Below are 56,759 nucleotides of genomic sequence, written 5' to 3'. Positions count from 1 at the left end.
GATACGCAACAACTCGATCCCGCGTTTGCCGGACGGGCGTTCGATGCCGGCCTGCTGGCGGCGTTGCCCGAGGGTGTCGACCCCTGCGGCGAGAACGGGGAATTCCATACCTGCGTCGCGGCGGGCCCGATGTTCACGCATCCACTGGCGCTGCGCAGCGGCGAGACGGTACTGCGGGACGGGCGCTTCGCCTACACCGACTTCGTGCCCGTCGCCGCCTCGGCCACGCAGGCATTGCCCGGAAGCAGGCCGGCCTAGACCGGGCGGCGCAACGCCTCTGCGTGCCAGGCGACGTGCTCGCCGATGAAGCTGGCGATGAAGTAGTAGCTGTGGTCGTAGCCGGGCTGCATCCGCAGCTGCAGCGGATGGTCGGCGGCCACGCAGGCGGCGCGCAGCAGTTCCGGGCGCAGCTGGCTGGCGAGGAATTCGTCGTCGTCGCCCTGGTCGACCAGCAGCGGCAGGCGCTCGGCCGCGCCCGCGACCAGCTCGGCCGCATCCCACTGCCGCCAGCTTTCGCGATCCTCGCCCAGGTAGGCCGCGAACGCCTTCTCGCCCCACGGCACCCGCGACGGCGCCACGATCGGCGCGAACGCGGACACGCTGCGGTAGCGGCCGGGATTGCGCAATGCCGCCACCAGTGCGCCATGCCCCCCCATCGAATGGCCGCTGATCCCCCGCGCATCGCCGGCGGGGAAGTTCGCCTCGACCAGCCCGGGCAACTCGCGCGCGACGTAGTCGTGCATGCGGTAGTGCGGCGCCCACGGCGGTTGCGTCGCATCCAGGTAGAAGCCCGCGCCCTGGCCGAGGTCGTAACCGGCCGCGTCCGCCACGCCGTCGCCGCGCGGGCTGGTATCCGGCACGACCAGGATCAGCCCGTGCTCGGCGGCATGGCGCTGCGCGCCGGCCTTGGTGATGAAGTTCTGCTCGGTGCAGGTCAGGCCCGAAAGCCAGTACAGCACCGGGCAGGATTCGCGCCGCGCCTGCGGGGGCAGGAACACGCCGAAACGCATCGTGCAGCCGAGCGCGCCGGAAGCATGGCTCCAGACTTCCTGGCGGCCGTCGAAACAGGCATGCGACTCGATCCGTTCCATCGCTGCGCTCAGTAATGGATCACGGCGCGGATCGACTTGCCTTCATGCATCAGGTCGAAGGCCTCGTTGATCCGATCCAGCGGCAGCGTGTGGGTCACGAACGGCGCCAGCTGGATGTCCCCGCGCATCGCGTCCTCGACCATGCCCGGCAACTGCGTGCGCCCCTTCACCCCGCCGAACGCGGTGCCCATCCACCTGCGCCCGGTCACCAGCTGGAACGGGCGCGTCGAAATCTCCTGCCCCGCGCCAGCCACGCCGATGATCACGCTCTGGCCCCAGCCCCGGTGCGCGCATTCCAGCGCCGAGCGCATCACGTGGACGTTGCCGATGCATTCGAACGAATGGTCCACGCCCCACCCGGTCATGCCCACGATCACCTGCTGGACCGGTTCGGCATGGTCGTTCGGGTTGACGCAGTCGGTCGCGCCCATCTCGCGCGCGAGCGCGAACTTGTCCGGGTTGGTGTCGATGGCGATGATGCGCCCGGCCTTCGCCTGGCGCGCGCCCTGGATGACGGCCAGGCCGATCGCGCCCAGCCCGAACACCGCGACCGTGTCGCCTGCCTGCACCTTCGCCGTGTTGTGCACGGCGCCGATCCCGGTCGTGACGCCGCAGCCGAGCAGGCACACCTGCTCCGGGTTCGCCTCCGGATTCACCTTCGCCAGCGATACCTCGGCGACCACCGTGTACTCGCTGAAGGTCGAGCAGCCCATGTAGTGGTACACCGGCTCGCCGTTGTAGCTGAAGCGCGTGGTGCCGTCCGGCATCACGCCCTTGCCCTGGGTCGCGCGCACCGCCACGCACAGGTTGGTCTTGCCGCTCTTGCAGAACAGGCACTCGCCGCACTCGGCGGTGTACAGCGGGATCACGTGGTCGCCCGGCTTCACGCTGGCCACGCCTTCGCCGACTTCCACCACGATGCCCGCGCCTTCGTGTCCGAGCACGGCCGGAAACACGCCTTCGGGGTCGTCCCCGGACAGGGTGAACGCGTCGGTGTGGCACAGCGCGGTGTGGGTGATCTTCACCAGCACCTCGCCCTTGCGCGGTGGCTCGACATCGAGTTCGACGATCTTCAACGGTTCGCCGGCAGCGAAAGCGACGGCGGCACGGGATTTCATTGCGGCGCTCCTGCAGTGGGACCAGCCGGGGACCCGACGATCTTACCCCGGCGGAAAGCCCGGGCCTGCTGCCGGCGCAGGCAGCAAGGCCGCGGCAAGCAGCGCGCAAGCGCGAGTCCCGGCACCGGCATGAAATCCGGATCGACCATCCTGTGCCTTCTGTCGCGGCCTGAATGTCTTCAGCCGGTATTCTGGATGCCCGCGGCGATGCCGTTCACCGTGGCGTAGAGCGCGTCGAGCAGTCCGTCATCCTGGCGTCCGCCGGCGCGCCAGCGCTGCAGCAGGTCGACCTGCAGCAGGCTGATCGGATCGACGTAGGGATTGCGCAGGCGGATCGACAGGCGCAGGCGCGGGTCGCCGGCGAGCAGCGCATTCCCGTTGCGCAGCGCAAGCAGCAACCCGCGGGTGCGCTCGAATTCGGCGGCGATGCCGGGGAACAGCGACTGGTGCAGTTCGCCGGACAATCGCGAATAACACTCGAAGATCGCCATGTCCGACTTGGCCAGGGTCATTTCCAGGTCGTCGAGCAGGGTGGCGAAGAACGGCCAGTCGCGTGCCATCGCCGCCATCGTGGCCATGCCGTGCTCGGCGACGCCCTGCTGCAGCGCAGTGCCGACGCCATACCATGCGGTCAGGCCGGAGCGGTTCTGCGCCCAGGAGAACACCCAAGGGATCGCGCGCAAGCCGCGGATGCCGGCGTTGCGCCGGCGCGACGGGCGCGAACCGATGTGCAGGCGTTCGATCACGTCGATGGGTGTCGCGGCGCGGAAGTAGTCGTCGAAGCGGGGATCGCCGTACACCAGCGCGCGGTAGTGTTCGCGCCCCGCCCGGGCGAGCCCGGCGGCGATCTCGTGCCACTGCCCTTCGCGCGGATCCAGCGCGCGCGGGCGCAGGGTCGCCTGCAGTACCGCCGCTGTCGCCTGCTCCAGGTTGCGGATGGCCAGCGCGCGGATACCGTACTTGCGATGGATCACCTCGCCCTGCTCGGTCGCGCGCAGGGTGCCGTCGACCGAGCCTGGCGGCGCAGCCAGCACCGCGCGCCCGGTCTTGCCGCCGCCGCGGCTGACCGAGCCACCGCGGCCGTGGAAGAACACGATGCGCACGCGCGATCCGCGCGCCAGCGCGGTGAGCGCGATCTGGGTGCGCTGCAGCGCCCAGCGCGAGGCCAGCAGCCCGCCGTCCTTGGCACTGTCGGAATAGCCGAGCATCACCACCTGGCGGTCGCCACGGGAGCGCAGGTGCGCGCGGTACTCCGCGTCGTCGAACAAGGCGCGCATCACCTCCGGCGCGGCTTCCAGGTCGTCGACGGTCTCGAACAGCGGCGTCACGTCGAGCGGCACGCTGCCATCGGCTTCGGTGCAACCACCCTGGCGCGCCAGTTCCAGCACCGCCAGCGCGTCGGCCGCGCTGCGCGCCATGCTGATGATGTACAGGCCGATGGCGCCGGCCCCATGGCTGCGGCGCAATGCCTGTATCTCCGCGAACACGGCCAGGGTCGCGTCCCTGGCCTCGCCGCCGGCCAGCGCCTCCTCGTGCACCGCCGAATCCTGGCGCAGGTCCAGCGCAGCCAGGTGGAAGCCGAAGCTGCGCGCGCGCCGCAACACGCGCTGCACCGCGAAGCGGCCGGCGTGGTCGCCGCGATGCGCGTGCAGGCTCGCATCGATGCATTCCAGGTCGGCGATGAAGTCGTCCACGCCGGCATAGCCACGCGTATCTCCCGCGCCCGTCGCAACCAGGCGCGCTTCCATCAGCTCCAGCAGCAACCGGTACGGCATGTCCGCCCAGCGCGGATTGAATGCGGCCGCGATATCGGGCCAGTCGCGGGCGTACGCCTGCACGCCCTGCAGCACCCCGTCGGCCACTCCAACCCGGCCCACGGTCTGGGTCAGCACGCCGGCCAGCGCGCGCACGTCGCGCCGGTACTGTTCCAGCGCCAGTGCGCGCTGCGCCTGCAACGCCTCGCGCATGGTGCCAGCACCCACATTCGGGTTGCCGTCCATGTCACCGCCCACCCATGTGCCGAAATGCACGACTTCCGGCACCTCGATGCGTTCGCCGTACACGGCCTCGATGGCGTCCGCGAACACCTCGTGGAACGCCGGCAGCGCACGGAACATCACCTTGGCCAGGTAAAAGCCGACATGGTCGACCTCGTCGCCGACGCTCGGCTTCTGCGGCGGCGCATCCGATGTCTGCCACGCCGACGCCAGCGCCAGCAGGATTCGTGCTTCGTCGGCGCGACGCTCATCGGGCGTGCGGCCACGATCGATATCGGCGACCAGGCGCTCGACGATGGCGTGCTCCTTGTCCAGCAGCGCGCGGCGCACGACTTCGGTCGGGTGCGCCGTGAATACCGGCTCGATCGACAACCGCGGCAACAAGGCGCGCAGCTCGTCGAGGCCGACGCCTGCTTCGCGCAGTTCACCAAGCACTGCTTCCAGCCCCTGCGGTTGCGGCGCCTCGTCGTTGCGCTGGTGGTCGCGGCGGCGGCGGATGCGATGCACGCGCTCGGCGATGTTGGTGGCGCCAAAATAAGCTGCGAACGCCCGCACCAGGGCAGCGACGTCGGCGGCCGGCACTTCGGCCAGGCGCGCGGCCAGCGCCGCGACCGGCGCGCCCTGCTCGCGCCGCGCGATGGCCGCCTTGCGCACGGCTTCGACCAGTTCGAGGAATGCCGGCGACTGCTGTTGGGCGAGCATCCCGCCCACCATCGCCCCGAGCCGGCGCACGTCGTCGCGGAGCAGCTCGTCGGTGGCGGCAAACTCGAGGTCGCGCAATGCCATCAGTAGGCGAACTCGCGGAACACCGGGTCGACGCTGCCGTTCCACTCGCCATGGAACAGCGCCAGCTTGCGTTCGGCCGGGGTTTCATTGGCCTCGGCAAATTCGAGCAACGGCGCCAGGAAAATGCTCTCGTCGGCGCCGTTGCGGTTGAGGCGCGCGCGCCGCTGCAGGCCGGCGGCGGAGATCTTCAGTGCCTCCAGCGCCAGTTCGCGCACGCTGGCGCCGCGGAACGGCAACTTCAACGCATGCTTCGGCACGCCGTCGCGCAACGCGTGCCGTTCGTCCATGCTGAAATCCCTGACTAGGTCCCAGGCCGCGTCCAGCGCCGCATCGTCGTACAGCAACCCGACCCAGAACGCCGGCAGTGCGCACAAGCGGCTCCAGGGGCCGCCGTCGGCGCCGCGCATCTCCAGGTACTTCTTCAACCGCACTTCCGGGAACGCGGTGGTCATGTGGTCGGACCAGTCGCGCATCGTCGGACGCGCGCCCGGCAACGCGTCCAGCCGGCCGGCCATGAAATCGCGGAACGACTTGCCGCTAAGGTCGATGTACTCGCCGTTGCGGTAGGAGAAATACATCGGCACGTCGAGCAGGTAGTCGACGTAGCGTTCATAGCCGAAGCCCTCGTCGAACACGAAGTCGAGCATGCCGGTGCGGTCCGGGTCGGTGTCGGTCCAGATGTGGGAACGGTAGCTGAGGTAGCCAGTGGGCTTGCCGTCGGCGAACGGCGAGTCCGCGAACAGCGCCGTCGCCACGGGCTGCAGCGCCAGCGACACCCGGAACTTCTTCACCATGTCGGCCTCACTGCCGACATCCAGGTTGACCTGCACCGTGCAGGTGCGGGTCATCATGTCCAGGCCGAGCTTGCCGACCCGGGGCATGTAGTCGCGCATGATCGCGTAGCGGCCCTTGGGCATCCACGGCATGTCTTCCCGCCGCCACTTGGGCTGGAAGCCCATGCCCAGGAACCCGAGCCCGAGTTCGTCGGCGACGGTCCTGACTTCGTGCAGGTGGCTGTGTACCTCGCCGCAGGTCTGGTGCACGGTTTCCAGCTGGCCCCCGGACAGTTCCAGCTGCCCGGCCGGCTCCAGCGTCACCGAGGCGTCGTCCTTGAGCAGCGCGATGGTGCGCCCGTGCTCGTGCACCGGTGCCCAGCCGAAGCGCGTCAGGCCGTTGAGCAATGCCTCGATCCCGCGCTCGCCATCGAACGGCGGCGGTCGCAGGTCGTCCAGGCGGAAGCCGAACTTCTCGTGCTCGGTACCGATCCGCCAGTCGTCGCGCGCGCGCGCGCCGCTGGCGAGGTACTCGACCAGTTCGCGGCGATCGGTGAGCGGGGATTCGGCAACATGGCTCGGGCTCGACATCGGGGCCGCTCGCATCAGGGGTGTGCGAACTGGGGGCGACCGCCCGCCATCGCAAGACGGCGACTATAGCCCGCTGTCCACGGCGCCAGCGTTGCCGGGCCTGGCCTGCAGCGTTCCAGCGCCGCAGCGTGCAGGCGATGTGCCGGCACCGGGCGCGGATCGGCGATGATGCCGGCAGCCCACCCGGAGACAGGCCATGCGCCGCTGGCACGCCGAAGACCATCGTTCCGAACACGCGGGCTGGCTGCGCGCGGCCGTGCTCGGCGCCAACGACGGCATCGTTTCCGTCGCCGGCTTGGTGGTCGGTGTCGCCGCCAGCGGGGCCGGGCATGGCGTGGTGCTCGCCAGCGGCATCGCCGGGGTGGTCGCGGGCGCCTTCTCGATGGCGGCCGGGGAATACGTCTCGGTGCAGTCGCAAGCCGACACCGAGCGTGCCGACATCGCCAAGGAAACCCGCGAACTGGCCGAAGACCCGCACAGCGAGCTGCTCGAACTCACCCACATCTACGTCAAGCGCGGGCTGCAGCCAGCGCTGGCGCGCGAGGTCGCCGAGCAGCTGACCGCGCACGACGCGCTGGCCTCGCATGCGCGCGACGAACTGGGCATCACCGAGGCGTTGCGGGCGCGGCCGTTGCAGGCGGCGCTGGCGTCGGCGGCGGCGTTCGCGGCCGGCTCGCTGTTGCCGATCGCGGCGGTACTGCTGGCGCCACCCAACCGCGTCGAGGTGGTGACGATCGCGACCACGCTGCTGGCGCTGGCGCTGTCGGGCGCGCTCGCGGCCAGGACCGGCGGCGCATCGGTGGCGCGGGGCGCGTCCCGGGTGGTGTTCTGGGGTGCGCTGGCGATGGCGGCCGCGGCCCTGGTCGGACGGCTGTTCGACGTGCCGGTCTGACACCGCGCAACAGCCTGGCGACAAACGACGGGGCCCGCAGGCCGTGGCGACGCCGGAAACCCGGCTGCGCGCGGCGCCGCAGCGGCGCTACAGCTCCAGCCAGCGCGCGACCACCGCGCGCGCTTCCTCGACGCCCAGCTTGGATTCGCCCGAGAACGTCTGCACGCTGACGGTGTCGCCGTACGCCGACGACAGTTCCTTGCGCACCGCCAGCAAGGCGTTGCCCTGGGCGCCGCGGGACAGCTTGTCGGCCTTGGTCAGCAGCGCGTGCGCCGGCAGGCCGCGTTCGACCGCATAGCGGAGCATCTGCCGGTCGTAGTCCTTGAGCGGGTGGCGGATGTCCATCACCACCACCAGCCCGCGCAACGCCTGGCGGCTGCCGAAGTAGCCGTCCAGGAACGCCTGCCAGTGCGCCTGCAGGTCCTGCGGCACCTTGGCGTAGCCGTAACCGGGCAGGTCGACCAGGAAACGGTCGGTGCTGGGCGGGATCTCGAAGAACACCAGTTGCTGGGTGCGGCCAGGGGTCTTGGAGACCCGTGCCAGGGCATTCTGCTGGCACAGCGCGTTGAGCGCGCTCGACTTGCCGGCGTTGGAGCGACCCGCGAAGGCGACTTCGAAACCGCCGTCGGGCGGCAGCTGGCGGAAGTTGTGCGCGGCCAGCAGGTACTGCGCGCGGGCGAGCGGATTGGGGGCGGCCATCGGCATAGCTTCGCACGCCGACGCGCCCGTCCGCGCCGGCAGGGGGCCCCGGAACGTGCCGCGGTTTGACCGGTTCCGGCACCGGGACGATAATTCGCGGGTCTTTGCGGCTGCCGTTCGGCGCGCCGTCCATCGTGTTCGGGAGCCTTGCATGCGCCACGCCCGCGCCTACGGTATCGCTGCCCTCGCCACCCTCGTGGCGGGTGTCGTGGCGGTCGCCTTCGCCCAGACCACCGTCACGCCGCTGCCGGAAACCGCGCCGGTGCAGGCCGCGCCGCTCGACGCGTCCGCCGTCGCCGACCTGGCCAAGGCCCACTGGGGCGATGCCAAGGCCGGGGCCACCAAGGCCGGCGCGTGCGCCGCCTGCCACGGCCTGGACGGCAACCCCAGCGATCCGCAATACCCGCGCCTTGCGGGGATGCCCGAGCGCTACGTCGCCCAGCAGCTGGCCCTGTTCAAGAGTGGCGAGCGCAGCGGCGGCATGGCCGCGGTGATGGCGCCGATGGCAATGCCGCTGTCGGCCCAGGACATGCGCGACCTCGGCGCGTTCTTCGCCCAGCAGAAGGCCGGCGCCGGCATCGCCGACGACAGCACGATCGCCGACGGCCCCTACAAGGGCATGAAGTTCTTCGAGGTGGGGCAGCAGCTGTTCCGGGGCGGCGACCAGGCCCGCGGCATCCCCGCCTGCATGGCGTGCCACGGCCCGACCGGCGCCGGCAACCCGGGACCCGCCTATCCGCACATCGGCGGCCAGCAGTCGGCCTACGTCGTGCGCCGGCTGGAGGAATACCGCACCGGCACCACGGCCCAGGCCGATCCGCACCTGTTCAAGGTCATGGCGACGGTCGCCAAGCCGCTGAGCGACGAGGAAATCCAGGCCCTGGCCAGCTACCTGCAGGGCCTGCACGCGCGCAGCGACGAGGCCATGGCCGCGACCAACGCGCCGGCCGCCGCTCCCGCACCCGCCCCCGCACCGGCGGCGCCCCCGGCACCGGCCCCCGAGCCGGCGCCGGCAGCCCCGGAAGCGCCGGCACCGACGCAATCGTGAACTCCGGCCGCGCGCAGCGGTCCAAGCCTTCACAGACCTTGAATCAGTCCGCCGGCCAGACTTCCTGCGCCGGCGTCTTTTTATCCGGCGTCCGCACCTCCACATCCCGAGCGATGAACAGACTCCTGCCCATCCTGCTCTGCCTGATGCTGCCCTGGGCCGCCCTGGCCGCGCCGGCGACGCCGGCGCCGGTGGAAGGCACCGATTACGTGCTGATCGACGGCGGCCAGCCCTATCGCCCGCTCGACGGCAGGATCGAGGTCACGGAGGTATTCGGCTACTGGTGCCCGCATTGCGCCGAGTTCCAGCCGGAAGTGTCGGCCTGGGCGCGCAAGCTGCCAGCCGACGTGCGCTTCACCTACGTGCCGGCGGTGTTCGATGCCGGCGACGCCTTCGCCCGCGGCTTCTTCGCCGCCGAGGCCGCGGGTGCGGTCGCACGCACCCACGAGGGCGTCTATCGCGCGGTCCACGTCGACGGCCTGCTGGCACGCAACGCCACCATCGACGAAGTCGCCTGGTATTACGGCCAGCAGGGATTGAACGCCCCCAGGTTCAAGGCCGACATGGTCGGCCCGGCGGTCGAGGCGCAGTTGCGCGCCGCGCGCGAGTTCGCCTTGCGCAGCGGCATCGAAGGCACCCCGACCCTGATCGTCAACGGCCGCTACCGCATCACCCCGCGCACCCATGCCGATGCCCTGCGCATCGCCGACCAGCTGATCGCGCAATTGCGCGCCAGGCACTGAGCCCGAACCCGGACGCCTCGCCCCGAATCCTCCTGGAGACCCGACCGATGAAGCCCTTCGCCCTGCTGCTGACCGTGCTGATGCTGGCGGCGTGCAACCAGAACGCGCCGGCACCCGCCGACGCCACCGCGCCCGCGACGCCCGCCGCCACCGCCACGCCGAGCGCCGACGCCGAAGCCGCAGCGGCGTCCGCGGCCGCGGCCGAGGGCGCGCAAACCGCGGCGCCTGCCGCCGACGCGCCCGCGGTGGACGCCGCCGCCGCTGCCGCCGTCGACACCATCACCCAGGCTTCGGACAACGGCCCGGCGCTGGTCGCCGGCACCGACTACGAAGTGATCCAGGGCGGGCAGCCGTACCAGCCGCTCAACGGCAAGGTCGAGGTGGTCGAGGTGTTCGGCTACGTCTGCCCGGCGTGCGCGCAGTTCGAGCCGCTGGCGACCGCGTGGGAGCAGAAACTCCCGGCCGACGTGCGCTTCAGCTACGTGCCGGCGCCGTTCGGGCCGCAGTGGATCCCGTACGCCAAGGCGTTCTACGTCGCCGAGCAGATGGGGCTGGTGGGCCGGACCCACACCGCGCTGTTCAAGGCGATCCACATCGACCAGACATTGCCGGGCGAAGGCAAGACCCCGGACGAAGCCGCGGTCGCCGCCTTCTACGGCAAGTACGGCGCCGATCCCAAGCAGTTCCTCGCCGCCATGCACAGCTTCGCCACCGACGCCAAGGTCAAGCGCGGGCAGCAGTTCATGGTCCGCAGCGGGGTCGCCGGGACGCCCACGATCGTGGTCAACGGCAAGTACCGGGTGCTCGGCAAGAGCTACCCCGACATGCTGCGCATCACCAACCAGCTGATCGCGCAGGAACGCGCGGCGCAGGGGCCTGCGGCGCAGTAACCCGATGGCGACCCGCCGGCTCAAGCTGCTCAGCGCCAACATCCAGGCCGGCTCCAGCACGCGCGGCTACCACGACTATGTCGCGCGCAGCTGGTCGCACGTGCTGCCGGCGGGCAACAAGCGCGGTGCGCTGGACAAGATCGCGCGCCTGGCCGGCGAGCACGACATCGTCGGGCTGCAGGAAAGCGATCCGGGCAGCCTGCGTTCCGGCTTCACCAACCAGACCCATTACCTGGCCCAGCGAGGTGGCTTCGATTACTGGAGCCACCAGCCCAACCGCAGCGTCGGCGGGGTCGCTTCCAGCGCCAACGCGCTGCTGAGCAAGCTGGAGCCGATCGAAGTCGTCGACCATCCGCTGCCCGGCCGCATCGCCGGCCGCGGGGTGCTGATGGCGCACTTCGGCGACGGCGACGACGGGCTCACGATCGCGATCGCGCACCTGTCGCTGGGCGCGACCTCGCGCCGCTCGCAGATCGCCTTCATCGCCGAGCTGCTGCACGAGCGCCGGCACGCGGTGCTGATGGGCGACTTCAACTGCCTGCCCGACCGCCCGGAAATGGACCTGCTGTACAAGCGCACGCGGCTGCAGCCTCCGGCGTCCTGCGTGCCGACCTTCCCGAGCTGGCGCCCGCAGAAGGCGATCGACCACATCCTGGTCACCGGCGAACTCGCGCAGGAAAGCATGCATGCGCTGCCGGCGGCGGCGTCCGACCACCTGGCACTGTCGATCCAGCTCGACATCCCGGAACAGGCGCTGCGCCAGGCCTGAACAGGCCCCGACGGGTACTTGCAAGAAGCATAAGGCGCGGAAACCTGGACCGGTGCCCGGCGGGCGCTACCCGCGTCGCCCAGACTTTTGCGCTGGCTGTTCCGCAACGATGCGGACACCTACGTGGAGTCGCGTTCACTTCCGCTCGGCTATAGTCCGGCGCATGTTGCCGCGCATTTTCCGCATCGTTTTCGCAGGCGTGCTGGCGCTGGGATCCGGCGCCGCGTTCGCCCAGCCGGCACAGGCCGACCCACGCCTGCCGCAGGTGCGGGCGGCGATCCAGGCCGCCGAACTCGGCCAGTTCAATGCCGCGCAGTACGGCAGCTTGTCGGGCCACCCGCTGTATGGCTGGATCGAATACGCCGCGCTCAGGCGCGACATCGACACGCTGCCCGATGCACAGGGTCAGGCCTTCCTTTCGCGCTACAAGGGCCAGGCCGTCGCCGCCGCCTTTCGCGAGCTGTGGCTGGCGGCGCTGTCGCGGCGCGAGGACTGGCGCGCATTCCGCGCCGCGTGGTCACCGCAAGTGCAGGCCACCGCGTTGCGCTGCGCCGAGTTGAACGCCCGCCAGGCCGCCGGCGGCGCCGACGCGCAATGGACCAATGATGCGCAGGCGCTGTGGCGCGCGCTCGGCAGCAAGCCGGCGCCGAAGGAATGCGCCGCGCCCTTCACGCTGCTCGCCGCCAAGGGTGGCTTGCCGCCGGCATTGCGCTGGGAGCGTTTCGACCAGGCCACCGACGACTGGAATGCGGCGGTGATGCGCGAGGCCGCGCGCGGCCTGCCCGCCGAACAGTACGCACTGGCCAGCGACTACGCATCGTTCATGGAAGCGGTCAACGAGCGCGCGCTGTCGTGGCCGAAGACCGAGCGCAGCCGCCGGGTGGCCTCGCAGGGCCTGGCGCGGCTGGGGAAGTCGGTGCCGGTGGCGGCCGAGGCGCAGTTGCCGAAGTACGCGCAGGCGCTCGGCTTCAGCGAAGCCGACCGCGGCCGCGTGCTGTACCAGGTCGCGCTGTGGACGGTGGCCTCGTACGAACCCGAATCCGCGCGCCGGCTGGCGGCGGTCCCGGCATCGTCCTATGACGATCGCCTGCACGAATGGCAGGTACGCGAGGCGCTCGCGCGCTCGGACTGGCCGGCCGCGCTGGCCGCCATCCGCGCGATGGGCGCGAAGCAACGCTCGGATTCGCGCTGGACCTACTTCGAGGCGCGACTGCTCGAACTCACGGGTGACAAGGCGGGCGCGCAGGCTGCGTATGGTCGCGCCGCGCAGGTGTCGGAGTTCCATGGCTTCCTCGCCGCCGACCGCATCGATGCGCCATATGCGCTGTGCCCGTGGTTGCCGCATGACAGCGATGCCGCCAAGGCCGCGGTTGCGCGCGACCCGGCGATCGTGCGCGCGATGGGCCTGTACCGGATCGATCGCAGCGGCTGGGCGCAGCGCGAATGGGACGAGGCGCTGTCGCGCTTCGACGACAACCAGCGCCGGATGGCGGTGGAAGTGGCGCAGGACAACGGCTGGTTCGACCGCGCGGTGTTCTCCCTCGGCAAGACGCCGGACGAGCGCCGCCTGTACGAACTGCGCTTCCCGCTGCACCACGATGCGACGATCCGCCGCGAAGCCGCGAAGAACGGCCTCGACCCCGCCTGGGTCGCCGCCGAGATCCGCGCCGAAAGCGTTTTCAATCCCGATGCGCGTTCCGGCGCCAATGCCATGGGCCTGATGCAGGTGTTGCCGGGCACCGGCATGCAGGTCGCGCGCCGGCTGGGGCTGCCGTGGGGCGGCGCGCAGTCGCTGTACGACCCCGATACCAACATCATCCTCGGCACCGCCTACCTGCGGCAGATGCTGGACAAGTACGGTGGCAAGCCCTACTTCGCCATCGCCGGCTACAACGCCGGGCCGACACCGCTGCAGCGCTGGCAATCGCAGCGCCCCGGGATGGATCCGGACTTCTGGATCGAGACCATCAGCTACAAGGAAACGCGCGACTACGTCGCCCGCGTGCTCGCCTTCAGCACGCTCTACGACTGGCGCCTCAACGGCAACGCGGTGCCGCTCGGCGACCGCATGCGCGGCGTCACCGGCGGGACACGCAAGCAGTTCACCTGCGCGCTGGCCAAGCCCGAAGCGGCAACCACCGCCCGGTAGGAGCGACTTGCAGGCGCGAGCGCTTGCCGCCTTGCCCGTGCCCGGCGGGTTGCGCTGCAAGCCGCTGCTGCCAGCCTGCACGGATGCACCCGCGCACCGCCGCGGCGCGAAATGGCATCATCCGGGCATGGAGCGGATGCAGGCCTACCTTGTCGGCGGCGCGGTGCGCGACAGGCTGCTCGGGCTGCCGCCGGGCGACCGCGACTTCGTCGTGGTCGGGCAGACGCCGGAGGCAATGCTGGCGCGCGGTTTCCGCGCGGTCGGCCGCGACTTCCCAGTCTTCCTGCACCCCCGGAGCCACGAGGAGTACGCGCTGGCGCGCACCGAGCGCAAGTCCGGCCGCGGCCATCGCGGCTTCGTCGTCGATGCCGATCCGTCGGTGACGCTGGAAGACGACCTGTGCCGCCGCGACTTCACCGTCAACGCGATCGCGCAGGACGAAACCGGGAACCTGGTCGATCCGTTCGGCGGCGTGCGCGACCTCGAGGCGCGGGTGCTGCGCCACGTCGGCGCCGCGTTCGCCGAGGATCCGCTGCGGGTGTTGCGCGCCGCGAGGTTCATGGCGCGCTTCGCGGCGCTGGGGTTCGCCGTTGCCCCGGAAACGATGCAGCTGATGCGCACGATGGCGGCGTCGGGCGAGCTGGCCGCGCTGGTCCCCGAGCGCGTCTGGCAGGAACTGGCGCGCGCGCTCGCCAGCGGCACGCCGTCGGCGTTCCTACGCACACTGCGCGAGTGCGGCGCGCTGGCGACGGTGCTGCCTGAAGTCGATGCGCTGTACGGCGTGCCGCAGCGCGCGCAATTCCACCCCGAAGTCGATACCGGCGTGCATGTCGAGCTGGTTTGCGACATGGCCGCGCGGCTTGCGCCCGGCGATGGCGTGGTCGGCTTCGCGGCGTTGACCCACGACCTCGGCAAGGCGTTGACGACGGCCACGGTGTTGCCGAAGCACATCGGCCACGAGCACGCCGGGCTGGTGCCGCTGCGCGCGCTTTGCGAGCGGCTGCGGGTACCCACCGGCCATCGCCGGCTGGCGGAAATGGCCTGCCGCGAGCATCTCAACGTGCATCGCCTGGACGAATTGCGCGACGACACGGTGCACGACCTGCTGCTGCGCTGCGACGCCTTCCGGCAACCGCGCTGGATCGCGCAGCTGGGGCTGGTGTGCGAAGCCGACAAGCGCGGCCGTGCCGGCCATGCCGAGGATGCCTATCCGCAAGCCGCGCAACTGCAGCGACTGCTGGCCGCGGCCCTGTCCGTGCGCGCGGCCGCCTTCGCCGGGCGCGAGCTGCAGGGACCGGCACTGGGCCAGGCGTTGCGCAAGGCGCGGATCGCGGCGATCCATGCCGCGCGCCAGGCGCCCGATGGCGCCGCCGCGGCGCAGGCCGCCACGTAGCGGCGATGCTCCCGGCGCTGCGGAGTCAGCGCTCCCGCTGCAGCCGCAGCAGCTGATCGCGCCAGGGCGTCAGCACGGTTGCCAGCCCGGCCGCGACCCCGAGCGCGTTGGCCAGGGCGTCGCGGCCATCCATCATCCGCGTACTGGTGAACAGGAACTGCGCCAGTTCCAGCGCGATCCCCAGCACCACCAGTGCGACGCCCGCGCGCCACAGCGCGGCCCGGGTCGCGAACAGCTGCACCGCGATCGCGGCCAGCACCGCGTAACCGGCGAAATGCTCGAGCTTGTCGGCGCCCGTGGGCACCGGCGGCAGGTCCGTCGCCGGCAGCAGCGAGGCGACCACCACGGCCAGGATCGCGGCGAGCCACAGCCCCAGCCACAGCCACGGCCGCCGCAACGGCTTGAGCGCGGCCGGGGTCACAGGCGCCAGCTCAGGTCGCCGGCAAGGAAGGCGACGCCGAATTCCACGTCGCGCCGGAAGCCCATCACCTGGAAGCGCTCGCCCATCGCGTCGGGCAGCATCAGCTGCTTGGCTTCCTGCCGCAGCCGGTAGCGCCCGGCTTCGTCGTGCGCCTTCGCCTCGGCTTCGGCCAATCGCTCCTGCAGTCCGTTGCCGACCAGGAAACTGGCCTGCGTACAGTAGCCGGCGAAATCGAAGCCGGCGCCGCTGCCGGCCTCGGCCAGCGCGGTGAAATCCACCGAAGCCGTCAGGTCCTGCAGGCCAGGCAGCGCGTACACATCGTCGGACAACTGGTGGCGCCGGAACGCGCGCAGGGTGCCGTCGTTGCGTTGCGGCTGGTAATACTCGCGGCGCGGATGGCCGTAGTCGATGAACAGCAGCGCGCCGCGGTCCATGCCGCCGATCACCGCCTGCAGCCAGTACGGCAGTTGCGGCAGCAGTTCGGAGCGGTAGCCGTCGGCGAAGGGCGCGTCCAGCTGGCGCTCGACGTGGCGCACCGCCGCCGCCAGCAGGGCATCGGCCGGGCGATCGTCGCGCATGAAGTTGCCTTCGCCGTCGAGCGCGACATGCTCCTCGAACACTTCGCCATCGCGCAGGGTGAAGCGCGGCGTCGGCAGCGCATCGATCACCTCGTTGGCGAACAGCACGCCGTTCCATGGTGCCTGCGGCGGCGTGTCGAGCCACTCGACCAGGTCGGCCAGCAGCGGATTGAGCCGCTCACGCAGGCGCTGCTGCTGGCGCTGGCGCAGGTCGGCGCTGGGCTCCAGGATCGCGTAGCGCGCCGGCAGCGCATCGAGCGCGAGCAGGCGCTTGAGCGCGACCTCGGCGAAGGCACCGCTGCCACCGCCCAGTTCGAAGAAATCCGCCCCCGGGCCCAGTTGCCGCAGCACCGGCGCCACCGCGTCGGCGACGCAGGCGGCGAACAACGGCCCCAGTTCCGGCGCGGTGACGAAATCGCCGGCCGCGCCGAATTTGGCGGCGCCGGCGCTGTAGTAGCCCAGGCCCGGCGCGTACAGGCACAACTCCATGAAGCGCGAGAACGGGATCGCGCCACCGGCGGCGAAGACCTGTTCCTGGATGATCCTGCGCAGGTGCGCGCTGTGGGCCTGCGCGACGGCATCGGGGGGCGGCGTGTGCATGGCGGACAGCATAAACGGCGCCATCGCCGGCGCCGAGCGCCGCCGTGCCGCGCGCATGCGAAGATGGGCCGATGAGCCCGGCCCCTACCGCTCCGGTCGCACTGGTCACCGGCGCCGCGCGCCGCATCGGCGCCGCGATCGCGCGCCGGCTGCACGCCGACGGCTACGACCTCGCCCTGCACTACCGCGAGTCGGCCGATGCCATGCATGCGCTGGTCGCCGAGCTGGACGCCATCCGTCCCGGCAGCGTGCTGCCGTTGCAGGCCGACTTGGCCGACTTCGACCGCCTGCCGGAACTGGTCGCGCAGGCAGTGGGCCGCCATGGCCGCCTCGACGCGCTGGTCAACAACGCCTCCGCCTTCTTCCCGACGCCCTTGGGTACCGCCACGCCCGCGCAGTGGGACGCGCTGTTCGCGGTCAACGCGCGCGCGCCGTTCTTCCTCGCGCAGGCCGCGGCGCCGCAGCTGGCCGCGCGCGCCGGCGCGATCGTCAACCTCACCGACGTGTACGCACTGCAGCCGCGCGCGGACCTGGCCGTGTACGCAACCTCGAAGGCGGCGCTGCTCGGGGCAACGCGCGCACTGGCGGTGTCGCTGGCGCCGCGGGTTCGCGTCAACGCGATCGCGCCGGGCGCGATCCTGTGGCCTGACGCGGGCGCGGACGAACGCCTGCAACGGTCATTGCTGGCGAAGACACCGCTGGGGCGCACCGGCACGCCGGAGGAAATCGCCGGCGTCGTCGCCTGGCTGCTGAGCGATGCCGCCTACGTCACCGGCCAGGTGTTGTGCGTGGACGGCGGCCGCCACCTGATGTAGCGCCGCGCCCGCGTCGTCCGCGTGCCTACATCTTGCGCTGGAACGCGTCGCGCAACACCACCGCGTCGAAACCCGCCGGCGCATCGCCCTGCATCGCGAAACGGTACAGCGCGGCGGAGTAGATTCCCGCCAGCGCCGACTGCACCAGCGCCAGCAGCAGTACCGCGAGCAACGCGATACCCGCCACCACCGCGGCGAGCACCAGCAGTTGCTGCGTGGCCAGGAACACCACCACCCCGGCGGCGACCAGCACCAGCGCGATGTTCACCAGCCCGAACGCCAGCCCGATGCCGCCGTTGCCGATCAGGTTCTCGCCCCAGGTGCCCTTGAGCAGGCTGGCGCTTTCCCTGACCGCCTCGATCGGGCCGACATCGCGCGCCACCAGCACCGGCACCGTCAGGTAGGTCGCCACGGTCCAGGCCACGCCGACCAGGGCGATCACGATCCGGCCGATGAAGCCGGCTTTCTGCTCCAGCGCGCGCAGCAGCATGCCGACGGTAGCGGCGATCGCCGCGTAGCCGAGGATCGCGGGCCACTTGCCGCGGGCGATGCGCAGGCCGTCGGCCACGGTCGGGTCGCCGCCGTCCAGGCGGATCATCGCCGCGCCCACCAGGGCGGTGTTGAAGAAGAAGATCACGAAGTACTGCACGAGGTAGAAGCAGAACAGCCACGGATAGAACATCGCAGGCATCCCGCCGCCTTGCGCCTCGAGGTCGCGGAACATGCCCAGCCCGAACATCGGCAGGATGAAGCTCGCCGCCACCAGCAACGTGACCGCGGTGGACACCAGCGGGAACACCAGCAGTTCCTTGTCCGAACGCAGGACGCCCATGCTGGCCTTGGCCAGCGACCAGCTACGCGAGAACTTGCCCATCTTCATCCCTCCCCTGGTGTGCGCGACGGCGCGACGTGCGCTAGAGCTCGAGTTCGACCTGCGGCGGCGGCGTGTCGCGTTGCGGGTGCGCGGCCCACAACTGCGCCAGCGTGGCGCCACGGATCGGATCGACGAAATCCGGGGCGACGTCGGCCAGCGGCTTGAGCACGAAGGCGTGGCGCAGCTCCGGGCGCGGCAACTGGAAATCGCCGGGCCCGTCGAGCACCAGGTCGCCGAAGTAGATGATGTCGATGTCCAGCGGCCGGTTGCTGTACGACGCGTCGCGACGGTCTCGACCCTGCGCGACTTCCAGCGCGTGCAGCCAGTCGTTGAGTGCGAACGGATGGATGTCGCTATCGATCACCGCGACGGCGTTGAGGAACTCCGGCCCCTCGAAACCGACCGCCGCGGTCCGGTACACCGGCGACAGCAGCACCTCGCCGAAGCGTTCGCGCAGCGCGGCGACGGCGGCGCGCAGGTTCTGCTCGGGCTTGATGTTGCTGCCCAGGCTCAGGTAGGCGCGGCTGCTGGCGTTGCGGAACTTGGCTGCCGGCCTGCGCCGCGCCGGCGCCTTCGACGCGGCGGCAGCTGCGCCAGGCAAGGCCGCCGCCGCGGGTTGCGCGCCTGCGGCAACGGGCGCCCCGGCGGCAGCCGGTCGCGGCATGTCGGCGCGGCTGCGTTCGATCACCACCCCGACCGCGCGCGCCCCGCGCACCGCGCCGGGCTTGCTCAGCTTCAGCCGCAGGTGGGCGACCTCGAACTCCTGCAGCACCACCTGTGCGCAGCGCTCGGCCAGCGTTTCCACCAGGCCGTAGGACGAGGTCGAGACGAACGCGATCAGGCGCTTGCTGATCGCCTTGTAGTCCAGGGTGTCGGCGATCGCGTCGCTGTTGGCCGGGCGGCGGTTGTCGAACGCCATCTCCAGGTCGAACACCAGCGGCTGGCGGATGCGCCGCTCCCAATCGTAGATGCCGATCAGGGCATGGATCTCCAGGCCTTCGATGAACACCTTGTCGACCGCCTTGTCCATCACCCCTCCCCGGCGCGTACCGCGGGCAACGATGCCATATCCCAGCGCGGCGCGACGCGCACCGCCGCATCGTCGTGCTGTCCGGCCTGCAGGCGGAGGGCGCCGGCGAAGGCGATCATGGCGCCGTTGTCGGTGCACAGCGCCGGGCGCGGGAAGCACACCCGGCCACCGCGCCTTTCGGCCATCGCCGCCAGTTTCGCGCGCAGCCGGCGATTCGCGCCGACGCCACCGGCAACCACCAGGGTCTCGCACCCGGCCGCATCCAGCGCGCGCTCGCACTTGATCGCCAGGGTGTCGACCACCGCGTCCTCGAAGCCGCGGGCGATGTCGGCGCGGGTGGCATCGGACTGGTCGCTGCCCTTCCAGGCCAGCAGCACCTGGGTCTTGAGCCCGCTGAAGCTGAAATCCAGGCCGGGACGGTCGGTCATGGGTCGGGCGAAACGGAACCGGCCCGGCGTGCCCTGCTCGGCCAGTTTCGCCAGTTGCGGCCCGCCGGGGTACGGCAGGCCCATCAGCTTGGCGGTCTTGTCGAAGGCCTCGCCGGCGGCATCGTCCAGGGTTTCGCCGAGCAGGCGGTAACTGCCGATGGCGTCGACCGCCACCAGCTGGGTGTGGCCTCCGGACACCAGCAGCGCCACGAACGGCGGCACCAGGTCCGGGGCCTCCAGCAGCGGTGCCAGCAGATGGCCTTCCATGTGGTGGACCGCGATCGCCGGCAGGTCCAGCCCCCAGGCCAGCGCCCGCGCGACCCCGGCCCCGACCAGCAGCGCCCCGACCAGGCCGGGGCCGGCGGTGTAGGCCACGCCATCGAGGTCGGCGGGCGACAGGCCGGCCTCGTCCAGGGTCTGGCGCACCAGCGGCAGCAGCTTGCGCACGTGGTCGCGGCTGGCCAGTTCCGGCACCACCCCGCCGTATTGCGCATGCAGCGCGATCTGGCTGTAGACCGCATGCGCGCGCAACCCGTCGATCCCGGGCCGGGCGGTGTCGTAGACCGCCACGCCGGTCTCGTCGCAGGAGGTTTCGATGCCCAGCACGCGCATGGTTCGGGGTTCCGGTCTGCGCCCGCCACCGGCCCGGGGGCCCGCGGTTGCGCCACGAGGAGGGGAGCCGGTATCATACGCGGCTCGCCCGTTCAGCCGGGCGGGCGCGCATCCCGCCACAACGCCGGGCAGCGCGACACCCGCGCCGCCATTGCCGGCTACCCAATCACGAGAGTTCCGCATGCCCAGCGTCAAAGTCCGCGAAAACGAGCCCTTCGAGTTTGCCCTGCGTCGCTTCAAGCGCACCTGCGAGAAGGCCGGCGTGCTGGCCGAAACCCGCAAGCGCGAGTTCTACGAGAAGCCGACCCAGGAGCGCAAGCGCAAGGCCGCCGCCGCGGTGAAGCGCCAGGCCCGCCGCAGCTCGCGCGACGTCACCAAGCGCCAGCGCCTGTATTGAGCCACGGCCATTCGGCCCGGCCGAATGCCCCCGTGACCCGCGAAGCCGGCCCTGCGCCGGCTTTTCGTGTTTTACCGGTACCGTTTCTTGCCGGTACCGTTTCCCACACCGCCATGTCCAGGCCGCATTGGCGGCGGCGACCGGCGGCCGCCTTGCCCAGGAGATTCCCATGACCTTGAAGCAGACCCTCACCGAGGACATGAAGGCCGCGATGAAGTCCGGCGACAAGACCCGGCTGGGCGTGATCCGCCTGGTCAACGCAGCGATCAAGCAGAAGGAAGTCGACGAGCGCGTCGAACTCGACGACCCCGCCGTGCTCGCGGTGCTGGAGAAGATGGTCAAGCAGCGCCGCGACTCGATCAGCCAGTTCGACGCCGCCGGCCGCGCCGACCTGTCGGCGATCGAGCACACCGAGATGGCGATCATCGAGCACTACCTGCCGGCGAAGCTGGGGGAAGCGGCGATCCTCGACGCGATCGACGCCGCGGTCGCCGAAACCGGTGCCAGCGGCCCGGCCGACATGGGCAAGCTGATGGCCGTGCTCAAGCCGCGCCTGGCCGGCCAGGCCGACATGGGCGAAGTCTCGAAACTGGTGAAGCAGCGCCTGGCCGGCTGACGCCCCCTGCCCTGCAGGAGCGGCTTATAGCCGCGAGCTCTCCAGGCGCATGGTTCCGAGGCAACAGCTCGCGGCTACAAGCCGCTCCTACGACGAGCGCCCGCGTGGCATCCTGACCCTGCATGGCCCGCATCCCCGACGCCTTCATCGACGACCGCGCAGCGACAGTACTCGCTCGCGATCGGGTCCAACGCGCCGCCGCGCGCCGCTCAAGGACGGCTACCGGCTTTGGAACTGGAGCCTAGACGATGGCACGGCTGCCCGATTCATTCATCGATGACTTGTTGGCCCGCACCGACATCGTCGAGGTGGTCGGCACGCGCGTGCCGCTGAAGCGCCAGGGCAAGGAATACGCCGCGCGTTGCCCGTTCCACGACGAGCGTTCGGCCTCGTTCACGGTCTCGCCGACCAAGCAGTTCTACCACTGCTTCGGCTGCGGCGCGCACGGCACCGCGATCTCGTTCCTGATGAACTACGACCGGCTCGAGTTCCTCGACGCGGTCGACGAGCTGGCGCGGCGCGTGGGCATGGAGGTGCCGCGCGACACCCGCCAGAACAACGAGGATTCCGGCACCCGCGACCTGTACGCGGCGCTGGACGCGGCGGCGCAGTTCTTCCGCAGGCAGCTGGCCGGCAGCGACAAGGCGCGCGCGTACGTCGCGCGGCGCGAGATCGATCCGGCCATCGTCGAGCGTTACGCGATCGGCTATGCGCCCGACGGCTTCAGCGGCCTGCGCGACGCGCTGGGCACCGACCCGCGCCGGATGCAACTGCTCGAGCGCGCCGGGCTGTTCTCGAAAAACGACAAGGGCTCGGTCTACGACAAGTTCCGCGACCGGCTGATGTTCCCGATCCACGACCGTCGCGGGCGCACCATCGCCTTCGGCGGACGCGTGATCGATCCGGAGGACAGCCCGAAGTACCTCAACTCGCCCGAAACCGCGCTGTTCCACAAGGGCCGCGAACTGTACGGGCTGTGGCAGGCGAAGCAGGCCAACGCGAAGCTCGAGCGGCTGGTCGTGGTCGAAGGCTACATGGACGTGGTGGCGCTGGCGCAGTACGGCGTGTCGCAGGCGGTGGCCACGCTCGGCACCGCGACCACGCCCGACCACGCCGAGCTGCTGTTCCGCAACGCGCCGGACGTGTATTTCTGCTTCGACGGCGACCGCGCCGGTCGCGCCGCGGCATGGAAGGCGCTGGAGTCGGTATTGCCGCGGATGAAGGATGGCCGCCAGGCGCTGTTCCTGTTCCTGCCCGAGGGCGAGGACCCCGACACCATCGTGCGCAAGGATGGCGCCGCGGGTTTCGACATGCGCCTGCGCGAAGCCATGCCGCTGTCGGAATTCTTCTTCGCGGAAATGTCGAAGGACGTGAACCTCGGCACCCTGGACGGCAAGGCGCGGCTGGCCGAGCGCTGCAAGCCGCTGCTGGCGCAGATCCCCGAGGGTGCGTTCGGCGACCTGATGAAGCAGCGCCTGGCCGAGCTCACCGGCTTGGGCGCGCGCGCGGAGCAGCCGGCACCGCGTGCGCAGGTTGCGCCGGGAAAGGGCGTCCGGCAGTCCCCGATCCGGACCGCCATTGCGGCGCTGCTGCAACAGCCCTCGGTCGCGCTCTCCCTGGCGCTTCCGCTGCGCTTCTCCACGCTGCAACAGGCGGGCGTCCGCTTGTTGACGGACATGGTCCTGCTGGTGCATTCGCGTCCCGACATCACCACGGGCGCCATCCTCGAACATTTTTCGCAGGACGAACAAGGCAAGGCATTGCCGAGGCTCGCCATGGCGCCCCTCGTGGACGCAACCGTCGCAACCCCCCTGGATGAACGCGTGCTGGACGATGCCGACAAGCGCGAGCAAACCTTCCGCGACGCCATCGCCAGGCTCAACATCCAGGCGATGCAGGCACGCCGGGAGGAATTGCAGGCGCGGCTGGCCACCCTGGACCAGGCCGAGAAGGACGAACTTCGTGCATTGCTGCGGGCCACGTCCGGCCTGCCTTCTCAGGACGTATAGCGCTTCAGCGTCTCGCGGATGCGGATGTGCCGTCCGCCTTCATGCGCGCCCTTCAGGCGACGCCGGTGCGCGGACAGGATGTCGCCGCGGGTGAGGATGCCGACCAGCGGATGCGGCGCGTCCACGCCGACCACGATCAGCCGGCCGATGTCCTCGGCCACCATGTGGTCGGCGGCTTCGCGCAGCGAATGGTGCTCGTGCACCACCACCGGCGGGCGCAGGCCGAGGTCGCCGAGGCGACGCATGTTCGGTTGTGACGCATCGAGCAGGCTGCGGCGGGTGACCACGCCGCGCACCTGGCCGGCGTCGTCGACCACCGGGAAGCCCTGGTGCTGGTACCCGGGCTTTCCGGAATTCAGCAGCGCGCGTATTTCACCGAGCTCGTCGGAGGTACGCAGCGACACCACATCGCGCGAGGCCGCGTCGCGCACCAGCACCTGCTCGAGGTAGTCGGCCGCGTATTCGGTCGGCACGCGCACGCCTCGACGCGCGATCTTCTCGGTCATGATCGTGTTGCGCATGGCCAGTGCCGAGACGAGGTAGGCCGCGGCGCAGCCGCCGAGCAGCGGCAGCAGCCCGTGCGGTTGCTGCGTGGTCTCGAACGCGAACACCACCGAGGTCAGCAGCGCGCGCGAGGCGCCGGCGAAGATCGCGGCCATGCCGACCAGCCCGGCGATGCGCGGGTCGATGCCCAGCTGCGGCGCGACCGCCACCAGCCCGAAACCCGCCAGCGCGCCGAGTGCGCCACCGATGGTGAACAACGGCGCGAGCGTGCCGCCGGACGTGCCGCTGCCCAGCGCGATCGACCACGAGATGAACTTCATCACGCACAGGAACGCCAGCGCACCGACTGCGAAATGCCCGGCGACGATGTCCTCGATGTTGCCGTAGCCCACGCCCAGCGTCAGCGGCGCAAAATAGCCGACGATGCCGACCGCCAGCCCGCCGATCGCCGGCCACCACATCCAGTGCACCGGCAATTTCTCGAACGCATCCTCGATGCCGTAGACGATATGGGTCACCGCCACACTGACCAGTCCGATCAGCCCGCCCAGCGCGACGTAGCACGCCAGCGCGGCCATCCCCGGCTCGGCGACATAGGGCATCGCGAACACCGGATCGGTGCCGACGGTCGCGTAGCGCACGCCGGCCGCGGCCACCGTCGCCAGCGCCACCGGGATCAGCGAGCGCGGGCGCAGCTCGAACAGCAGCAGTTCCACCGCCAGGATCACCGCCGCCACCGGCGAACCGAAGATCGCGGTCATGCCGCCGGCCGCGCCCGCGGCGAGCAGCACCTTGCGCTCGTCGCCGGTGACGTGCAGCAGTTGCCCGAGGAACGAACCCAGCGCGCCGCCGGTGGCGATGATCGGCCCTTCCGCGCCGAACGGGCCGCCGGTGCCGATCGCCACCGCCGAGGAAACCGGCTTGAGGAAGGTGATCCGCGGCGCGATCTTCGATTCGTTGAGCAGCACCTGCTCCATCGCCTCGGGGATGCCGTGGCCGCGGATCGCGCGCGACCCCCAGCGCGCCATCAGCCCGACGAGCAAACCGCCGATCACCGGCACCACGATCACCCACGGCCCGAGCGGGTGTCCGGCCGGAGACACCGTGTCGGCGGACAGGCGCCCGTAGAACGCGGCGTTGGTCACCAGCGCGATCAAGGCCACCAGCAATTGCGCGATGAACGCCGCGCACACGCCCAGGACCACCGCCACCGCCGTGACCAACAGCACGCGGGGTTCGACCAGGGTCGAGCGTCGCGGCATGCGCGCGGCATCCAGGCTCGGGCCCAGCGCCGGCGCCAGCGGCAGGGCATCGGTGCTGGCGTCGTCGCGCAGGTGCGGATGCGGGGTGTCGGTCGGGCTCATGGCATTGCGTTGCGGCTGCCGCGTTGCCACGGCGCGCCATGCTATCGCGATGGCTGCATGATTTCAGGTCTCGCCGGCGCCGCTCGCGCTGCGCGGCGCGGCATCCGCTACGCCGGCTGCAACGCGAGCGTTGCGGCGGGGCGCAACCACGGCAGCAGCCAATGGTCGACCAGCAGGAAGGCGAACAGCGCCATCAGGTACACGATCGAGTAGTTGAACACGCGCATCGCGTATAACTCGTCGGGCGGGTCCATCAGTTTCCAGGCGTGCCACAGGAACACCGCGCCCAGCACCAGCGCGCCGCCGAGGTAGAAGTTGCCGCTCATCTCCACCAACCGCGGCAACAGCGACACCACCACCAGCAGCACCGTGTACAGCAGGATCTGCCAGCGCGTGTATTCCACGCCGTGGGTGACCGGCAGCATCGGCACCATCGCGCGCGCGTAGTCGTCGCGGCGGAAGATCGCCAGCGCCCAGAAATGCGGCGGCGTCCACACGAAGATGATCAGCACCAGCAGCAGCGCGTGCGCCCAGTCCCATTGCCCCTGCATGCCGGTGACCGCGGCCCAGCCCAGCAGCGGCGGGGCGGCGCCGGCGACACCGCCGATCACGATGTTCTGCGGCGTCGCGCGCTTGAGGTAGCGGGTATAGATCACCGCGTAGCCGATCAGCGCCACGAACGTCAGCACCGCCGTGACCAGGTTGACGAACAGCAGCAGCACCGCCATCGACAGCGCCGCCAGCACCACCGCGAACGCCAGTGCCCGCGCCGGCGTGATCTGGCCGACCACGATCGGCCGCCACGAGGTGCGCGCCATCTTCGCGTCGATGCGCGAATCCAGCAGCTGGTTGATGGTCGCAGCGCTGGCGGCCGCGAGCCAGATGCCGAGGAAGCCGAGCAGGCCGTGGCGCAGCTCGGTCGCATCGGGCAGGCCGTCGATCGCCAGCAGGCTGCCGACCAGCGCGGTGAACACGATCAGCGCCACCACCCGCGGCTTGGTCAGGCTCCAGTACTGGCGGAGGACGGAAGGCTGCGCGCTCATCGCCCGCTCACGCCTCGGGCGCGCGCACGCGCGCCAGCAGGCCGACCAGCACGAACAGCAACAGCGCGGCGCCGGCGTTGTGCAGCACCGCCACCGGCAACGGCAGCGCCAGCTTGACGTTGGCGATGCCCAGCGACACCTGCGCCAGCAGCAGCACCGCGAGCAGGGCGCCGCCGCCGCGGATGCCCGGCGTGCGCCACAACCGAAGGGCCAGCCACAGCAGGTACGCGAACACCACGACCGCCATCATCCGGTGCGCGAGGTGGATCGCGATGCGCGAGGCGCCGTCGAGCACCCCGCCCTCGTAGTCCACGCCGATGCCGCGCCACAGCACGAAACCCTCGCGGAAATCGTGCGGCGGCCACCACTGGCCGACGCACTTGGGAAAGTCGGTGCCGCAGGCGAGCGCGGCGTAGTTGGCACTGGTCCAGCCGCCGAGCGCGACCTGCACCAGCAGCAGCAGCAGCCCGGCAAGCAGCAGCCTGCGCAGCAACGTGGCGTCGGGCAGGCGGATCGGCAGGTCGGTCGCGCGCCATGCCATCCAGGCCAGCAACGCGAACGTGGCCAGGCCGCCGAGCAGGTGGCCCATCACCACGATCGGCTTCAGCAGCCAGGTGACGGTCCACATGCCCAGCAACGCCTGGAACACGATCACCGCCAGCGTCAGCGCAGCAATCGCGGACAAGGCCTGCGCGGGACTGGCGGCATCCGCCCGCGACCAGCGCACGGCCGCCTGCAGCAGCACCAGTTCGCCCAGCGCCGCCAGCAGGGTCGCGGGCAGGTGCTGGCCGCGCATGTACAGCGGGATCGACAGTGCCACCACCAGCGCCGCGACCAGCACCTGGACGATGCCATGCCGCTGCCGCCGCGCCGCCAGCAATGCCAGCAGCAGCACCAGCACGCCGAGCGAACCGGCGAGCATGCGGTGCAGCTGTTCGCGCCAGGCCTTGCTCGCGTCCAGCGGCCGGATCGCGGTCGCGGCATGGTCGGCGACGTCGTGCGCCGCGGTCGGCCACGCCGCGCGGCCGTAACAGGTCGGCCAGTCGGGGCAACTCAGCCCGGCGTTGGACAGGCGCACGAACGCGCCGAACACGATCACCGCGAACGCCAGCGCGCACGCGAGCCAGGCGATGCGGTGGAAATGGCGGTACAGCGGCGGCTTCTGGCCGGGCAGGCGGAACACGACGGGGCGCGGTTTCGGGCTCATGTCAGATCAGCTTGAGGAGCTTGGCCAGGTCCGCGCGCAAGCCGGCGGGATCGGCGCCGGGAGGGTAACGCAGGATCAGGAATCCGTTGGGATCGACCACGTACACCGGCACGCCGCGGGCGCCGTCGGCGGACGTGGCGTCCACGCGTGGCAGCACGGCGCGCAAGGCCGGGTCCGGCTGCAACAGTCGCAATGCCGGATCGTCGCGCAACGGCGGCGGCGGGCTGCAGCCGGGTTCGGCGCACAACCACAGCACGTCGACCTTGTCGGCGTTGCGGCCCATCAGCTTCCAGACGACATCGATGTCGCGGGCGAGCGTGGTGCACGCCTCGTCGCAAGCGGCAGGCGGCGCCAGCACGATGCGCCAGGTGCGCGCGGCCGGGTTCCAGCGGTAGCCGCTGCCGTCGGCGAGCACCGGGACCCGTGCGCGCAGGTCGACCGGCGGCTGCAGCAGTTCACCGTGGTTCTTCATGCCGGCCGGGCGCCAGCCGGAAAAGCGCAGCGCCCCGGCCACCAGCATGGTGCCGAGGAAGAGCGCGAAGATCGCCAGCAGCCGCATGCGGTTGCGGCGGGCGTGCAGGTCGGTGGCGTCGGTCATCATGCGTGCGTGCGCGGCGTGCGCGCTCCCTGGGTGCGGGCGGGTTTGCGGAAGGTCAGTACCAGCGCGGTGGCCAGCACCGCCAGCGCGAGCCCGAACCACTGCACCGCGTAGCCGAGATGGCGTTCCGGGGGCAGCGTGTTGGGCAGGATGTCGAGGTCGCGGGCATACGCCGGGCCGGGCGCGAGCCGTTGCGCGGGATCGAGCTTGAGCACGCGCGGCGCGAGCGCCGGCAAGCGCAAGGCGTGGCGCAGCATCGGCAGGTCCAGGGCGATCGCCAGCAGCGTGCCGTCGGGCTGTGCGACCGCGGGCACGTCGACGATCCCCGCCGAGGGCGGCGGCAGCAGCAGCCCGGCAACGTGCGTGGTCGCCGGCAGCGGCACCTCCGGCAGGCGACGGTCGCCCGGCAGCGGCAGCCAGCCCAGTTCCACCAGCAGCGGCATGCCCGACACCGGCTGGAACACGCGATAGGCGCGGACTCCGGCGCGATCGCCGCGGCCCTGGTTGTCGAGCAGGATCGCCGGCAGCGCGGCGAAGCGGCCCGCGCCCGCGCTCCAGGCATAAGCGGTGCCGCGCTGCGGATCGGCGGCAACGGCCAGCGGCTGTGGCCGGCGATCGTGCAGTACCGCGTGCACCGCATCGAGCATGGCCTGCTTCTGGTGCATGCGACCCAGCTGCCAGAAACCCAGCCGCGTGAACAACGCGATCACCAGCAAGGCCAGCAGCCAGCCGAACGCAATGTTGCGGCGGATGCTCACCCCGGTACCGCCTGCGGCTGCGATAATGCCGGCATCGCGCCGAGCAGGCGCGCCCCCGCACCCTGCTGGCAGGCCAACCCGATGAACGATTCGCTGAAGACCCTGCTGATCATCGCTTTCCTGGGCGTCATCCTCTGGAACCTCGGCGCGGGCCTCTACTACATGCTGGTCGACAAGGGTACGACCAAGCGCACCGTCAACGCGCTGACCAGGCGCATCGCGGTATCGGTCGCGCTGATCCTGCTGGTGGCGCTGGCGATCTACATGGGCTGGATCACGCCGCACGGCGTCGGCCGCGCTCCCTGACCCCGCCCGTGAAGCGAAAAGGCCGGCACGAAGCCGGCCTTTTTTTCGTTTCCGCGCGTGCCTGCACGCGCGATGCGGTGCTGGCCGGGCGCGGTTACAGCACGTACACGAACAGGAACAGTCCCAGCCACACCACGTCGACGAAATGCCAGTACCAGGCCACCGCCTCGAAGGCGAAATGGTCTTCGCCGGTGAAATGGCCCTTCAGGCAGCGCAGCCAGATGATCGCCAGCATGATCGTGCCCAGGGTCACGTGCGCGCCGTGGAAGCCGGTGAGCATGAAGAATGTCGACCCGTAGATGCCCGAGCCCAGGGTCAGGTTGAGCTCGGTGTAGGCGTGGATGTATTCCTCCGCCTGGAAGTACAGGAAGGTCGCGCCCAGCAGCACGGTCAGGCCCAGGAACACCAGCAGCTGCCGGCGGTGGCCCGCCTTCAGCGCGTGGTGGGCGATGGTCACGGTCACGCCCGAGGTCAGCAGGATCAGGGTGTTGAGCAGCGGCAGGCCCCACGCCGGGATGATCTGGAACTGGCCGCCGACCGCCCCCGGGCCGTTGCTCGGCCAGCCGGCCGCGAACTCCGGCCACAGCAGGCTGTTGGTCATGACCCCGTCGCCTTCGCCGTTGAGCCACGGCATCGCGTACTGGCGCGCGTAGAACAGCGCGCCGAAGAACGCGGCGAAGAACATCACCTCGGAGAAGATGAACCAGATCATCCCCATCCGGAACGAGGTGTCGACCTGCTTGTTGTAGTAGCCGCGCACGGACTCGCCGATGACGTCGGCGAACCACTTGAACAGGATCGCGGCGAGGAACACCAGCCCGGCGAAGAACAGCGGCTTGCCCCAGCTGGCCTCGTTGAGCCAGCTGGCGAAGCCGAGCATGGTCGAGAACAGCGCGACCGAGGCGATCACCGGCCAGCGGCTGCCATGCGGGACGTAATAGACGGTCGCGTCGTGTGCGTGGGCGTCGGAGCTGTGCGCTTGGGCCATGGTGGTCTTCCGGTTCCGTACTCGAGCAGGTGGTGCGATCAGGGGGCCGCGCGTGGCACGTCGGACGCGGCTTTGGGCGCGTTCAGCTGGGCCGTCTGCGCGTCGTTCTTGAAGAAGGTGTAGGACAGGGTCAGGGTCTTGATCCCGGCCGGCAGTCCCGGGTCGACGATGAAGCGCACCGGCATGTCGCGCGCCTCGCCCGGTTGCAGCGTCTGCGCGGTGAAGCAGAAGCATTCGGTCTTGCTGAAATAGCCCGAGGCGCGCGCCGGCGCGATCGAAGGCACGGCGTTGCCGACGATCGCGCGGGTGCCGGTGTTGCGGGCGAAATACTTCGCCTCGTACTGGACGCCAGGGCGCACGCGCATGCTCGCCTGCTCGGGGTGGAACGCCCACGGCAGCTTGGAATTGACGCCACCGTCGAACTGCACCGTCACCCAGCGCTCGGCAACCGGGGCCGCCGCGGCCGTTGCCGCCGCCGGGCCTTGCTCCAGGCGCACGCCGAACACCTTCTCGCAGGCGATCCGGTACAGCGGCACCAGCGCGAAGGTGAAGGCGAAGGCGCCCAGCGCCACGCCCACCATCTTCAGGCTGCCGGTGCCGTTGCCGCTCATGGCGCGCTCCCGCCGCCGATCACGCCGCTGGACACCACCCCGCTGAGGATGAAGCCGGCATAGATCGCGACCGCGATGGCGGCGAACAACAGCACCGTGCGGCGCACGCCGCGACGGCGGTCGTCGGCCTGCTGCTTACCCATCGGTGGCGTTGGCTCATGCATCTGCGCGTTCGTTGCTCAGTCGTAGTCCATGTGCGCGAAATCGCCGTGGGCGAGGTCGCCATCGCGGATCACCGGCGGCGTGGTGAAGGTGTGGTGCGGCGCCGGCGACGGCACCGTCCATTCCAGGCCCTTGGCGCCTTCCCAGGCGCGCGCTTCGGCGCGGGCGCCGCTGCGCCTGGACTGCCACAGGATGAAGAACATGAAGAACGGCGTGACGAACATGCCGAAGGCGCCGATCGAGCTGATCAGGTTCCAGTCGGCGAACACCACGTTGTAGTCCGGGATGCGGCGCGGCATGCCGGCCAGGCCCAGGAAATGCTGCGGGAAGAACAGCAGGTTGACGAACACCAGCGTCCACCAGAAATGCACCTGCGCCAGCTTCTCGCTGTACATGCGCCCGGTCCACTTCGGCCACCAGTAGTAGATCGCGGCGATGATCGCGAACAGGGCGCCGGTGACCAGCACGTAATGGAAGTGCGCGACCACGAAATAGGTGTCGTGGTACTGGAAGTCGGCCGGTACGATCGCCAGCATCAGCCCGGAGAAGCCGCCGATCGCGAACAGGATCACGAACGCGATCGACCACAGCATCGGGGCCTCGAACGACAGCGAGCCGCGCCACATGGTGCTGACCCAGTTGAAGATCTTCACCCCGGTGGGCACCGAGATCAGCATGGTGGCGAACATGAAGTAGATTTCGCCGCCCAGCGGCATGCCCACGGTGAACATGTGGTGCGCCCAGACGATGAACGACAGGAACGCGATCGCCGCGATCGCGTACACCATCGCCTGGTAGCCGAACAGCGGCTTGCGCGAGAAGGTCGGGATGATCTCGCTGACGATGCCGAACGCCGGCAGGATCATGATGTAGACCTCGGGGTGCCCGAAGAACCAGAAGATGTGCTGGTACATCACCGGGTCGCCGCCGCCGGCCGCGTTGAAGAAGCTGGTGGCGAAGAACTTGTCGGTCAGCAGCATCGTCACCGCGCCGGCCAGCACCGGCATCACCGCCAGCAGCAGGAACGCGGTGATCAGCCACGACCAGGTGAACAGCGGCATCTTCATCAGGTCCATGCCGGGCGCGCGCATGTTGAGCACGGTGGCGATGATGTTGATCGCGCCCATGATCGAGCTGATGCCCATCATGTGCACGGCGAAGATGGTCATGGCGACGTTGGCGCCGCCCTGCAGCATCAGCGGCGGGTACATGGTCCAGCCGCCCGCCGGCGCCCCGCCGGGGACGAAGAACGTGGACAGCAGCAGCAGGAACGCGAACGGCAGGATCCAGAACGACCAGTTGTTCATGCGCGGCAGCGCCATGTCCGGCGCGCCGACCTGCAGCGGGATCATCCAGTTCGCCAGGCCGACGAACGCCGGCATGATCGCGCCGAAGATCATCACCAGCGCGTGCATGGTGGTCAGCTGGTTGAAGAACTCGGGCTTGACGAACTGCAGCCCCGGCACCGCCAGCTCGGCGCGGATGCCGACCGAGATCGCCGCGCCGATGATGACCATGGCGAAGGAGAACAGCAGGTAGAGCGTGCCGATGTCCTTGTGGTTGGTCGAGAACAACCAGCGGTCGACGAACCCCTGCGCGTGCGCGTGGTCGTCGTGGCCATCGGTGGTGTGGCCGTGGGTATCGACGGCGGCTTCGTAATGCGTGGCCATTGCCCTACCTCAGAATGATGCGTATCGGAATGACGTGTACTGCGGCCTGCGGCCGCGGTTCACGCCGCGGGGGCGGCGGCGGCCGCCTCCGCGGTGTCGCCCGCGGCGGCCGCGGTGGGCGCGGCCTCGGCGGGAGCGGCTTCGGCGGGAGCGGCTTCGGCCGGCGCGGCCTCGGCGGGAGCGGCTTCGGCGGGAGCGGCTTCGGCCGGCGCGGCCTCGGCGGGTGCCGGTGCGGGCGCAGCGACGGCCGGCGGCGCGTTCTTCGCCTGCTCGGCCGCCAGCCAGGTCCGGAATTCGGCCTTGCTCACCGCCTTGACCACGATCGGCATGAAGCCATGGTCCTTGCCGCACAGCTCCGCGCACTGGCCGCGGTAGATGCCCGGCTTCTTGATGTCGGTCCAGGCCTCGTTGACGATCCCGGGGATCGCGTCCTGCTTCCAGCCCAGCGCCGGCACCCACCACGCGTGGATCACGTCGTCGGCGGTGATCACGAAGCGGATCTTGGTGTCGACCGGCAGCACCAGCGGGTTGTCGACGTCGCGCAGGTAGTGCGGCAGCTCCTGCAGCGTCGGCTGCCTGCCGCTCTGGCGCATGGCCTCGCTGGCGCGGTCCAGGCGGCTGGTGAGGGCCACGTTCTCGCCCAGGTATTCGTACTTCCACAGCCACTGGTAGCCGGTGACCTTGACCGTCATCGTCGAATCGCGGGTGTCGTACTGCGCGATCAGCTTGGCGGTGGCCGGCCACACCATCACGATCAGGATGATGATCGGCACGATCGTCCAGATCACCTCGGCGGTGGTGTTGTGGCTGAACTGGGCCGCGACCGCGCCCTTGGACTTACGGAACTTGACCATGGCCACGGCCATGGCGCCGAACACCAGCACGCCGATCGCCACGCACACCCACAGCGCGAACATGTGCGCGTCGTAGGCCATCTGCGAGGTGTGGGTGATCCCCGGGGTCATGTTGAGCTGCCAGCGCACCGGCTCGTCGGGCTCGACGTCCGGGGTCGCGGCCTGGGCCCACGCCAGCGCCGGCAGCGCCAGCGCGGCGATACCCACCAGCCATTGCCTGGCAAGCCCTTGCTTCAGTCGACCGGCTTTCATCAGTTCGAGCCCCACATTGCGTGAATGGTGTTGTCGCGGCGGCAGCGCCCGCGGGGACGGCTGCGGCCGCGGCCCGCGCTCCCTCGCCGGAACCGTGGCGTGCTGTCCGGGTGCCGTGGCGAGTCGGGCGTGCCGCAAACCGCGCCGATACGGTCGCGGAAACCGTGAAATGGTAGCCCCCACCCCGCGTCGCGGCAAGCCGCGCCGGGTGCGGAAGCGGGCGCGCGACCGGTAAAATGGGCGACTTTCCTCGCCATGAACGCGGGCCGATGACCCCAGACCCCTCCCCCGCGCATGCCGCCATGGCCGCGCAATCGCAGCACGCCTCGGCGTCGGCGATGCTCGCGCCGGAACTGCCCGCGCAGCCGTCGCCGGCGCGCGCCGCGATCACCGCCGCCTGGCTGCGCGACGAAGCCACGCACGTGCGCGAACTGCTCGCCACCGCGCGCCAGCCGCGCGCCGACTGGGGCGAGGCCGACCGCGCCGCGATCCAGGCCACCGCCGCCGACCTGGTCCGCCGCGTCCGCGCCCGCGCCCGGGACCAGGGCGCGATCGAGGCCTTCATGCGCCAGTACGACCTGGGCAGCGAGGAAGGCGTGCTGCTGATGTGCGTGGCCGAGGCGCTGCTGCGGATCCCCGACCAGGGCACGGCCGACCGCCTGATCCGCGACAAGCTCGGCGAGGCGGACTGGAAGCGGCACATGGGCCAGTCCGATTCGGTGCTGGTCAACGCCTCGACCTGGGGCCTGATGCTGACCGGCCACCTGGTCGACCTCGCCGACGACACCAAGCGCGACGTCCACAACGCCTTCAAGCGCCTGGTGGGGCGCGTCGGCGAGCCGGTGATCAGGCTGGCGGTGCGCCAGGCGATGAAGATCATGGGCCACCAGTTCGTGATGGGCCGGACCATCGGCGAGGCGCTGGCGCGCGGGCGCAAGGGCGACAACGCCCGCTACCGCTACTCCTTCGACATGCTCGGCGAGGCGGCGTTGACCGCGGCCGATGCCCGCCGCTACCTCGACGCCTACCGGATTGCGATCGAAGCGATCGGCAGCAGCGGCACCGGCGGCACCCATCGCGGCAGCGACGTGTTCGCCGCGCCCAGCATCTCGGTCAAGCTGTCGGCGCTGCACCCGCGCTACCAGCACGCCAAGCGCGCCCGCGTGCTGGCCGAACTGGTGCCGCGGGTCGTGGAGCTGGCGCGGCTGGCCAAATCCCACGGCATCGGCTTCACCATCGACGCCGAAGAAGCCGACCGGCTGGAATTGTCGCTGGACGTGATCGCCGCGGCCTACGCCGATCCCTCGCTGGACGGCTGGGAAGGCTACGGCCTGGCGGTGCAGGCCTACCAGAAGCGCGCACCGTTCGTGATCGACTTCCTCGCCGGGCTCGCGCGCCGCCATGGCCGCCGCATCCCGGTGCGGCTGGTCAAGGGCGCCTACTGGGACAGCGAGGTCAAGCGCGCCCAGGTCGACGGCCATGTCGGCTACCCGGTGTTCACGCGCAAGCCCAATACCGACGTCAGTTACCTGGCCAACGCCGCGCGCATGCTCGATGCCGGCGACGCGCTCTATCCGATGTTCGCCACCCACAACGCGCAGACGATCGCCGCGGTGCACCGCATCGCCGCCGGCCGCCCGTTCGAGTTCCAGAAGCTGCACGGCATGGGCGACGACCTGTACGCGGAAGTCATCCCGCCCGACCGCCTCGACGTGCCCTGCCGCGTGTACGCGCCGGTCGGCTCGCACGAGGACCTGCTGCCGTACCTGGTGCGGCGCCTGCTGGAGAACGGCGCCAATTCCAGCTTCGTCAACCGCATCACCGACGACAGCGTCGCCATCGACGACCTGGTCCGCGACCCGGTCCAGGTCGTGGCCGCGTTCGACACCATCCCGCACCCGCGCATCCCGCTGCCGCGCGACCTGTACCGCAGCCAGGGCTACGAGAGAGACAATTCCATGGGCATCAACCTCGCCAACGACGACCAGCTGCGCGCGCTTGCCGAACAGGTCAATGCCGCGACCCGCGAGGATTGGCGCGCCGCGCCGCTGGTGCCGGGCGCCAACGCGGCCGGCGCCGACATCGCGGTGGGCTATCCCGCCGACCGCCGCGTCACCGTCGGCCACTGGCGCGCCGCCGACGCCGCCACCGTCGAGCGCGCCTTGCAGAACGCGGTCGCCGCGCAGCCGCAGTGGGACGCCACCCCGGCCGCGTCACGCGCCGCGATCCTGGAGCATGCCGCCGACCTGCTCGAGCAGCGCATGCCGCAGTTCATCGCGCTGTGCACGCGCGAGGCCGGCAAGACCATCCCCGACGGCGTCGCCGAGGTGCGCGAGGCGGTCGACTTCCTGCGCTATTACGCCGGCCAGGCGCGCAGGCTGTTCGGCGCCCCGGAACCGCTGCCCGGACCGACCGGCGAATCCAACACCCTGCAGCTCGGCGGCCGCGGCGTGTTCGCCTGCATCAGCCCGTGGAATTTCCCGCTGGCGATCTTCGCCGGCCAGGTCGCCGCGGCGCTGGCCGCCGGCAACAGCGTGATCGCCAAGCCGGCCGAGCAGACCAACCTGATCGGTTACTACGCGGTCAAGCTGCTGCACGAAGCCGGCGTGCCGGAAGCGGTGCTGCAGTTCGTGCCCGGCGACGGCGCCACCGTCGGCGCCGCGCTCACCTCCGACCCGCGCGTGGCCGGCGTCGCCTTCACCGGCTCCACCGAGACCGCGCGCGCGATCAATCGCGCGCTGGCCGCCCGCGACGCCGCGATCGGCGTGCTGATCGCCGAGACCGGCGGCCAGAACGCGCTGATCGGCGATTCCTCGGCGCTGCCCGAGCAACTGGTCAAGGACGCGCTGGCGTCGGCGTTCACGTCCGCCGGGCAGCGCTGCTCGGCGGCGCGCGTGCTGTTCGTGCAGGACGACATCGCCGACAAGACCATCGCCATGCTCGCCGGCGCGATGGCCGAGCTCAAGGTCGGCGACCCCGGCCTGCTGTCGACCGACGTCGGCCCGGTGATCGACAGCGACGCGCTGTGCCTGCTCGACGAGCACGCGGGGCGGATGCAGGGAGAGGCGACCTTGATCGCGCGCGCGCCGCTGGATCCGGAGGCGACCGCGCACGGCACCTTCTTCGCGCCCAGTGCCTGGGAACTGCGCTCGCTGTCGCAGCTCACGCGCGAGAACTTCGGTCCGGCGCTGCACGTGATCCGCTGGAAGGCCGGCGAACTGGACCAAGTGGTGGATGCGATCAACGCCAGCGGCTACGGCTTGACGCTCGGCATCCATTCGCGCATCGACGAGACAATCGAGCGGATCGTCGCGCGCGCCCGGGTCGGCAACGCCTACGTCAACCGCAACCAGATCGGTGCGGTCGTCGGCGTGCAGCCGTTCGGCGGGCAGAACCTGTCCGGCACCGGCCCCAAGGCCGGCGGCCCGCACTACCTGCCGCGCTTCGCCACCGAGAAGACGGTGACCGTCAACACCACCGCCGCCGGCGGCAACGCGAGCCTGCTCACCCTGGGCGATTGATGCGGTAGCGTCACCAATCGCCCGGGATGTCGGGCGCCGGATACGGACATTCGTCGGGCGCCGGATACGGACATTCGTCGGGCGCCGGATACGGACATTCGTCGGGCGCCGGATACGGACATTCGTCGGGCGCCGGATACGGACGCCTTTGGGTGCGAATGTCCCCCGGCCTTCGGCCTCCTCCTTTATTTCGCACCCAAAGGCGTCCGCATCCCGCGTTGCGAGTTGCGGAGTGACTCACAAGAGAAAGCAGAGCGACGCTCTTCGGCAAGCCCGCGATCCGACGTCCCGGCGTGGCCGCCAGCGCTTCGGGGCGAAATCAAGGAGGAGGCCGCAGGCCGGGGGACATTCGCCCCGAAGGGCTGGCGGCCACGCCGGGGCCCACCCGGTCGCGGCGAAGGTAGTCCGCCGTACCGAGGTCCCGCCTCGTCGTGACCAAGCGCCAAGCCAGATCCGCCGCTCGTGGGGACGGAGCACCAAAGAAAAGCCCCGCAGAAGCGGGGCTTTTCGTCCTGCGTTGCAAGCGTGGATCAGAAGCGGTACTGCGCCGACACGCCGAACAGGTCGGCATGGCCGTCGAAGTCGCCGACCAGGCGCACGCCGCTGGACGACGTGGTGTCCACGCTCGGGCTGTCGATCTGCACGCGCATGTAAGCCGCATCGACGCTCAGCGCCTCGGACACGTTCCAGCTCATGCCCAGGGTGTAGACCGTGCGGTCGTTGTCGGGCAGGCGCGGGGTACGCGCGGCATCGTTGGTCGGGGTCTCGTCGAAACCGACGCCGGCGCGGAAGGTGAAGGCGTCGCTGAGATCCCATTCGCCACCCAGCGAATAGAACATGGTGTCGTCCCAGTTGAACGGCTCCTGCGCCAGGGGCGCGCCGCCGGGGCGATAGATTTCCACCGCGGCCAGCGAGCTCCAGCCGGTGAGCTGCGCATCGGCCATCACCCGGAAGCCGTCGTTGACATTCCACTGCACGCTGACGGTATCGGTCGACGGGGTGTCGAGGTTGGCCCAGATCGGACCGTTGTCGTAGGCATGCACGCCCAGCGCGCCGAACGTGGCCGGCACGCTCGGATCGGAATGATCGAAGGTGGCCGTGCCGGTCAGGGTGTGGTGGATCTCGGAACGGTGCGCGTAGCCGATGGCGACGCTGTCGCTCGGGCGGAACTGCACGCCGGCGACCCAACCCCAGTCGTTGTCGTCGCCCTTGACCGTGGCCAGCGCGTCGGAACCCTGCGGCTGGAACGGATACGCCGGGTTGAAGCAGTTGGCCGGGTTCGGCGGGTTGCCGACGCACAACGCGGTGCCGAAATCGACCGCATTGGACAGGGTGACGTCGGCGTGCTGGTAAATCAGGCCGACGCCGACCGAGAAGCGTTCGGTGAAGGCGATCGCGGCCGACATGGTCAGGTCGATGGTCTTCACGTCGGAGGTGATGGCGCTGTAGCGGCCAACCCAGTTCGGGTCGTATTCGGTCTTCAAGCCGAACGGCGCGCTGACGCTCATGCCCAGGGTGACGTTGTCGAGGGCGCCGCTCAGCGGGAACACCGCCGCCATCGCCGGGACCAGGGTGGCGTCGCCGGGATCGCCACCGTCGCCGCCGCTCACCGGGGTACCGACGGCGGTAGTGCCGGTGCCGTCGAAGTCGGCGGTCAGGTCGATCAGGGTGAGGTCGGCCTGCACGGTGGTCTTGTCCAGGTTGGACATCGCGGCCGGGTTGTTGAGCACGACCGAAGCGTCGCCCCATGCGACCGTGGTGCCGGCATTGGCGCGGCCCATGTTCTTGACGCTGTTCTCACGGATCTGGAAGCCGGACGCATCGGCCGAGCCGAAGGCCAGCACGCCTGCGATGCCCAGGGCGAGCGCGGTGAAGGTATGGCGGGAAGCGGTTTGCATGTGCACGGTCTCCGGTGTGCGTGGTTTGTGCGTGTCGTGGCACGGCACGGGCACCAGGATTGGCCCGCGTCCGCACAGCCGGAAGCCCCCTCCCGACGTACGACGCCGTATGCACTATAGCCTGCATTTAACCGAATGGTAACGTCCCGTCCGCGACCGTACGGTCGCGACGCGAAGCGTCCGTTGCGGCCGCGTGGCGGTATCGTGGCCGCGTCCCCGCCAACGGTCCCGCGCGATGTTCGTCGCCCTGCCCACCCGGAGCCGCCCCAGCCTGCGCTGGGCCACGCCGCTGCTGTTCGCGGTGCTGTGGCTGGCCTACCTGTGGGCCAGCACCCGGCCGGAATCCGCGCGGAGGCTGTGGCTGCTGGACTGGGGCGCGCTGACCGGTGGCGCGGCGGTCGCCGATACCTGGCAGGCGCTCTGGTTCGATGGCCGCTGGATGCGGCTGTTCAGCGCCCTGTTCCTGCATGCCGACTGGGCGCACCTCACCGGCAACCTGGTGTTCCTGCTGATCTTCGGGTTGCCTGCCGAACGGGTGATGGGTGCCTGGCGCTTCGGGCTGCTGTTCCTGCTCGGCGGCGCGGCTGCCAACCTGGCCGCGGTGCTGGCGATCGGCACCCCCGACCGGCTGGTGATCGGTGCCAGCGGCGCGGTCTCGGCGGTGATCGGCGCCTACCTGGCGCTGTTCCCGCGGGCGAAGCTGGGCGTGGTGCTGCCGCTGGGGCTGTTCCTGGAGTTCGTGCGCGCGCCGGCGTCGCTGCTGATCGGGATCTGGGCCCTGCTGCAGGTGGTGTTCGCCTACATCGGCCCGGCGTTCGGCGCGGTGGCCTGGGCGGCGCACATCGCCGGCTTCGCCTTCGGGGTGCTGTTCGCGCTGTTCGTGCGCGCGGCGATCGCGCGGCGGCTGCGCAAGCGGCGCGGCTACTGAGGTCAGCGGCGATCACCGCGGCGGCCGTGCGCGCCCGCTAGAATCGCGCCATGTCCAAGCCGCTCTACAAGGTCACCTTCCTCAACCACGGCCGCGTCTACGAACTGTATGCGCGCCGCGTCGGCTCCAGCGCGCTGTGGGGTTTCACCGAGGTGGCGGAACTGGTGTTCGACGTGCGCGATGGCGTGCTGGTCGACCCGACCGAGGAACGCCTGCGCGACGAATTCGGCGACACCCGCGCCTTGCACCTGCCGATGCAGAGCGTGGTGCGGATCGAGGAAGTCGAGAAAAAGGGGGCGGCCGCGATCCGCGACGCCGTCACCGGGGAAACCGTGGTGACGCCGTTCCCGCTGCCGGCCAAGCCGCGCTCCTGAGCGGCAAGGCCCGGCCAAACGAAAAAGCCGGAAGGTGCTCGCGCCCCCTCCGGCCGATGAAACCCGCTGATACCTGTCGTGCATCCGGCCGGGAACGCGGTCCCGGCCGGATGCCGGTGGGTCAGAAGGTGATGCTCCAGGTGTCGATGTAGCCGGTTTCGCCGGTGACCGAGTCGACCACCTTCAGCTTCCAGGTGCCGTTCAACGGCTCGCCCGACAGGTTCACCTGGTAGGTCGCGTTGACGTTGTCGGCCGTGTCCCGCGGCCTGCGGGCCTTGAGCCGGTACTTGCTGTTGTCCGGGGCCACCAGCGTGACCGTCAGCTGGCCGCGGTTGCTGTGCAGGATCTCCACGTGCACCGGGGTGCTGGACTGGCCGTTGCCGCTGCGCCCGGACACCGCGATCGGGCTGTTGGCCTGGCCGCGGTCGGGGATGCTGTAGTTGTTGTCGTTGGTGTAGGTCTGGGTGCTTCCACCGCCGCAGGCCAGGCCCACCACCGCGAACGCCGCCGCCACGTCGGTGTCGTCGTAGCCGTTGTCGATCGCGGCCTGTTCGACCTTGCAGGCGCCGCCGGCCATGGTCTCGTCCGGGACCCAGTAGTCGCGGTTGGCGTTGGCGAACACGCGGAACGCCGACTCCACGTCCCAGCCCGCCGTCGTCGCCAGGGCCCAGAAGGCCTTGTTGTAGATGCCGGAGCTGTAGTGGACGTCGATGTTGTCGTTGTAGTCGGCGAAGTTGTCGATCGAGATGCCATCCAGCGGCGGGTCGTACATGTAGCGCAGCGCCTCGCCCGCGGCCTTGAAGATCTCCGCGCCCACCTCGAAATCGGCGGCGCCGCGGAAATACATGTCGGCGGCCTCGCCGGCCATGTCCGAGAACGCCTCGTTCATGCCGCCGGACTGGTTGTCGTAGATCAGGCCCGAGTTCTGCTCGGTGTAGCCGTGCGACACCTCGTGCGCGGACACGTCCAGGCCGACCAGCGGATAGAACGTGCTGCCGCCATCGCCGAAGGTCATCGACGAACCGTCCCAGAACGCGTTCTGGTAGGCGGTGCCGTAGTGCACCTTCATCGTCAGCTGGAAAGTCAGCGGCGCCTCGGCCAGGTAGTCGGCATACATGTTGTAGACCACGCCGCCGAAGAAGTGCGCGTCGTTGATCGGCGAGAAGCCGCCATTGATGGTCTTGTAGGTATTGCGATAGCAGGCATAGACGAACGGCGTGTTGTTGCTGTTGCCGCCCGGACCGTCGAGGTCGATCGAACGCACGTTGGCGTTGTTCATGGTGCAGTTGGCGCCGCTGACCGCCACGTCGTTGAAGCCGTAGTCGGTGCCGTACTCGTACTGCCCGGTCTTGTTGTTGCCGCCGGGGCCGGTGCCGACCAGGTCGGTGGTCAGGCCTTCCCAGCGCTTGAGCACCTTGCCGGTGTTGGCGTCGAGGATCAGCTGCGGGCGCGTGGGCGACCCGCCGGTGGCGGTGTCGGCGAAGAAGTCGACCACCCAGCTCAGGTGGGCGCGGTTGCCGGCGTCCACGTAGATCATCTGCCGCACCTTCTCGTTGCGGGTGCGCATCGCGGTCACGCGGTTGCCGAGCGCGGCGCGCTTGGCCAGCACCAGCGCCTGGCTCTTGGGCACGCGCGCGGCGACCGACGGCAGCTCGCTGGCAAGGCCGGTGACCATGCGCCCGTACAGCAGCCGCACCGCGCCGTCCTTCTTCTCGCTGACGATCACGTGTTCACCGAATACCGGGATGCCGCGGAACGTCTGCTGGTAGCGGTAGTTGCGGGCGCCATTGCTGGCGATGCTCGCCTTCCTGAGCGCGACCAGGCCGGACTCGCGATCCATGCCCAGCATCCGCGCATGGCGCTGGCTGGTGGTGCCGGAAACCAGCGTCGCCTTCTGGCTGTTGACCTTGGCGACGTTGAGGCCGTGCAGGTCCACGCGGTTGGCGGCGTAGGCCGGCACCAGGACCAGCGCGGACAGCGCGACCGTGATCCCGGTGAAAAGCGCATGCGTGCGCATGCGATTGTTCGAATCGTGCGACATCTTTGGGTTCTCCCCAGCAAAGTTGATGGACCACCGCCATGACCACCATGGCGGCGGCAAGTCCCCTGACTCACGGCTGCTGGGCTGCGACCAATCCCGACCGTCCCCCGACGCTATACCGACTTGTTAAACCGTGCAAGCGTCACATTTCGATTTTGCGGCGAACGGTTTTTTAACTTCTGCGCTCGCAGCCGCGACACGAAAAAGGAAGGCGGGAACGGCCAAGCAGGCCACGGGCGATGCCTGCGCCGGGCGCCACGCGGACGCCTTCATCGCCTGGCTGCGACAGACCGCGCTCATCGTTGATCCAGGTCAGGACGCCGCGGCCGCGATCGGCACAGGCTCGGCTGCACGAAGCGATCGATCACGGGGCGCAGCCCTGGTCCACATCGTCCCCGATCACCGGTGGCCGCCCGCAGGCGGCAAGGCAACGCACATGAACACGCCACTGCACGACTCCCTGCGCCAGATGGTGGACGCCAAGGCTTCCGACCTGTTCTTTTCGGTCGGCGCACCGCCGGCGCTGAAGATCGACGGCATCCTCGCCCCGCTGGACGCACCGCCGCTGACGGCGGACGTGATCAACGCGCTGGCGATGCAGGCGATGAACGAGCGCCAGCAACGCGAGTTCGAGGACACGATGGAGATGAATCTGGCCATCGACATGGCCGACGCCGGCCGCGTCCGCGTCAACCTCTATCGCCAGCGCGGCAACCCGGCGATCGCCGTGCGCTACATCACCAGCCAGATCCCGACGCTGGAGCAACTCAACCTGCCGCCGGTGCTGGACGACCTGGCGCTGGCGCCACGCGGGCTGGTGCTGGTGGTCGGCGCCGCGGGCGCCGGCAAGTCGACCACGCTGGCCTCGTTGATCGACCACCTCAACACCCAGCACGCGGTGCACATCCTCACCGTCGAGGATCCGATCGAATACATCCACACCCACAAGAAGTCGATCGTCGACCAGCGCGAGGTCGGGCTGGACACCCGGAGCTACGCCAACGCCCTGCGCAACACCATGCGCGAGGCGCCCGACGTACTGATGATCGGCGAGATCCGCGACCAGGAAACGATGCAGGCGGCGATCGCCTACGCCGAGACCGGCCACCTCTGCCTGGCCACGCTGCACGCCAACAGCGCCAGCCAGACCCTGGACCGCATCATCAACTTCTTCCCCGACAGCACCCACCACCAGCTTTTCGTCGACCTGTCGCTCAACCTGAAGGCGGTGATCTCGCAGCGCCTGCTGCGCGGCGTCGACGGCCGCCGCCTGCCGGCCGTGGAAATCCTGCTGTGGAGCCCGTTCGTCGCCGAACTGATCGAGAAGGGCGAGATCGCCGCGATCCGCGATGCGATGAAACAGAGTTTCGAACTGGGCATGCTCACCTTCGACGAGTCGATCTACCGGCTCTACGCCGCCGGCCGGATCAGCTACGACGAGGCGATGGACAACGCCGATTCGCGCACCGACCTCGGCCTGCGCATCCGCCTGGAAGGCCCGCACCCGCCGGGCGGCGACCGCGACGAACTCGCCGGCGCGCGCGTCGACGGCCTGGATGCGGAAGGCCGGCCGGAACCCGCGGAGGAGGCCACCGGGTACAAGTCGGCGTTCGGCGCCACCGCGGCGTCACCCACGGGCGAGGCGGCGCCGGCAGCCAAACCGATCCCTTGACTGCCGGCGCCATTCGCCGCGCTGGCAGGCGCTCACTCGATCGACGCGCGAGCGCGCGTCACCGGTCGAGACGATGCCATGAGAACGCGCCGTCCGCATAGCGCATGTAGCCGTACGGGTTCGCGCAGACGACTGCCTGCGCAGGGCCGGGCTTGTCCGCGGTGGCAACCAGCGCCGGCGTACTGCCGGAAAAGTCGAAGACCTCCACCGAATCTTTCCCAACCGGGCTGTTGACCACCGTCAGCATCGCGCCCTGGCTATGGATGGCGCTGACCGGATCGTCGGACACCATCCGCCAGCGCCGGGCCTGCCGGTCGAGCATGCCCCACCCGTACGCGAACCTGACCGGCTGCAGGCGCGCGTCGCCGGTTTCCAACAGGCTGTCGACGTATTGCCTGCCCGGCACGGGAACCACCTCCAGGGCGTGGTTCGGGCGCAGCGCATAGAGGCGGTTGCCCATGACAGCAAAGCCGTCTGCGTCGGAATACAGCAGCAGGTCGTCGATGCCGCCGGGCGCGAACTCGAAGCCGAGGGGGACTTCCTGGCCAGCGATCGCATCGCGCACGGTCGGCGCCATCGCGCCATCCAGGTAGTAATACGACTGGCCGTCACGCGTCAGGCGGACGCTGAAACGGCGGAAGCCGTCGCCGAAGTCGGAGGTGAAGGTGGAATCACCGACCAGCTTCCAAGGGGACCGCTCGAACACCCGGACCCTGTAGGTGTGCGCCAGCCGGGGCGCAGACGTCACGATCATGACCCGATCGGCCTGGTAGTCGACGGCCACCAATCCGCCGTCGACTTCGACCGGGCCGGCCTCCGAGACGTGGAAGTTCCGGCTTGATCCCTTTTGATGCATCGTCACCGCGATGACGGCGCCCTTGCCATCCGGCGCAGCCCAGATCTGGTCGCTCTTGCCGACGGTTTGCGGAAGGACATACTTCCAGTCGATGCCCTTGGCGGTGGCCTGATAGACCGTCGTCGATCGCGCGCCGCGCACCACGCCGAGGGTCGCCTCCGGCGCATGGCAGCTGATGAACTTGCCGCCCCAGGCGCCGGGTGTGCCCGCCCGCTCGATCACGCCGCCGCAGGCAGCGCCGCATGCCAGCAAGCCTATCGCGGCTAGGAACGTTTGCAGTTGAATGCGTGCATCCATGAAAAGCCTCCTGAAGCGGGTCAACCGGAAGATGGCGAGAACGCCGTTGGGCTCGCCAGCGTCTCGCTACACCCACGGCAGTCACAACTGGCACGGCCGTGACGAAGCCAGCGCAGCGGTCACCGCGGCACCGAGCCGTCTGTTGGGCCGGAATCTCCTCAGGGCCCGTTGACCGTGTAACCGCGTGCGCGCAGTTGGTCGAGATAGTTGTCGGGGCCGACCAGGTGCTCCATCGGTACGAATGCAACGGTGGACATATTGCTGGCGAGCGCTGCTGTTGCCTCGCTCATCCAGCGTGCCGCAGCGCTGTCCTCGATGTTCGGCAGGCCATACTTTGCCGAGAATTCCGGGTCGACCAGCGCATCCGAACAGGCGGCGCTACTGCGCCCGAGTGCCTCGAACTGAAACCGAGAGATCTCGCCATTGGCCCAGGCGTTGGCATTGGTGATCATCCTCGGCAGGTCGGTTTCCACGGCATCCAGGGTGGCGGCCAGGCATGCCGCGTCACTCAACTGCCGGCTACGAAGCTCGGCCAGCGCGGCCTTGGCCGTGGCATTGCTGACCTCCACCTCCACCCGCGGCAGGACGCTCCTGACTGCATGCGCCTTGATGGTGTCTTCCAGCGCCGGATAGACGATCGGCTTGTCGCTCAGGTGTGCCTGCTGCATCGCGGCCTCCAGCAACGCCTGCGCGGCGACGATCGGCCGCTTTCGCTCGACCCTGGCGTTGTGCGGGAGGTACCTGGCCTTCGCCTGTAACCAGCGCGCGTACAGCTCCGGTGGCAGCACTTCCCCCAGCGTCCGGCCGTCCGGGTTCTTCTTTGCGCCCAGGTACTTGATGCCCAGCATGGCCTGCTGGAACAGGTTGGCGTGCACGTTGACGCTGTAAATCGGCGCCCAGATCACCGCCTGCGACCGGGCAACCAGGTCGCGCACTTCGGAGGCATCCCATTCGATGCCTGATGGCAAGGGCGAGAGCGTACCCATGATCCACAGGTCGTGTCCGTCGTCCTTGTAGGCCTGCCACAGGCCCGGCCCGCCGACGCGGCCGCTGACCACCACGGTATCGAGCAGCGTGGGCTCGGTCGCCCATGCAGGAACCGGGAGTTGTGCCGGCGCGGCATGCTGCTGAGCGGAGGCGGTCATGGTCGCGGCGCATAGCATCAGCAGTGCCGGCAATGCTCCTTTTTGCATCGAGTCTTCCGAAGAGTGAAGGGTGAAAAGTCTTTGCGTTCCGGGGCAGCACGGGGAGCCGCGCGACGCTACCCCCACCGATTGATCTGCGGGTAAATAAGTACTCTGATCCTATGTTCTCTTGGCTATTTTGCCCGCTTGTTCTTGTCTGCTTTTTTGAAAACTACTCTGACCCCTGATTCGTCGCTGACCCGTGTTTTCGGCCATGTGCGTTCTGGGCGACCAAGAAGTGAACCTGCCCCCGTTACTCCCTGACACTTGCTACTTTTGCGAAAAGAGATCCCTCGCTACATCCCTTATAGACCGGCCAAAAGCAGGGTCCATCGGACATTTTTGACCTCCTGACTTGATTGGCGAGCAGGGGCGAAAGCTGGACAAAAATCCAGAGACATCCGGATCAAGCCCCTCGCTTGGCTCAATACGGACTTCTACTACCGGCTCTCTCTGCCGCGAGGGAAGCATGACAATCACCCTTGCCCCATCACTTTCATTTATTTTTCCTGCCACATCCCACCCAGAGACCTTTATTTTCATTAGATAAGAGCCTAATGAAGTCTCCCGCGACTCATTGACAAACGCGGTCGCAAGAAGCCTCTCACCTCTCCTAATTTCGAAGGAGTGCACATCCGCCGGAACAGAATATAAAACCTCTGTTGCGGAAGGAAGCCGAAAACAAACATGCGGCGCAAAAACGGTGCATGGATAGGCCGTCAAGTCCCGCTCATTTGCGCGAGCACTTGTTAGCGTAAAAAACATGAAGCACGAGAGGATGAAAAACTGCCTGAACAACTTCATTACTCTATTCCTCCTCATTCCTAATGACATTCTGTTTGTAATTCATGATCTCATCGAAGTTTCGATCTTCGAGTTTTCCTGGAACTGTCTTCATTATGTTTCCATCCCAACCAGGAACACCCTTCTTATCTTCTGCGCCAGCCACATGCAATATCTCGTGAGCACCAACGCCGTTTGAGACGAAACGATCTAGAACATCAATTTTCACGGTATTAAAATTAGTACTCCATGGACTTGATGTCGTCGCATAACTCAAACCGGACGCGCGATCCGTAGGACCAGCTTGCAAAATGATGGTGTTTCTAGCGGCACGAGGCGTGCTCTTGTTGGAATCCGTCAGAATGAATGTAACTTTCGTGTCTTTCCCGGCAACCTTATAGGTGCCAGAAAGACTCGAAACTTGCGATTTCAGTGCATCAATATTTTCCTTAGTTGCCTCAGCACCCTTAAACACTGCAGGCACTTCAATCTTCAAACTTCCATCCTTCATTTTTGTCATAATGGCTGCTCTACCATCAGGATCTGTGAACTGATAGGGATTGTTGTTAGCGTACCAATAGCGATTGAACAGGATTCCCTTCTTCGAATATGCGGCCACCGGATCCACAGACAAGAACCGACCTATCTGCGGATCGTAATAGCGCTGCTGCATGTAACTCAGTCCCGTCGCCGCGTCACGGACGTGGCCGGTATAGCCTGGTCCATCCATCAGCGGCCGGTTGAGCAGCTTGCCGTAGGGCTCGTACTCGCTCCGCTCCAGCACCGCGTGCGGGCCGTTGGTCACCGCCACCGGGCTGCCGAGCGCGTCGGTGTGCTGGTAGCGGTTGGCGTTGGCGCCCGTGGCCGTGTCGTGGGTGAAGTCGTTGACCAGGCTCCCGGCCAGGTACAGGTAGCTGTGGGTCTGGCCATCGCGGCTGTTGTCCTGGTACAGCAATTGCCCGTCGCGGCTGTAGAACGACGCGATGGTGCCGGCGGCACTGGTCGCCAGTACCCGACGGCCGTAGCCGTCATACTGGTACGCCTCGACCGCACTGCCTGCGTACTCCACGGCCCGCAGCCGGTTGCCGTAATCGAATGCGTAACGGGTACCGTCCTTGTTGGACAGGTTGCCCCGTGGGTCGTATCCCAGGCCAATCACAGAAGTGCCGCTGCAGCTGCCGGTCTTGACGTTGGTCAGGCGGTTGCTGCCGTCGTAGCAGTAGTAGTGGTTGCGCCCCGGCGCGACGACATGGGTCAGGTTGTCCAGCGCGTCGTAGCCGTAGTGGGCGCCGGTGCTGCCGTACGTCGGCGAACTCACGTCGGTGAGCCGGTCCAGCCCGTCGTACGCCATGTCGCGGTTGCCGCGCTGGTTGCGGCCGGTGGCGCCGTCGGTGATCGCCGCCACGTTGCCGTTGGCATCGTAGTCGTAGGCGTCGTCCAGGATGGCCACGGTGCTGCCGTCGCTGGCCACGTAGGTATCGCGGCTGCGCTCGGGCAGGCCGCGCAGGTTCTGGGTCATGGCGTGGTGCTCGCCGTTGCCGTAGTTGAACGATTTCAGGGCGCCATCGGGGTAGTACGTGACGCCCCACACACCCCCGGTGACGCCGGTTGGCTGCCCGAGCGCATTGGGCGCGTACTGCACGACGCGACCGTCCGGGTATGTCTGGCTCGCCAGGTGGGCACTGGCATCGAATCCGTAGCCCACCGACCAGATCCGGCCGTCGGCGTGCGTGCTGGACTCCCCGGTAAGCAAGCGGCGCCGGTTGTAGGCGTAGGCGTTGGCCACACGCCCGGTATGCGCGGGACCGTTCCAGGTGACGATCGTGTCGGGCAGGCCATCGGCGGTCCAGCTCCAGTCCTGGTCGCCCAGCCCGTCGGGGAAGCGCAGCGTGCTGACCCGGTTGCGAGCGTCGTAACCCCGCAGCACCGCCACCGACTGCAGCGCCGCGGGCGGGATGGCATCCGTATCGCAAGACGTGGAAGCCGCCAGCCCGGTAGCACTCCAGGCCTGGTTGCCGGCGGCGTCATAGCCCATCAGGGTGGCTCCGGTCTCCGGTTCCGTAACCTTGCACAGGCGCTGATAGGCGTCATAGAAATAGTTGCGGGTCTGGCTGACGCCGTCGCCAGACGTGCTGCGATTGATCCATAGCGGCTTGCCGAAGACGTCTCGGGCGATCTGCGTCATCGCCCCCGCCGCTGCCGTGATGGCCAGCGGTGACTCGGTCGTAGGCTGGTCCCAGGCCTGGTACTGCGTGACCGTGGTGGCGATGTTGCGCGGATTGGTGGTGCGCGTCTGGAAGCCGTCCAGGTAAGCAGTACTCGTGACCAGCGTGCCGAGTTCCGAATCCTGCTTGACCTTGGTCACCCGTCCCAGGGCATCGTAGAAGGTGTGGACGCCAGGCAGGGTTGATGCCGTAGGCGTAGACCCTCCGGTTCCGCCCGTACCGCCGCCGGTACCGCCGCCCGTGCCGTCGCCCGGATCGCCCCCTGTACCGCCTCCCGTACCACCGCCGGAGCCACCGCCGGTATCGCCTCCATCCGGTGGGGGCGGATAGTCAGGCTCGGTCGGCATCAATCCCGCGCTTGCGGAGCTGAGCCAGAAGCCGCTGTCCATCTTCGGCGCCACGTTCGTTGCATACGCGGTGTAGTCCGCCTGGCCGCTGGGTGCATAGGAGGTGGCCAGGTAACGATCGGTGTCGCCCACGTCGCTGGTGTCGTACTCCCGCGTCAACACCGGGCGCCAGAGTGCGTCGTAATACGTGATCGTGCGCTGGTAGCCATTGGCGACCGTGCGCCGCCAGTGCCCGGCAGCAACTCCGTATTCGCTTGCGCCGACGCGCAGGAACCCCATGGTGGTGTCGTGCCAGGTGCGCTGGTCGTCGGTCGGATAGGTGATCCGAGCCAACCGTCCCATTGCGTCGTGCTGGTAGCGGGTGGTGGCTCCTGTCTCGTCGGTCACCGCCGTGATCTCGCCGAAGTCGTCGACTTCGGCCGACATCACGGCGCCCTCCGGAGCCTCGGGCGTGGCCGGGAAACGGATCTCCGTGGGAATGCCACGCTGCCACCCGTCGAGCGTGGTGGCCTGGCCGCGCCCGTCCGCGACCGTTTCCAGTTCGCCATTGGCGTGATACGTCATCGTCTGCTGCAGCTTGCCGAAAGCCCAACTCTTCCACGGCAGGTCGCGCGAATCGTAGTCGGTGCGCGCGCTCTGGATGCCGTTCACCGTGGTCGAGGCCACCTGCCCCAGCACCCACTCATCAGGGTTGTCGTGGTACGCGGTAACCTCGGTGCGCATGACGCTCAGGCTGCTGTCGCGGTTCACCGATACTGGGCGCGCGAAACTGTCAAACGCGGTGGCCGTCCATGTGAAGTCCTCCCCCTGCTGGGTGACCTGCTTTTTCTTCAGCGGCGCCCAGGTTTCCAGCTTGACGGCATTGCTGCTGCCACCCACCAGGCTGCTGCCGATCCGTGCCGGATATGGGCCGCCGTCCGGCGCCGCATATTCGAATGTTTCGCTGCGCAACAAGGTGGATGCCCCCTGGTAGAAGTCGATCCGGGTTTGCCTGCCCTCGTCGGGCATCCATCGCTTTGGGTTGGGCGCCCCGGCACGGGTGCTGTAGGTATGCCGCGTCCGGTTATGGCCCGGGTCGGTGATGTCGACATAGGCCAGGCTCTGGCATCCGCCGGCGACGCAAGCATCCGCCAGCGTGCTGCCAAGGGCCGGGGCATAGGCATAAGTCCACGTCGAAGCGGCCATCCCCGGCCCGGAGATCGTGCGCTTGACGAGTGCATACGTGCCGAAAATGGGCGGTATCGCCTCGTATGGTGGCGTCCCGTTGTTGTAATCCACGCACTCGCTATACACGTAGCTGCGGCCGTGCCAGATGGCCTTCCGCTCGAACTTCCCAATGGCGCCGCTTGGCGCGGTGATGGTGGCGGTGTAGATGCTGGGCTGCTGCATGAAGCCGGTGGCGTCACGGACGCTGCAACTGCCCATGCCGCTCAAGGTCGCGTCGGTCGGCGCGCCATCAAGCGCGACGGCGCCATTGAACGACCATTGCGAGCCGTCCGGCTGCACGACCGCCTTCAGAAAGGCACCGTCGCTGGTGACATTGGAATACTGGTACTGCCAGGTGCGGGCCGAACTGCTTCCGGGCTGCTGCGTGATTGACTGGATCACGGGCGCATCGCTGCGCCATGCCAGCGAGACCAAGCGTCCGTCGCTACTCGAGATGCTGGAAAGCCTGTCTCCGGCGTAGCTGTACTTGAGCCAGTTGCCGAATCGGTCCTCGATCCTGGTCACATACATGGTTGCGAAGCTGCGACGGGTGGTGATCCATTGCCCGCCGGTGTCCATCTCGCGCACCGATTCGGCCGGCTTGCCAACCAGGTAGTCCAGCCAGTACTTCGTACCTCCAGGCGACACGGCAAGGAATGCTTCCCCGACCTGGCCGTTGGCGGTGCTGTCCAGGCAACCGATTTGCCAGTTGTCGGCGGTGATGCCGGTAAAGACTATCGCGTGCCCCCCCAGCACGATCGCGGGCGTCCGGTCATATCCCGACGCTCGCTTGAGCAGCGGGCGGCGTTCGCCATCCTCGGAGACGAGTTCCATGCCGTGCCACCATGCGTCCGAGGCCGCAGGCGGTGCCGCGAACTGGCTGCAACGGGCATGGCCATTGGCGCTGCTGCCCCATTTTTCGCCGACTTCGCCGGGCGCCATCACCAGGGTTTCGACCCGCGGAATCGACAGGTCCCATACGCCGAACGCCGGTGGATCCAGACCCTTGTCCTGCTGGGAGGTCGCGGTTGTGCGGTTTACCATGATCGCAGGGCCGATGCCTTCGTAAACCAGGTCGACCTGGCTGAAGCTCAATTCCCCTGTATAGAGGTTGATGCGCTCGCCGAAGGGCGTTTCTCCACCTGGACTGATCGCCTGCGAGATTTTCAGGCGCTTGTTGTATTCGTCCTGCGGTGTCACGTCGGCATGCGCCAGCCGGCTGGCCATGCATGCATACAACGCGACCACGACCATCCCTGTCCCCAGCCTTCCCATTGCTCGACCCCTTGTGCGATCCCCAGTCACGAACAAGGTGTGACGGCGGGCACCGGAAGGAAACCCACCTTGCGGTGACGGCTGGTAGCCCATGCGCCACCACGCCACCGCAGGGCGTTGTTTTGCATGCCGATGGCGTACACCGGCCATCGCAATTGCCCGATTGCAGCGACTATCGGTCACGGGGTGAAACCTGCTGGAAGTCCATGGGAGGCGATGCGGCAACAAATCCAGTGGCCATGCATTCGCTGCGTCTATCGCATTTGAGTCGACAACAGTTCGCCGGCCTTGCCGGTGCGGGACGGACCAACATCAGCCCTTTGGTCATGTAACCGTTTGCAGGCAGTTGATCGGAGCAGCGGCCGGGTCGACCAGCGCGATTCACGGGTTGCAGCGGCTATTGGTCGCCGCTGGGAGCTGTTGTATCGTCGCCACGTCGCCGGGAACGCGACGACCCTTGGGGAAGGGCATGACACCAGAACAACGCATCCGGCTTGCGCGCCGGCACGCCGGGTTGTCGCAGGCCGGACTGGCGCATGCGGTCGGCGTGCAGCGCAGCGCCGTCAGCCATTGGGAAGCCGCCAACGCCAAGAGCCCGAATGCCGCGCACTTGCGCGCGATCGCGGTCGCGACGGTGACGAGTTTCGAATGGCTGGCAACCGGCCGCGGGATGATGGCGCTCGGCAACGAACAGATACTGGATTCGATCCCCGCCGCCGATGCCGTGCTGGTCGAGGAAGCGATCGAACTGCGCCTGGTGCGGGCGTTCCGCGACATCCCGATGGCGTCGCGTGCCGCCCTCGTCGAAATCGCGGAAGAACTCGCGGTGCAGCGCATCGGCCGCGTTCGCCGCGTGCGCGCCAACGCTTCTTCGCCGTCGCTGCGCAGCCACGGGCGCGTCTTGCGCAAGCCGCAGTACAAGCCCGGCGTGCTGCCGGACTGACCGATCGATCGACGCGCGCCGCGCGCGTCAGCGCTTCGCCGCCGCGGCGCCGGCACCCATCTTCTTCAGTTCCGCCAGCGCGGCCGTGATCGGCGCGTCGCCGTCGAGCACGTCGCCGGCGTTGCTGCCGGCTTCGCCCTCTTCGCCGTCGCCGCGCAGGTGGCCGGGCAGCAGCGCTTCGGCGTAGTCGGCCTTGCCGCCCGCGCCATTGGCGGGGTGCAGCACCACGTCGGGCTCGATGCCGCGGGCCTGGATCGACTTGCCGCTGGGCGTGTAGTAGCGCGCGGTGGTGAGCTTGACCGAGTCGCCGTTGTCCAGGGGCAGCAAGGTCTGCACCGAGCCCTTGCCGAAGGTGCGGCTGCCGACGATGCGCGCGCGGTTGTTGTCGTCCAGGGCGCCGGCGAGCACTTCGGCGGCGCTGGCCGAACCTGCGTCCACCAGCACCACCAGTGGGGCGCCATGCAGCAGGTCGCCGGGGGTGGCGCTGAACTGCGTGTCGCTGATGCGGGTGCGGCCGCGGGTGCTGACGATCTCGCCGCGCTCGAGCAGGTCGTCGGCGATCTGCACCGCCGACACCAGCAGGCCACCGGGGTTGCTGCGCAGGTCCAGCACCAGGCCGCGCAGCGTGTTGCCGGATTCGCCCTGCAGGCGCGCCAGCAGCTTCTCGAAATCGGCGGCGGTGTCGGCCTGGAACGCGGCCACGCGCGCGTAGCCGTACCCGGGCTCCAGCATGCGCCCGCGCACGCTGGCGACGCGGATGGTCTCGCGCATCACCGGCACGTCGAACGGCCTGGGCGTGCCTTCGCGCACCAGCGTCAGCACCACCTGGGTGCCGGGCTTGCCGCGCAGCGGGCCCTGGTCGTCACTGCCGGGCTGCAGCGGCTTGCCGTCGACGGCGATGATGACGTCGCCGGACTTGAGGCCGGCGCGCGCGGCCGGGGTGTCGTCGATCGGCGCGATCACCTTGATGGTGCCGTCGGCCTGCGGCTGCACTTCCACGCCGATGCCGTCGTAGGCGCCGCTGGTTTCCTCGTCGAAGGCCTGGGCGTCGTCCTTGTCGAAGTAGGTGCTGTGCGGGTCGAGGTCGAGCAGCAGGCCCCTGACCGCCGAATGCATCAGCCGGTCGTCTTCGACCGGGTCGACGTAGGCCTCGCGCACCGCGTTGTAGACGGCGACGAACCGCTGGATCTCGTCCAGCGGCACCTTGCTGGCGGCGCTTTCGGTGGCGTCGGGGTCGTCGATGGGGGCGATGTCTTCGGGTCGCTCCTGCGCCTGCGCGCGCGCATCCTCGCCCGGCTCGTCCACCGGTTCGGGGAGCGCCTGTTGCGCGGGCGGCTGCGCTTGCGCGGGGGCGTCCTGCACGGTGGATTGCGGGGTTTCCTGCGCATGGGCAGGCACCAGCAGTGTCGTGGCCAGCAACGCCGTGGCAAGCAGCAGGGACAAGGGGGCAATGCGCATGCGGGAACTCCTGGGACGGTTGCGCGGCGTGACGCCTGTTTCAGCCTGGCTGGTGTCGGGGCCTGGGAAAGCATGAACGCGGGTGCGCGGCGGAAAACCAGGCCGGCCGCTGCGCACGGAACGACGGTGCTTGCGGACAGCGGCCATCAGACCACGGCGCGGGTGAACGGGTTCGCAGTGGGCGCCGGGGCAGTCCCGGTCACTGTTTCTGCAGCCAGGTGTTGGGATTGACCGGGTCGCCGTTGCGGCGCAGTTCGAAATACAGCGCTGGCGGCCCGGCGCCGCCGGAACTGCCGACGCTGGCGACCGCGTCGCCCCGCTTGACGTCGTCGCCGGCGTCGCGCAACAGCGCTTCGTTGCGCGCATACAGGCTCATGTAGCCGTTGCCGTGGTCGATGATCAGGATCAGGCCGTAGCCGTTCATCCAGTCGGCGAACACCACCTTGCCGTTGGCCACCGCCTTGACCGTGGAACCGGTCGGCGCGCCGATCAGCAGGCCGGAGCTGTTGCCGCCGTCGGGCAGGGTGCCGCCATAGCCGGCCAGCAGGTTGCCCGACAGCGGCCAGCCGAGGCCGCCGACGTGGACCGGGGTGGCGTTGGCGACCACCGGCGGCGGCGGCCGCGGCCCCGTCTTGCCGGCCTCGCGCGCGGCGCGCGCCGCGCGTTCGGCGGCGGCGCGGCGTTCGGCCTCGGCGCGCGCGGCGGCGGCGCGCAACTGCGCCAGCAGTTTTTTCAGCCCGGCGACGTCGCTGCCCAGCGCCTTCTCGCGGCTGCGCTTGTCCTTGTAGCGCGTGTCCAGCTGCGCGACGGTGCGTGCACGCTGCTTGCGGTCGCCCTGCAGTTGCGCCAGCTGCGCGCGCTGGCGCTCGCGCGTGGCGTCGAGCGCGCGTTGCTGCTCGGCGATGCGTTGCTCCAGCGCTTCGAGTGCCTGCAACTCGGCGGCCAGCGTGGCGATGCGCTGCGCGCGGTCGCGTTGCAGGTAACGGTGCCAGGTGAGCACGCGGCTGGCGTCGGCGACCTTGTCCTGCGCCAGCAGCAGCTTCAGCGGCGCGTCGCCGCCGACGGTGTAGGCCGCGCGCAACAAAGTCGCCAGCTCGGTCCGCTGCGCGCCCAGCCGGCCCTGCATCTCCGTGCGCCGCTGCCGCAGTTGCGCCAGCGACGCCTGCTCGCGCGCCAGTTGCGCTTCGGTGTCGTGCAGCGCGCGGCTGGAATGGCCGAGTTGCTCGTCGACGGCGCGCAGCTGTTTCGACGCGTCGCCGCGCTGGCCTTCGATCTTGCGGCGTTCGGCGGCCACCGCCTTGAGCTCGCGCTGCGCCTTGTCGAGCTTGCGCTGCGCATCGCGGCTGCTCTGGGCGCCGGCCACGAATGCGAGCAGCAGCGCCGCCAGCGCCGCCGCCATCGCCAGGCCGGTGCGCGCGCGCGGCATCAGTCCCCGGCCGCCATGCCGGTGCGGCGCAGCAGGCTGGCACCGGTCATCTCCGCCGGTTGCGGCAGGCCGAGCAGGTCGAGCATCGTCGGCGCGACGTCGCGCAGCGCCCCGCCATCGCGCAGCCGCGCAGCGCGGGCACCGACGTACAGCAGCGGCACCGGGCCGACGGTATGCGCGGTGTGCGGCTGGCCGGTGGACGGGTCGCGCATCATTTCCAGGTTGCCGTGGTCGGCGGTGACCAGCAGTGCGCCACCTGCGGCGCGCACCGCCGCGCTGACCGCGCCGATCGCGACGTCCACCGCTTCGGCCGCGCGGATCGCGGCCTGCAGGTCGCCGGTATGGCCGACCATGTCCGGGTTGGCGATGTTGCACACGATCACGTCGAAACGCCCCGACCCGATCGCGGCAACCAGCTTCGCCGTCACCTCCGGGCAACTCATCTCCGGTTGCTGGTCGTAGGTGGCCACGCGCGGGCTCGGCACCAGGATCCGCTCCTCGCCCGGATACGGCGCCTCGCGGCCGCCGCTGAAGAAGAAGGTGACGTGCGCGTACTTCTCGGTCTCGGCGATGCGCAACTGGGTGAGGCCGCGTTCGGCCAGCAGTTCGGCCAGCGTGTGCGCGAGGTTGTCCGGCGCGAACGCCACCGGCGCCGGCAGCGACGCGTCGTATTCGGTCAGGCAGACGAA

45 protein-coding genes and 3 pseudogenes (2 of these 48 cut by a window edge) are annotated in these 56,759 nt (G+C 69.2%); 18 read left to right on the top strand and 30 right to left on the bottom strand.

Features of this window, described 5'->3' with window-relative positions:
• Window positions 1-258, top strand: partial view of a Dph6-related ATP pyrophosphatase gene (locus MQC88_RS11295; protein ID WP_243322113.1) — the 3' end only. 462 nt of this gene lie to the left of the window's left edge; the window shows 258 of its 720 coding nt (coding positions 463-720); its start codon lies beyond the left edge, outside the window; it ends in the stop codon at window positions 256-258.
• Here MQC88_RS11295 and fghA read toward each other — a convergent pair.
• The 4 genes from fghA to MQC88_RS11275 all read right to left on the bottom strand — a co-directional run bounded on the left by fghA (window position 255) and on the right by MQC88_RS11275 (window position 6,356).
• Window positions 255-1,091: an S-formylglutathione hydrolase gene (fghA, locus tag MQC88_RS11290; protein WP_243322111.1), complete on the bottom strand. Its 837-nt coding sequence runs from the start codon at window positions 1,089-1,091 to the stop codon at window positions 255-257. The genes MQC88_RS11295 and fghA overlap by 4 nt on opposite strands.
• Before the next feature lie 8 nt (window positions 1,092-1,099).
• Complete coding sequence (locus MQC88_RS11285) at window positions 1,100-2,209, bottom strand: S-(hydroxymethyl)glutathione dehydrogenase/class III alcohol dehydrogenase (RefSeq protein ID WP_243322108.1); 1,110 nt, start codon at window positions 2,207-2,209, stop codon at window positions 1,100-1,102.
• A gap of 179 nt (window positions 2,210-2,388) precedes the next feature.
• Window positions 2,389-4,992, bottom strand: coding sequence for a phosphoenolpyruvate carboxylase (locus tag MQC88_RS11280; protein ID WP_243322106.1), 2,604 nt, complete (start codon window positions 4,990-4,992; stop codon window positions 2,389-2,391).
• Window positions 4,992-6,356 carry a glutamate--cysteine ligase gene (locus MQC88_RS11275; RefSeq protein ID WP_243322104.1) on the bottom strand — a complete coding sequence of 455 codons (1,365 nt, stop codon included), beginning with the start codon at window positions 6,354-6,356 and terminating at the stop codon, window positions 4,992-4,994. Before MQC88_RS11275 ends, MQC88_RS11280 begins: the two co-directional genes overlap by 1 nt.
• Before the next feature lie 196 nt (window positions 6,357-6,552).
• Between MQC88_RS11275 and MQC88_RS11270 the strand changes: the two genes are divergently transcribed.
• Window positions 6,553-7,248 carry a VIT1/CCC1 transporter family protein gene (locus MQC88_RS11270; RefSeq protein WP_243322102.1) on the top strand — a complete coding sequence of 232 codons (696 nt, stop codon included), beginning with the start codon at window positions 6,553-6,555 and terminating at the stop codon, window positions 7,246-7,248.
• An 87-nt stretch (window positions 7,249-7,335) separates the two neighbouring features.
• Here the strand turns inward: MQC88_RS11270 and yihA are convergent, their stop codons facing one another.
• Window positions 7,336-7,947, bottom strand: coding sequence for a ribosome biogenesis GTP-binding protein YihA/YsxC (gene yihA / locus MQC88_RS11265; RefSeq protein ID WP_243322099.1), 612 nt, complete (start codon window positions 7,945-7,947; stop codon window positions 7,336-7,338).
• 151 nt (window positions 7,948-8,098) lie between these two features.
• On the opposite strand from yihA, the gene MQC88_RS11260 reads away from it, so the two are divergent.
• The 6 genes from MQC88_RS11260 (at window position 8,099) to MQC88_RS11235 (ending at window position 14,939) form a co-directional block, all read left to right on the top strand.
• Window positions 8,099-8,995: a c-type cytochrome gene (locus MQC88_RS11260; RefSeq protein ID WP_243322098.1), complete on the top strand. Its 897-nt coding sequence runs from the start codon at window positions 8,099-8,101 to the stop codon at window positions 8,993-8,995.
• A 113-nt stretch (window positions 8,996-9,108) separates the two neighbouring features.
• Window positions 9,109-9,738 carry a thiol:disulfide interchange protein DsbA/DsbL gene (locus tag MQC88_RS11255; protein WP_243322096.1) on the top strand — a complete coding sequence of 210 codons (630 nt, stop codon included), beginning with the start codon at window positions 9,109-9,111 and terminating at the stop codon, window positions 9,736-9,738.
• A gap of 47 nt (window positions 9,739-9,785) precedes the next feature.
• The gene (locus MQC88_RS11250; RefSeq protein ID WP_243322095.1) at window positions 9,786-10,628 is read left to right on the top strand and encodes a thiol:disulfide interchange protein DsbA/DsbL; all 843 of its coding nucleotides are present in this window, start codon (window positions 9,786-9,788) and stop codon (window positions 10,626-10,628) included.
• A 4-nt stretch (window positions 10,629-10,632) separates the two neighbouring features.
• A complete protein-coding gene (locus tag MQC88_RS11245; protein WP_243322092.1) occupies window positions 10,633-11,397 on the top strand; it encodes an endonuclease/exonuclease/phosphatase family protein in 765 nt (254 codons plus the stop codon).
• Between the two features lie 163 nt (window positions 11,398-11,560).
• Window positions 11,561-13,546, top strand: coding sequence for a lytic transglycosylase domain-containing protein (locus MQC88_RS11240; protein WP_243322090.1), 1,986 nt, complete (start codon window positions 11,561-11,563; stop codon window positions 13,544-13,546).
• A 136-nt stretch (window positions 13,547-13,682) separates the two neighbouring features.
• Complete coding sequence (locus MQC88_RS11235) at window positions 13,683-14,939, top strand: multifunctional CCA addition/repair protein (protein ID WP_243322350.1); 1,257 nt, start codon at window positions 13,683-13,685, stop codon at window positions 14,937-14,939.
• A 25-nt stretch (window positions 14,940-14,964) separates the two neighbouring features.
• Here MQC88_RS11235 and MQC88_RS11230 read toward each other — a convergent pair whose 3' ends face one another.
• Both MQC88_RS11230 and MQC88_RS11225 read right to left on the bottom strand, forming a co-directional pair.
• Window positions 14,965-15,360 carry a VanZ family protein gene (locus MQC88_RS11230; protein ID WP_315857098.1) on the bottom strand — a complete coding sequence of 132 codons (396 nt, stop codon included), beginning with the start codon at window positions 15,358-15,360 and terminating at the stop codon, window positions 14,965-14,967.
• A complete protein-coding gene (locus MQC88_RS11225; RefSeq protein ID WP_243322088.1) occupies window positions 15,357-16,538 on the bottom strand; it encodes a class I SAM-dependent methyltransferase in 1,182 nt (393 codons plus the stop codon). Before MQC88_RS11225 ends, MQC88_RS11230 begins: the two co-directional genes overlap by 4 nt.
• Before the next feature lie 71 nt (window positions 16,539-16,609).
• Between MQC88_RS11225 and MQC88_RS11220 the strand changes: the two genes are divergently transcribed.
• A complete protein-coding gene (locus tag MQC88_RS11220) occupies window positions 16,610-17,353 on the top strand; it encodes a pteridine reductase (protein WP_243322087.1) in 744 nt (247 codons plus the stop codon).
• A 25-nt stretch (window positions 17,354-17,378) separates the two neighbouring features.
• Here the strand turns inward: MQC88_RS11220 and MQC88_RS11215 are convergent, their stop codons facing one another.
• From MQC88_RS11215 to tsaD, 4 genes and pseudogenes are all read right to left on the bottom strand, one after another.
• A complete protein-coding gene (locus tag MQC88_RS11215; protein WP_243322085.1) occupies window positions 17,379-18,227 on the bottom strand; it encodes a DUF6159 family protein in 849 nt (282 codons plus the stop codon).
• Window positions 18,228-18,267: 40 nt separating this feature from the next.
• Window positions 18,268-18,741, bottom strand: a complete 474-nt coding sequence (gene folK, locus MQC88_RS11210; protein ID WP_243322347.1) for a 2-amino-4-hydroxy-6-hydroxymethyldihydropteridine diphosphokinase — start codon at window positions 18,739-18,741, stop codon at window positions 18,268-18,270.
• A 153-nt stretch (window positions 18,742-18,894) separates the two neighbouring features.
• A pseudogene (gene folB / locus MQC88_RS11205) lies at window positions 18,895-19,257 on the bottom strand (dihydroneopterin aldolase); the annotation flags it as partial.
• Window positions 19,257-20,297, bottom strand: coding sequence for a tRNA (adenosine(37)-N6)-threonylcarbamoyltransferase complex transferase subunit TsaD (gene tsaD / locus MQC88_RS11200; protein WP_243322083.1), 1,041 nt, complete (start codon window positions 20,295-20,297; stop codon window positions 19,257-19,259). The pseudogene folB and the gene tsaD, both read right to left, overlap by 1 nt.
• 181 nt (window positions 20,298-20,478) lie before the next feature.
• Between tsaD and rpsU the strand changes: the two genes are divergently transcribed.
• The 3 genes from rpsU to dnaG all read left to right on the top strand — a co-directional run bounded on the left by rpsU (window position 20,479) and on the right by dnaG (window position 23,319).
• A complete protein-coding gene (rpsU, locus tag MQC88_RS11195; protein WP_056134345.1) occupies window positions 20,479-20,694 on the top strand; it encodes a 30S ribosomal protein S21 in 216 nt (71 codons plus the stop codon).
• 169 nt (window positions 20,695-20,863) lie between these two features.
• Window positions 20,864-21,310 carry a GatB/YqeY domain-containing protein gene (locus MQC88_RS11190; protein ID WP_243322081.1) on the top strand — a complete coding sequence of 149 codons (447 nt, stop codon included), beginning with the start codon at window positions 20,864-20,866 and terminating at the stop codon, window positions 21,308-21,310.
• Between the two features lie 248 nt (window positions 21,311-21,558).
• Window positions 21,559-23,319, top strand: a complete 1,761-nt coding sequence (gene dnaG / locus MQC88_RS11185; RefSeq protein ID WP_243322079.1) for a DNA primase — start codon at window positions 21,559-21,561, stop codon at window positions 23,317-23,319.
• Here dnaG and MQC88_RS11180 read toward each other — a convergent pair.
• From MQC88_RS11180 to MQC88_RS11160, 5 genes are all read right to left on the bottom strand, one after another.
• Window positions 23,307-25,187, bottom strand: coding sequence for a chloride channel protein (locus MQC88_RS11180; RefSeq protein ID WP_243322077.1), 1,881 nt, complete (start codon window positions 25,185-25,187; stop codon window positions 23,307-23,309). The two genes, dnaG and MQC88_RS11180, sit on opposite strands and share 13 nt — an antisense overlap.
• A 107-nt stretch (window positions 25,188-25,294) precedes the next feature.
• Window positions 25,295-26,230 (bottom strand): heme o synthase, encoded by a 936-nt coding sequence (gene cyoE / locus MQC88_RS11175; protein WP_243322075.1) that lies wholly within the window; start codon window positions 26,228-26,230, stop codon window positions 25,295-25,297.
• A 7-nt stretch (window positions 26,231-26,237) separates the two neighbouring features.
• Window positions 26,238-27,437 (bottom strand): COX15/CtaA family protein, encoded by a 1,200-nt coding sequence (locus MQC88_RS11170; RefSeq protein WP_243322073.1) that lies wholly within the window; start codon window positions 27,435-27,437, stop codon window positions 26,238-26,240.
• 1 nt (window position 27,438) lies between these two features.
• A complete protein-coding gene (locus MQC88_RS11165; RefSeq protein ID WP_425491626.1) occupies window positions 27,439-28,038 on the bottom strand; it encodes a hypothetical protein in 600 nt (199 codons plus the stop codon).
• Window positions 28,035-28,793: an SURF1 family protein gene (locus MQC88_RS11160; protein WP_243322070.1), complete on the bottom strand. Its 759-nt coding sequence runs from the start codon at window positions 28,791-28,793 to the stop codon at window positions 28,035-28,037. The genes MQC88_RS11165 and MQC88_RS11160 overlap by 4 nt, the downstream gene beginning before the upstream one ends.
• An 81-nt stretch (window positions 28,794-28,874) precedes the next feature.
• Between MQC88_RS11160 and MQC88_RS11155 the strand changes: the two genes are divergently transcribed.
• The gene (locus tag MQC88_RS11155; RefSeq protein ID WP_243322068.1) at window positions 28,875-29,099 is read left to right on the top strand and encodes a twin transmembrane helix small protein; all 225 of its coding nucleotides are present in this window, start codon (window positions 28,875-28,877) and stop codon (window positions 29,097-29,099) included.
• A 94-nt stretch (window positions 29,100-29,193) separates the two neighbouring features.
• Here MQC88_RS11155 and MQC88_RS11150 read toward each other — a convergent pair whose 3' ends face one another.
• The 5 genes from MQC88_RS11150 to coxB are packed head-to-tail and all read right to left on the bottom strand — an operon-like array spanning window position 29,194 to window position 33,636.
• Window positions 29,194-30,087: a cytochrome c oxidase subunit 3 gene (locus MQC88_RS11150; RefSeq protein WP_243322066.1), complete on the bottom strand. Its 894-nt coding sequence runs from the start codon at window positions 30,085-30,087 to the stop codon at window positions 29,194-29,196.
• A gap of 38 nt (window positions 30,088-30,125) precedes the next feature.
• Entirely contained in the window at window positions 30,126-30,698 is a 573-nt protein-coding gene (locus MQC88_RS11145; RefSeq protein WP_243322065.1) for a cytochrome c oxidase assembly protein, read from the bottom strand.
• Window positions 30,695-30,841 carry a hypothetical protein gene (locus MQC88_RS11140; protein WP_243322063.1) on the bottom strand — a complete coding sequence of 49 codons (147 nt, stop codon included), beginning with the start codon at window positions 30,839-30,841 and terminating at the stop codon, window positions 30,695-30,697. Before MQC88_RS11140 ends, MQC88_RS11145 begins: the two co-directional genes overlap by 4 nt.
• Before the next feature lie 36 nt (window positions 30,842-30,877).
• The gene (gene ctaD / locus MQC88_RS11135; protein ID WP_243322062.1) at window positions 30,878-32,530 is read right to left on the bottom strand and encodes a cytochrome c oxidase subunit I; all 1,653 of its coding nucleotides are present in this window, start codon (window positions 32,528-32,530) and stop codon (window positions 30,878-30,880) included.
• Between the two features lie 59 nt (window positions 32,531-32,589).
• The gene (gene coxB, locus MQC88_RS11130; RefSeq protein ID WP_243322060.1) at window positions 32,590-33,636 is read right to left on the bottom strand and encodes a cytochrome c oxidase subunit II; all 1,047 of its coding nucleotides are present in this window, start codon (window positions 33,634-33,636) and stop codon (window positions 32,590-32,592) included.
• Between the two features lie 302 nt (window positions 33,637-33,938).
• Between coxB and putA the strand changes: the two genes are divergently transcribed.
• Entirely contained in the window at window positions 33,939-37,157 is a 3,219-nt protein-coding gene (gene putA, locus MQC88_RS11125) for a bifunctional proline dehydrogenase/L-glutamate gamma-semialdehyde dehydrogenase PutA (protein WP_243322344.1), read from the top strand.
• A gap of 530 nt (window positions 37,158-37,687) precedes the next feature.
• On the opposite strand, the gene MQC88_RS11120 is transcribed toward putA, so the two are convergent.
• On the bottom strand, window positions 37,688-39,055 hold the full coding sequence (locus MQC88_RS11120; protein WP_243322058.1) for an OmpP1/FadL family transporter: 1,368 nt from the start codon (window positions 39,053-39,055) through the stop codon (window positions 37,688-37,690).
• 235 nt (window positions 39,056-39,290) lie between these two features.
• On the opposite strand from MQC88_RS11120, the gene MQC88_RS11115 reads away from it, so the two are divergent.
• Entirely contained in the window at window positions 39,291-39,983 is a 693-nt protein-coding gene (locus tag MQC88_RS11115) for a rhomboid family intramembrane serine protease (RefSeq protein ID WP_243322056.1), read from the top strand.
• A gap of 50 nt (window positions 39,984-40,033) precedes the next feature.
• Window positions 40,034-40,357, top strand: coding sequence for a DUF1820 family protein (locus MQC88_RS11110; protein WP_243322054.1), 324 nt, complete (start codon window positions 40,034-40,036; stop codon window positions 40,355-40,357).
• A gap of 121 nt (window positions 40,358-40,478) precedes the next feature.
• Here MQC88_RS11110 and MQC88_RS11105 read toward each other — a convergent pair whose 3' ends face one another.
• Window positions 40,479-42,398, bottom strand: a complete 1,920-nt coding sequence (locus tag MQC88_RS11105) for a M4 family metallopeptidase (RefSeq protein WP_243322052.1) — start codon at window positions 42,396-42,398, stop codon at window positions 40,479-40,481.
• A 436-nt stretch (window positions 42,399-42,834) separates the two neighbouring features.
• Here MQC88_RS11105 and MQC88_RS11100 point away from each other — a divergent pair.
• Window positions 42,835-43,944: pseudogene (locus MQC88_RS11100) on the top strand (PilT/PilU family type 4a pilus ATPase); the annotation flags it as partial.
• A 184-nt stretch (window positions 43,945-44,128) separates the two neighbouring features.
• Here the strand turns inward: MQC88_RS11100 and MQC88_RS11095 are convergent.
• The 4 genes from MQC88_RS11095 to MQC88_RS11080 form a co-directional block, all read right to left on the bottom strand.
• On the bottom strand, window positions 44,129-45,223 hold the full coding sequence (locus MQC88_RS11095) for a hypothetical protein (RefSeq protein WP_243322049.1): 1,095 nt from the start codon (window positions 45,221-45,223) through the stop codon (window positions 44,129-44,131).
• Window positions 45,224-45,381: 158 nt separating this feature from the next.
• Window positions 45,382-46,368 carry a TraB/GumN family protein gene (locus tag MQC88_RS11090; RefSeq protein WP_243322047.1) on the bottom strand — a complete coding sequence of 329 codons (987 nt, stop codon included), beginning with the start codon at window positions 46,366-46,368 and terminating at the stop codon, window positions 45,382-45,384.
• Window positions 46,369-46,677: 309 nt separating this feature from the next.
• Window positions 46,678-47,211 (bottom strand): hypothetical protein, encoded by a 534-nt coding sequence (locus MQC88_RS11085; RefSeq protein ID WP_243322044.1) that lies wholly within the window; start codon window positions 47,209-47,211, stop codon window positions 46,678-46,680.
• Between the two features lie 4 nt (window positions 47,212-47,215).
• Window positions 47,216-52,195: an RHS repeat domain-containing protein gene (locus MQC88_RS11080; protein WP_243322043.1), complete on the bottom strand. Its 4,980-nt coding sequence runs from the start codon at window positions 52,193-52,195 to the stop codon at window positions 47,216-47,218.
• 517 nt (window positions 52,196-52,712) lie between these two features.
• On the opposite strand from MQC88_RS11080, the gene MQC88_RS11075 reads away from it, so the two are divergent.
• The gene (locus tag MQC88_RS11075) at window positions 52,713-53,186 is read left to right on the top strand and encodes a helix-turn-helix domain-containing protein (RefSeq protein WP_243322041.1); all 474 of its coding nucleotides are present in this window, start codon (window positions 52,713-52,715) and stop codon (window positions 53,184-53,186) included.
• A gap of 39 nt (window positions 53,187-53,225) precedes the next feature.
• On the opposite strand, the pseudogene MQC88_RS11070 reads toward MQC88_RS11075, so the two are convergent.
• The 3 genes and pseudogenes from MQC88_RS11070 to gpmI form a co-directional block, all read right to left on the bottom strand.
• Window positions 53,226-54,644: pseudogene (locus tag MQC88_RS11070) on the bottom strand (S41 family peptidase); the annotation flags it as partial.
• Between the two features lie 199 nt (window positions 54,645-54,843).
• Window positions 54,844-56,070, bottom strand: a complete 1,227-nt coding sequence (locus tag MQC88_RS11065; RefSeq protein ID WP_425491625.1) for a murein hydrolase activator EnvC family protein — start codon at window positions 56,068-56,070, stop codon at window positions 54,844-54,846.
• Window positions 56,070-56,759, bottom strand: partial view of a 2,3-bisphosphoglycerate-independent phosphoglycerate mutase gene (gpmI, locus tag MQC88_RS11060; protein WP_243322040.1) — the 3' end only. 882 nt of this gene lie beyond the right edge of the window; the window shows 690 of its 1,572 coding nt (coding positions 883-1,572); its start codon lies beyond the right edge, outside the window; it ends in the stop codon at window positions 56,070-56,072. The genes MQC88_RS11065 and gpmI overlap by 1 nt, the downstream gene beginning before the upstream one ends.

Origin of the sequence: Cognatiluteimonas sedimenti (assembly GCF_022808325.1) — a bacterium.
In the GTDB taxonomy this organism is placed as follows: Bacteria; Pseudomonadota; Gammaproteobacteria; order Xanthomonadales; family Xanthomonadaceae; genus Cognatiluteimonas; species Cognatiluteimonas sedimenti.
This window is presented reverse-complemented; position numbering and strand designations above follow the sequence as displayed.

What these genes read in the sequence shown, in the direction of transcription:
- fghA (WP_243322111.1), bottom strand. Translation starts at nt 1,091, where the DNA reads ATGGAACGGATCGAGTCGCATGCCTGTTTCGACGGCCGCCAGGAAGTC.
- MQC88_RS11285 (WP_243322108.1), bottom strand. Translation starts at nt 2,209, where the DNA reads ATGAAATCCCGTGCCGCCGTCGCTTTCGCTGCCGGCGAACCGTTGAAG.
- MQC88_RS11280 (WP_243322106.1), bottom strand. Translation starts at nt 4,992, where the DNA reads ATGGCATTGCGCGACCTCGAGTTTGCCGCCACCGACGAGCTGCTCCGC.
- MQC88_RS11275 (WP_243322104.1), bottom strand. Translation starts at nt 6,356, where the DNA reads ATGTCGAGCCCGAGCCATGTTGCCGAATCCCCGCTCACCGATCGCCGC.
- MQC88_RS11270 (WP_243322102.1), top strand. Translation starts at nt 6,553, where the DNA reads ATGCGCCGCTGGCACGCCGAAGACCATCGTTCCGAACACGCGGGCTGG.
- yihA (WP_243322099.1), bottom strand. Translation starts at nt 7,947, where the DNA reads ATGGCCGCCCCCAATCCGCTCGCCCGCGCGCAGTACCTGCTGGCCGCG.
- MQC88_RS11260 (WP_243322098.1), top strand. Translation starts at nt 8,099, where the DNA reads ATGCGCCACGCCCGCGCCTACGGTATCGCTGCCCTCGCCACCCTCGTG.
- MQC88_RS11255 (WP_243322096.1), top strand. Translation starts at nt 9,109, where the DNA reads ATGAACAGACTCCTGCCCATCCTGCTCTGCCTGATGCTGCCCTGGGCC.
- MQC88_RS11250 (WP_243322095.1), top strand. Translation starts at nt 9,786, where the DNA reads ATGAAGCCCTTCGCCCTGCTGCTGACCGTGCTGATGCTGGCGGCGTGC.
- MQC88_RS11245 (WP_243322092.1), top strand. Translation starts at nt 10,633, where the DNA reads ATGGCGACCCGCCGGCTCAAGCTGCTCAGCGCCAACATCCAGGCCGGC.
- MQC88_RS11240 (WP_243322090.1), top strand. Translation starts at nt 11,561, where the DNA reads ATGTTGCCGCGCATTTTCCGCATCGTTTTCGCAGGCGTGCTGGCGCTG.
- MQC88_RS11235 (WP_243322350.1), top strand. Translation starts at nt 13,683, where the DNA reads ATGCAGGCCTACCTTGTCGGCGGCGCGGTGCGCGACAGGCTGCTCGGG.
- MQC88_RS11225 (WP_243322088.1), bottom strand. Translation starts at nt 16,538, where the DNA reads ATGCACACGCCGCCCCCCGATGCCGTCGCGCAGGCCCACAGCGCGCAC.
- MQC88_RS11220 (WP_243322087.1), top strand. Translation starts at nt 16,610, where the DNA reads ATGAGCCCGGCCCCTACCGCTCCGGTCGCACTGGTCACCGGCGCCGCG.
- MQC88_RS11215 (WP_243322085.1), bottom strand. Translation starts at nt 18,227, where the DNA reads ATGGGCAAGTTCTCGCGTAGCTGGTCGCTGGCCAAGGCCAGCATGGGC.
- tsaD (WP_243322083.1), bottom strand. Translation starts at nt 20,297, where the DNA reads ATGCGCGTGCTGGGCATCGAAACCTCCTGCGACGAGACCGGCGTGGCG.
- rpsU (WP_056134345.1), top strand. Translation starts at nt 20,479, where the DNA reads ATGCCCAGCGTCAAAGTCCGCGAAAACGAGCCCTTCGAGTTTGCCCTG.
- MQC88_RS11190 (WP_243322081.1), top strand. Translation starts at nt 20,864, where the DNA reads ATGACCTTGAAGCAGACCCTCACCGAGGACATGAAGGCCGCGATGAAG.
- dnaG (WP_243322079.1), top strand. Translation starts at nt 21,559, where the DNA reads ATGGCACGGCTGCCCGATTCATTCATCGATGACTTGTTGGCCCGCACC.
- MQC88_RS11180 (WP_243322077.1), bottom strand. Translation starts at nt 25,187, where the DNA reads ATGAGCCCGACCGACACCCCGCATCCGCACCTGCGCGACGACGCCAGC.
- cyoE (WP_243322075.1), bottom strand. Translation starts at nt 26,230, where the DNA reads ATGAGCGCGCAGCCTTCCGTCCTCCGCCAGTACTGGAGCCTGACCAAG.
- MQC88_RS11170 (WP_243322073.1), bottom strand. Translation starts at nt 27,437, where the DNA reads ATGAGCCCGAAACCGCGCCCCGTCGTGTTCCGCCTGCCCGGCCAGAAG.
- MQC88_RS11165 (WP_425491626.1), bottom strand. Translation starts at nt 28,038, where the DNA reads ATGATGACCGACGCCACCGACCTGCACGCCCGCCGCAACCGCATGCGG.
- MQC88_RS11155 (WP_243322068.1), top strand. Translation starts at nt 28,875, where the DNA reads ATGAACGATTCGCTGAAGACCCTGCTGATCATCGCTTTCCTGGGCGTC.
- MQC88_RS11150 (WP_243322066.1), bottom strand. Translation starts at nt 30,087, where the DNA reads ATGGCCCAAGCGCACAGCTCCGACGCCCACGCACACGACGCGACCGTC.
- MQC88_RS11145 (WP_243322065.1), bottom strand. Translation starts at nt 30,698, where the DNA reads ATGAGCGGCAACGGCACCGGCAGCCTGAAGATGGTGGGCGTGGCGCTG.
- MQC88_RS11140 (WP_243322063.1), bottom strand. Translation starts at nt 30,841, where the DNA reads ATGGGTAAGCAGCAGGCCGACGACCGCCGTCGCGGCGTGCGCCGCACG.
- ctaD (WP_243322062.1), bottom strand. Translation starts at nt 32,530, where the DNA reads ATGGCCACGCATTACGAAGCCGCCGTCGATACCCACGGCCACACCACC.
- coxB (WP_243322060.1), bottom strand. Translation starts at nt 33,636, where the DNA reads ATGAAAGCCGGTCGACTGAAGCAAGGGCTTGCCAGGCAATGGCTGGTG.
- putA (WP_243322344.1), top strand. Translation starts at nt 33,939, where the DNA reads ATGGCCGCGCAATCGCAGCACGCCTCGGCGTCGGCGATGCTCGCGCCG.
- MQC88_RS11120 (WP_243322058.1), bottom strand. Translation starts at nt 39,055, where the DNA reads ATGCAAACCGCTTCCCGCCATACCTTCACCGCGCTCGCCCTGGGCATC.
- MQC88_RS11115 (WP_243322056.1), top strand. Translation starts at nt 39,291, where the DNA reads ATGTTCGTCGCCCTGCCCACCCGGAGCCGCCCCAGCCTGCGCTGGGCC.
- MQC88_RS11110 (WP_243322054.1), top strand. Translation starts at nt 40,034, where the DNA reads ATGTCCAAGCCGCTCTACAAGGTCACCTTCCTCAACCACGGCCGCGTC.
- MQC88_RS11105 (WP_243322052.1), bottom strand. Translation starts at nt 42,398, where the DNA reads ATGTCGCACGATTCGAACAATCGCATGCGCACGCATGCGCTTTTCACC.
- MQC88_RS11095 (WP_243322049.1), bottom strand. Translation starts at nt 45,223, where the DNA reads ATGGATGCACGCATTCAACTGCAAACGTTCCTAGCCGCGATAGGCTTG.
- MQC88_RS11090 (WP_243322047.1), bottom strand. Translation starts at nt 46,368, where the DNA reads ATGACCGCCTCCGCTCAGCAGCATGCCGCGCCGGCACAACTCCCGGTT.
- MQC88_RS11085 (WP_243322044.1), bottom strand. Translation starts at nt 47,211, where the DNA reads ATGAAGTTGTTCAGGCAGTTTTTCATCCTCTCGTGCTTCATGTTTTTT.
- MQC88_RS11080 (WP_243322043.1), bottom strand. Translation starts at nt 52,195, where the DNA reads ATGGCCAGCCGGCTGGCGCATGCCGACGTGACACCGCAGGACGAATAC.
- MQC88_RS11075 (WP_243322041.1), top strand. Translation starts at nt 52,713, where the DNA reads ATGACACCAGAACAACGCATCCGGCTTGCGCGCCGGCACGCCGGGTTG.
- MQC88_RS11065 (WP_425491625.1), bottom strand. Translation starts at nt 56,070, where the DNA reads ATGCCGCGCGCGCGCACCGGCCTGGCGATGGCGGCGGCGCTGGCGGCG.